The organism is Exiguobacterium sp. KRL4 (assembly GCF_001870785.1).
Classification (GTDB): Bacteria; Bacillota; Bacilli; order Exiguobacteriales; family Exiguobacteriaceae; genus Exiguobacterium_A.
On sequence record NZ_MOLV01000005.1, the window covers coordinates 1 to 56,552 of the forward strand.

At 47.8% G+C, this 56,552-nt stretch carries 60 protein-coding genes, 10 tRNA genes and 1 riboswitch (1 of these 71 running past the window's edge); of the genes, 31 read left to right on the plus strand and 39 right to left on the minus strand.

What is annotated here, in order from left to right:
* Positions 1-36 precede the first annotated feature (36 nt).
* From BLD48_RS04325 to acpS, 19 genes are all read right to left on the minus strand, one after another.
* Positions 37-113 (minus strand) — tRNA-Ile (locus BLD48_RS04325).
* A gap of 19 nt (positions 114-132) precedes the next feature.
* Positions 133-209, minus strand: a tRNA-Arg gene (locus BLD48_RS04330).
* Positions 210-213: 4 nt separating this feature from the next.
* A tRNA-Leu gene (locus BLD48_RS04335) sits at positions 214-299 on the minus strand.
* A 28-nt stretch (positions 300-327) separates the two neighbouring features.
* Positions 328-403, minus strand: a tRNA-Lys gene (locus tag BLD48_RS04340).
* A gap of 7 nt (positions 404-410) precedes the next feature.
* Positions 411-482, minus strand: a tRNA-Gln gene (locus tag BLD48_RS04345).
* Between the two features lie 4 nt (positions 483-486).
* Positions 487-562: transfer RNA gene (locus BLD48_RS04350), tRNA-Asp, on the minus strand.
* A gap of 34 nt (positions 563-596) precedes the next feature.
* Positions 597-672: transfer RNA gene (locus BLD48_RS04355), tRNA-Val, on the minus strand.
* A gap of 4 nt (positions 673-676) precedes the next feature.
* Positions 677-751, minus strand: a tRNA-Glu gene (locus BLD48_RS04360).
* 50 nt (positions 752-801) lie between these two features.
* Positions 802-893, minus strand: a tRNA-Ser gene (locus tag BLD48_RS04365).
* Between the two features lie 8 nt (positions 894-901).
* Positions 902-976: transfer RNA gene (locus BLD48_RS04370), tRNA-Asn, on the minus strand.
* 149 nt (positions 977-1,125) lie between these two features.
* Complete coding sequence (locus tag BLD48_RS04375; protein WP_071499101.1) at positions 1,126-1,566, minus strand: SprT family protein; 441 nt, start codon at positions 1,564-1,566, stop codon at positions 1,126-1,128.
* Complete coding sequence (locus BLD48_RS04380; protein WP_071499102.1) at positions 1,563-3,683, minus strand: Tex family protein; 2,121 nt, start codon at positions 3,681-3,683, stop codon at positions 1,563-1,565. The genes BLD48_RS04375 and BLD48_RS04380 overlap by 4 nt, the downstream gene beginning before the upstream one ends.
* Positions 3,684-3,750: 67 nt before the next feature.
* Positions 3,751-4,548: an RNA polymerase sigma factor SigB gene (sigB, locus tag BLD48_RS04385; protein ID WP_026830357.1), complete on the minus strand. Its 798-nt coding sequence runs from the start codon at positions 4,546-4,548 to the stop codon at positions 3,751-3,753.
* On the minus strand, positions 4,514-4,996 hold the full coding sequence (gene rsbW, locus BLD48_RS04390; RefSeq protein WP_071499103.1) for an anti-sigma B factor RsbW: 483 nt from the start codon (positions 4,994-4,996) through the stop codon (positions 4,514-4,516). Before rsbW ends, sigB begins: the two co-directional genes overlap by 35 nt.
* Positions 4,993-5,319: an STAS domain-containing protein gene (locus BLD48_RS04395; RefSeq protein WP_014971519.1), complete on the minus strand. Its 327-nt coding sequence runs from the start codon at positions 5,317-5,319 to the stop codon at positions 4,993-4,995. Before BLD48_RS04395 ends, rsbW begins: the two co-directional genes overlap by 4 nt.
* Positions 5,320-5,517: 198 nt before the next feature.
* Complete coding sequence (locus tag BLD48_RS04400; protein ID WP_014971520.1) at positions 5,518-5,868, minus strand: type II toxin-antitoxin system PemK/MazF family toxin; 351 nt, start codon at positions 5,866-5,868, stop codon at positions 5,518-5,520.
* A 3-nt stretch (positions 5,869-5,871) separates the two neighbouring features.
* Positions 5,872-6,096: a hypothetical protein gene (locus tag BLD48_RS04405; protein ID WP_012371670.1), complete on the minus strand. Its 225-nt coding sequence runs from the start codon at positions 6,094-6,096 to the stop codon at positions 5,872-5,874.
* 139 nt (positions 6,097-6,235) lie between these two features.
* Positions 6,236-7,309: an alanine racemase gene (gene alr, locus BLD48_RS04410; RefSeq protein ID WP_071499104.1), complete on the minus strand. Its 1,074-nt coding sequence runs from the start codon at positions 7,307-7,309 to the stop codon at positions 6,236-6,238.
* On the minus strand, positions 7,281-7,667 hold the full coding sequence (gene acpS / locus BLD48_RS04415) for a holo-ACP synthase (RefSeq protein WP_071499105.1): 387 nt from the start codon (positions 7,665-7,667) through the stop codon (positions 7,281-7,283). Before acpS ends, alr begins: the two co-directional genes overlap by 29 nt.
* 68 nt (positions 7,668-7,735) lie before the next feature.
* Here acpS and BLD48_RS04420 point away from each other — a divergent pair, with 68 nt between their 5' ends.
* Positions 7,736-8,482, plus strand: coding sequence for a rhomboid family intramembrane serine protease (locus BLD48_RS04420; RefSeq protein ID WP_071499106.1), 747 nt, complete (start codon positions 7,736-7,738; stop codon positions 8,480-8,482).
* 74 nt (positions 8,483-8,556) lie between these two features.
* Here the strand turns inward: BLD48_RS04420 and BLD48_RS04425 are convergent, their stop codons facing one another.
* The 3 genes from BLD48_RS04425 to BLD48_RS04435 are packed head-to-tail and all read right to left on the minus strand — an operon-like array spanning position 8,557 to position 9,614.
* Positions 8,557-8,820: a hypothetical protein gene (locus tag BLD48_RS04425; RefSeq protein ID WP_071499107.1), complete on the minus strand. Its 264-nt coding sequence runs from the start codon at positions 8,818-8,820 to the stop codon at positions 8,557-8,559.
* 34 nt (positions 8,821-8,854) lie between these two features.
* Positions 8,855-9,349, minus strand: coding sequence for a hypothetical protein (locus BLD48_RS04430; RefSeq protein ID WP_071499108.1), 495 nt, complete (start codon positions 9,347-9,349; stop codon positions 8,855-8,857).
* Positions 9,339-9,614, minus strand: coding sequence for a 4a-hydroxytetrahydrobiopterin dehydratase (locus BLD48_RS04435; protein ID WP_071499109.1), 276 nt, complete (start codon positions 9,612-9,614; stop codon positions 9,339-9,341). Before BLD48_RS04435 ends, BLD48_RS04430 begins: the two co-directional genes overlap by 11 nt.
* Before the next feature lie 164 nt (positions 9,615-9,778).
* On the opposite strand from BLD48_RS04435, the gene BLD48_RS04440 reads away from it, so the two are divergent.
* Both BLD48_RS04440 and BLD48_RS04445 read left to right on the plus strand, forming a co-directional pair.
* Positions 9,779-10,312, plus strand: a complete 534-nt coding sequence (locus tag BLD48_RS04440) for a cysteine hydrolase family protein (RefSeq protein ID WP_014971527.1) — start codon at positions 9,779-9,781, stop codon at positions 10,310-10,312.
* A 16-nt stretch (positions 10,313-10,328) separates the two neighbouring features.
* Positions 10,329-11,780 (plus strand): nicotinate phosphoribosyltransferase, encoded by a 1,452-nt coding sequence (locus BLD48_RS04445; RefSeq protein ID WP_071499110.1) that lies wholly within the window; start codon positions 10,329-10,331, stop codon positions 11,778-11,780.
* Positions 11,781-11,795: 15 nt separating this feature from the next.
* Here the strand turns inward: BLD48_RS04445 and BLD48_RS04450 are convergent, their stop codons facing one another.
* Complete coding sequence (locus BLD48_RS04450) at positions 11,796-12,125, minus strand: hypothetical protein (protein ID WP_071499111.1); 330 nt, start codon at positions 12,123-12,125, stop codon at positions 11,796-11,798.
* Positions 12,126-12,267: 142 nt separating this feature from the next.
* Here BLD48_RS04450 and BLD48_RS04455 point away from each other — a divergent pair, with 142 nt between their 5' ends.
* Complete coding sequence (locus BLD48_RS04455; protein WP_071499112.1) at positions 12,268-12,753, plus strand: YwpF family protein; 486 nt, start codon at positions 12,268-12,270, stop codon at positions 12,751-12,753.
* On the opposite strand, the gene BLD48_RS04460 is transcribed toward BLD48_RS04455, so the two are convergent.
* Complete coding sequence (locus tag BLD48_RS04460; protein ID WP_071499113.1) at positions 12,750-13,340, minus strand: histidine phosphatase family protein; 591 nt, start codon at positions 13,338-13,340, stop codon at positions 12,750-12,752. The genes BLD48_RS04455 and BLD48_RS04460 overlap by 4 nt on opposite strands.
* Positions 13,341-13,391: 51 nt before the next feature.
* On the minus strand, positions 13,392-14,351 hold the full coding sequence (locus tag BLD48_RS04465; protein ID WP_071499114.1) for an alpha/beta hydrolase: 960 nt from the start codon (positions 14,349-14,351) through the stop codon (positions 13,392-13,394).
* Between the two features lie 175 nt (positions 14,352-14,526).
* On the opposite strand from BLD48_RS04465, the gene BLD48_RS04470 reads away from it, so the two are divergent.
* Together BLD48_RS04470 and BLD48_RS04475 are read left to right on the plus strand one after the other, a co-directional pair.
* Entirely contained in the window at positions 14,527-15,492 is a 966-nt protein-coding gene (locus tag BLD48_RS04470; RefSeq protein WP_071499115.1) for a metal ABC transporter solute-binding protein, Zn/Mn family, read from the plus strand.
* Positions 15,493-15,560: 68 nt separating this feature from the next.
* A riboswitch (SAM riboswitch) is annotated at positions 15,561-15,664 on the plus strand.
* An 81-nt stretch (positions 15,665-15,745) separates the two neighbouring features.
* Positions 15,746-17,053 carry a Na+/H+ antiporter NhaC family protein gene (locus BLD48_RS04475; protein WP_071499116.1) on the plus strand — a complete coding sequence of 436 codons (1,308 nt, stop codon included), beginning with the start codon at positions 15,746-15,748 and terminating at the stop codon, positions 17,051-17,053.
* Between the two features lie 47 nt (positions 17,054-17,100).
* Here the strand turns inward: BLD48_RS04475 and BLD48_RS04480 are convergent, their stop codons facing one another.
* The gene (locus tag BLD48_RS04480; RefSeq protein WP_071499117.1) at positions 17,101-17,301 is read right to left on the minus strand and encodes a hypothetical protein; all 201 of its coding nucleotides are present in this window, start codon (positions 17,299-17,301) and stop codon (positions 17,101-17,103) included.
* Between the two features lie 156 nt (positions 17,302-17,457).
* Here BLD48_RS04480 and BLD48_RS04485 point away from each other — a divergent pair, with 156 nt between their 5' ends.
* Positions 17,458-18,270 carry an aldo/keto reductase gene (locus tag BLD48_RS04485; RefSeq protein WP_071499118.1) on the plus strand — a complete coding sequence of 271 codons (813 nt, stop codon included), beginning with the start codon at positions 17,458-17,460 and terminating at the stop codon, positions 18,268-18,270.
* Between the two features lie 68 nt (positions 18,271-18,338).
* Here BLD48_RS04485 and BLD48_RS04490 read toward each other — a convergent pair whose 3' ends face one another.
* The 3 genes from BLD48_RS04490 to BLD48_RS04500 all read right to left on the minus strand — a co-directional run bounded on the left by BLD48_RS04490 (position 18,339) and on the right by BLD48_RS04500 (position 23,020).
* On the minus strand, positions 18,339-18,800 hold the full coding sequence (locus BLD48_RS04490; protein ID WP_071499119.1) for a hypothetical protein: 462 nt from the start codon (positions 18,798-18,800) through the stop codon (positions 18,339-18,341).
* Positions 18,801-18,920: 120 nt separating this feature from the next.
* A complete protein-coding gene (locus BLD48_RS04495) occupies positions 18,921-20,366 on the minus strand; it encodes an alanine/glycine:cation symporter family protein (RefSeq protein ID WP_071499120.1) in 1,446 nt (481 codons plus the stop codon).
* 206 nt (positions 20,367-20,572) lie between these two features.
* Positions 20,573-23,020, minus strand: coding sequence for a CoA-disulfide reductase (locus tag BLD48_RS04500; RefSeq protein ID WP_071499121.1), 2,448 nt, complete (start codon positions 23,018-23,020; stop codon positions 20,573-20,575).
* Between the two features lie 209 nt (positions 23,021-23,229).
* Here BLD48_RS04500 and BLD48_RS04505 point away from each other — a divergent pair, with 209 nt between their 5' ends.
* The 10 genes from BLD48_RS04505 (at position 23,230) to BLD48_RS04550 (ending at position 32,790) form a co-directional block, all read left to right on the plus strand.
* On the plus strand, positions 23,230-23,757 hold the full coding sequence (locus tag BLD48_RS04505; protein ID WP_071499122.1) for a type III secretion system chaperone family protein: 528 nt from the start codon (positions 23,230-23,232) through the stop codon (positions 23,755-23,757).
* A 151-nt stretch (positions 23,758-23,908) separates the two neighbouring features.
* Positions 23,909-25,090, plus strand: coding sequence for a hypothetical protein (locus tag BLD48_RS04510; protein ID WP_071499123.1), 1,182 nt, complete (start codon positions 23,909-23,911; stop codon positions 25,088-25,090).
* Positions 25,091-25,115: 25 nt separating this feature from the next.
* Positions 25,116-26,036: an NAD-dependent epimerase/dehydratase family protein gene (locus BLD48_RS04515; RefSeq protein WP_026830372.1), complete on the plus strand. Its 921-nt coding sequence runs from the start codon at positions 25,116-25,118 to the stop codon at positions 26,034-26,036.
* A complete protein-coding gene (locus BLD48_RS04520; protein ID WP_071499124.1) occupies positions 26,015-26,872 on the plus strand; it encodes a lysylphosphatidylglycerol synthase domain-containing protein in 858 nt (285 codons plus the stop codon). The genes BLD48_RS04515 and BLD48_RS04520 overlap by 22 nt, the downstream gene beginning before the upstream one ends.
* Positions 26,873-26,877: 5 nt before the next feature.
* The gene (locus BLD48_RS04525) at positions 26,878-28,311 is read left to right on the plus strand and encodes an alkaline phosphatase family protein (RefSeq protein ID WP_071499311.1); all 1,434 of its coding nucleotides are present in this window, start codon (positions 26,878-26,880) and stop codon (positions 28,309-28,311) included.
* A complete protein-coding gene (locus tag BLD48_RS04530; RefSeq protein ID WP_071499125.1) occupies positions 28,308-29,039 on the plus strand; it encodes a glycosyltransferase family 2 protein in 732 nt (243 codons plus the stop codon). The genes BLD48_RS04525 and BLD48_RS04530 overlap by 4 nt, the downstream gene beginning before the upstream one ends.
* Entirely contained in the window at positions 29,036-29,773 is a 738-nt protein-coding gene (locus tag BLD48_RS04535) for a hypothetical protein (RefSeq protein WP_071499126.1), read from the plus strand. The genes BLD48_RS04530 and BLD48_RS04535 overlap by 4 nt, the downstream gene beginning before the upstream one ends.
* Before the next feature lie 12 nt (positions 29,774-29,785).
* Entirely contained in the window at positions 29,786-30,703 is a 918-nt protein-coding gene (locus BLD48_RS04540) for an FTR1 family iron permease (RefSeq protein ID WP_071499127.1), read from the plus strand.
* Entirely contained in the window at positions 30,700-32,082 is a 1,383-nt protein-coding gene (locus tag BLD48_RS04545) for a hypothetical protein (RefSeq protein ID WP_071499128.1), read from the plus strand. The genes BLD48_RS04540 and BLD48_RS04545 overlap by 4 nt, the downstream gene beginning before the upstream one ends.
* A 12-nt stretch (positions 32,083-32,094) precedes the next feature.
* The gene (locus BLD48_RS04550) at positions 32,095-32,790 is read left to right on the plus strand and encodes a phosphotransferase family protein (protein ID WP_071499129.1); all 696 of its coding nucleotides are present in this window, start codon (positions 32,095-32,097) and stop codon (positions 32,788-32,790) included.
* A 253-nt stretch (positions 32,791-33,043) separates the two neighbouring features.
* Here BLD48_RS04550 and BLD48_RS04555 read toward each other — a convergent pair whose 3' ends face one another.
* Both BLD48_RS04555 and BLD48_RS04560 read right to left on the minus strand, forming a co-directional pair.
* Positions 33,044-33,604 (minus strand): GNAT family N-acetyltransferase, encoded by a 561-nt coding sequence (locus BLD48_RS04555; RefSeq protein WP_071499130.1) that lies wholly within the window; start codon positions 33,602-33,604, stop codon positions 33,044-33,046.
* Between the two features lie 80 nt (positions 33,605-33,684).
* A complete protein-coding gene (locus BLD48_RS04560; RefSeq protein WP_014971549.1) occupies positions 33,685-34,296 on the minus strand; it encodes a YitT family protein in 612 nt (203 codons plus the stop codon).
* 447 nt (positions 34,297-34,743) lie between these two features.
* On the opposite strand from BLD48_RS04560, the gene BLD48_RS04565 reads away from it, so the two are divergent.
* The 9 genes from BLD48_RS04565 (at position 34,744) to BLD48_RS04605 (ending at position 44,234) form a co-directional block, all read left to right on the plus strand.
* Positions 34,744-36,096 (plus strand): FAD-dependent oxidoreductase, encoded by a 1,353-nt coding sequence (locus BLD48_RS04565; RefSeq protein WP_071499131.1) that lies wholly within the window; start codon positions 34,744-34,746, stop codon positions 36,094-36,096.
* Between the two features lie 226 nt (positions 36,097-36,322).
* On the plus strand, positions 36,323-37,207 hold the full coding sequence (locus BLD48_RS04570; protein ID WP_071499132.1) for an SDR family oxidoreductase: 885 nt from the start codon (positions 36,323-36,325) through the stop codon (positions 37,205-37,207).
* Positions 37,208-37,330: 123 nt separating this feature from the next.
* On the plus strand, positions 37,331-37,882 hold the full coding sequence (locus BLD48_RS04575; RefSeq protein ID WP_369825742.1) for a maltose acetyltransferase domain-containing protein: 552 nt from the start codon (positions 37,331-37,333) through the stop codon (positions 37,880-37,882).
* 100 nt (positions 37,883-37,982) lie between these two features.
* On the plus strand, positions 37,983-38,873 hold the full coding sequence (locus tag BLD48_RS04580; RefSeq protein WP_071499134.1) for a hypothetical protein: 891 nt from the start codon (positions 37,983-37,985) through the stop codon (positions 38,871-38,873).
* 11 nt (positions 38,874-38,884) lie between these two features.
* On the plus strand, positions 38,885-39,568 hold the full coding sequence (locus tag BLD48_RS04585) for a response regulator transcription factor (RefSeq protein WP_071499135.1): 684 nt from the start codon (positions 38,885-38,887) through the stop codon (positions 39,566-39,568).
* Positions 39,565-40,830, plus strand: a complete 1,266-nt coding sequence (locus tag BLD48_RS04590; RefSeq protein ID WP_071499136.1) for a sensor histidine kinase — start codon at positions 39,565-39,567, stop codon at positions 40,828-40,830. Before BLD48_RS04585 ends, BLD48_RS04590 begins: the two co-directional genes overlap by 4 nt.
* A gap of 78 nt (positions 40,831-40,908) precedes the next feature.
* Positions 40,909-41,988, plus strand: a complete 1,080-nt coding sequence (locus BLD48_RS04595) for a site-2 protease family protein (protein ID WP_071499137.1) — start codon at positions 40,909-40,911, stop codon at positions 41,986-41,988.
* Between the two features lie 170 nt (positions 41,989-42,158).
* Positions 42,159-43,550: an MATE family efflux transporter gene (locus BLD48_RS04600; protein WP_071499138.1), complete on the plus strand. Its 1,392-nt coding sequence runs from the start codon at positions 42,159-42,161 to the stop codon at positions 43,548-43,550.
* A gap of 108 nt (positions 43,551-43,658) precedes the next feature.
* Complete coding sequence (locus BLD48_RS04605) at positions 43,659-44,234, plus strand: exonuclease domain-containing protein (RefSeq protein ID WP_071499139.1); 576 nt, start codon at positions 43,659-43,661, stop codon at positions 44,232-44,234.
* Between the two features lie 267 nt (positions 44,235-44,501).
* Here BLD48_RS04605 and BLD48_RS04610 read toward each other — a convergent pair whose 3' ends face one another.
* The 3 genes from BLD48_RS04610 to BLD48_RS04620 form a co-directional block, all read right to left on the minus strand.
* Positions 44,502-45,617, minus strand: a complete 1,116-nt coding sequence (locus BLD48_RS04610) for an NADH-dependent flavin oxidoreductase (RefSeq protein WP_071499140.1) — start codon at positions 45,615-45,617, stop codon at positions 44,502-44,504.
* Between the two features lie 100 nt (positions 45,618-45,717).
* Entirely contained in the window at positions 45,718-47,826 is a 2,109-nt protein-coding gene (locus BLD48_RS04615) for an MMPL family transporter (protein ID WP_071499141.1), read from the minus strand.
* Positions 47,827-47,891: 65 nt separating this feature from the next.
* Positions 47,892-48,686, minus strand: coding sequence for a hypothetical protein (locus BLD48_RS04620; RefSeq protein WP_071499142.1), 795 nt, complete (start codon positions 48,684-48,686; stop codon positions 47,892-47,894).
* A gap of 115 nt (positions 48,687-48,801) precedes the next feature.
* Between BLD48_RS04620 and BLD48_RS04625 the strand changes: the two genes are divergently transcribed.
* A complete protein-coding gene (locus BLD48_RS04625) occupies positions 48,802-48,981 on the plus strand; it encodes a YycC family protein (RefSeq protein WP_014971562.1) in 180 nt (59 codons plus the stop codon).
* A 64-nt stretch (positions 48,982-49,045) separates the two neighbouring features.
* Here BLD48_RS04625 and BLD48_RS04630 read toward each other — a convergent pair whose 3' ends face one another.
* Both BLD48_RS04630 and pulA read right to left on the minus strand, forming a co-directional pair.
* A complete protein-coding gene (locus BLD48_RS04630) occupies positions 49,046-49,528 on the minus strand; it encodes a site-2 protease family protein (protein ID WP_071499143.1) in 483 nt (160 codons plus the stop codon).
* A 237-nt stretch (positions 49,529-49,765) separates the two neighbouring features.
* A complete protein-coding gene (gene pulA, locus BLD48_RS04635; protein ID WP_071499144.1) occupies positions 49,766-51,778 on the minus strand; it encodes a type I pullulanase in 2,013 nt (670 codons plus the stop codon).
* Between the two features lie 161 nt (positions 51,779-51,939).
* Between pulA and BLD48_RS04640 the strand changes: the two genes are divergently transcribed.
* Complete coding sequence (locus BLD48_RS04640; protein ID WP_014971566.1) at positions 51,940-52,434, plus strand: YajQ family cyclic di-GMP-binding protein; 495 nt, start codon at positions 51,940-51,942, stop codon at positions 52,432-52,434.
* A 49-nt stretch (positions 52,435-52,483) separates the two neighbouring features.
* On the opposite strand, the gene BLD48_RS04645 is transcribed toward BLD48_RS04640, so the two are convergent.
* Positions 52,484-53,266 carry a 3-hydroxybutyrate dehydrogenase gene (locus tag BLD48_RS04645; RefSeq protein ID WP_071499145.1) on the minus strand — a complete coding sequence of 261 codons (783 nt, stop codon included), beginning with the start codon at positions 53,264-53,266 and terminating at the stop codon, positions 52,484-52,486.
* A 114-nt stretch (positions 53,267-53,380) separates the two neighbouring features.
* On the opposite strand from BLD48_RS04645, the gene BLD48_RS04650 reads away from it, so the two are divergent.
* The 3 genes from BLD48_RS04650 to BLD48_RS04660 all read left to right on the plus strand — a co-directional run bounded on the left by BLD48_RS04650 (position 53,381) and on the right by BLD48_RS04660 (position 55,423).
* The gene (locus tag BLD48_RS04650) at positions 53,381-54,265 is read left to right on the plus strand and encodes a LysR family transcriptional regulator (RefSeq protein WP_014971568.1); all 885 of its coding nucleotides are present in this window, start codon (positions 53,381-53,383) and stop codon (positions 54,263-54,265) included.
* An 87-nt stretch (positions 54,266-54,352) separates the two neighbouring features.
* On the plus strand, positions 54,353-54,766 hold the full coding sequence (locus tag BLD48_RS04655; protein WP_071499146.1) for a carboxymuconolactone decarboxylase family protein: 414 nt from the start codon (positions 54,353-54,355) through the stop codon (positions 54,764-54,766).
* A 63-nt stretch (positions 54,767-54,829) separates the two neighbouring features.
* On the plus strand, positions 54,830-55,423 hold the full coding sequence (locus tag BLD48_RS04660) for a metallophosphoesterase family protein (RefSeq protein ID WP_071499147.1): 594 nt from the start codon (positions 54,830-54,832) through the stop codon (positions 55,421-55,423).
* A gap of 84 nt (positions 55,424-55,507) precedes the next feature.
* On the opposite strand, the gene BLD48_RS04665 is transcribed toward BLD48_RS04660, so the two are convergent.
* On the minus strand, positions 55,508-56,113 hold the full coding sequence (locus BLD48_RS04665; protein WP_071499148.1) for a hypothetical protein: 606 nt from the start codon (positions 56,111-56,113) through the stop codon (positions 55,508-55,510).
* A 30-nt stretch (positions 56,114-56,143) separates the two neighbouring features.
* A protein-coding gene (argS, locus tag BLD48_RS04670) for an arginine--tRNA ligase (RefSeq protein ID WP_071499149.1) crosses the window boundary here: on the minus strand, positions 56,144-56,552 show its 3' portion. Its footprint extends 1,274 nt past the window's final position; 409 of the gene's 1,683 nt are visible here — the last part of the coding sequence; the start codon falls outside the window, past its right edge — the gene reads right to left on this strand; it ends in the stop codon at positions 56,144-56,146.

Genomic DNA, 56,552 nt, shown 5'->3' on the forward strand with positions numbered 1-56,552 from the left:
CAGTTTTCAAAGTTCGTCATCGTTTGTTTTGAAAAATGGTGGGCCTAAGTGGACTCGAACCACCGACCTCACGCTTATCAGGCGTGCGCTCTAACCAGCTGAGCTATAGGCCCGTCAAAAGCAAACAAAATGTGGTGCACCCTGAGAGATTCGAACTCCCGACCCCTTGATTCGTAGTCAAGTACTCTATCCAGCTGAGCTAAGGGTGCGATATGGTGCGGTCGAGAGGACTTGAACCTCCACAGTGTTGCCACCACTAGGCCCTCAACCTAGCGCGTCTACCATTCCGCCACGACCGCAAATATAAAATTGAAATTAAAGTTAAAATGGTGTGTCATGCAGGATTCGAACCTGCGACCCTCTGATTAAAAGTCAGATGCTCTACCAACTGAGCTAATGACACGAAAAAACTGGGCTGGAAGGGATCGAACCTTCGCATGCTGGAATCAAAATCCAGTGCCTTACCACTTGGCCACAGCCCAAAAATGGCGGTCCTGACGGGATTCGAACCCGCGATCTCCTGCGTGACAGGCAGGCATGTTAACCGCTACACCACAGGACCACATTTTTGTGAAACTTAAGTATGAAATTGAAAATGGTGGAGGATGACGGGATCGAACCGCCGACCCTCTGCTTGTAAGGCAGATGCTCTCCCAGCTGAGCTAATCCTCCGAAATGGTGACCCGTACGGGAATCGAACCCGTGATACCGCCGTGAAAGGGCGGTGTCTTAACCGCTTGACCAACGGGCCATTTAAAAAATTGATAACTATTCTCAAGTAACAAATTCACATAAGAGGTCTGGCGGAGATGGAGGGATTCGAACCCTCGCACCAGTTTCCCGGCCTACACCCTTAGCAGGGGCGCCCCTTATAGCCACTTGGGTACATCTCCAAAAATAATGGCTCCGCAAGTAGGATTTGAACCTACGACCTACCGGTTAACAGCCGGTTGCTCTACCACTGAGCTATTGCGGAACGTGACGTTCGTTTCAGAACACTTTTCTATATTAGCAACTTTCTTTCTCTTCGTCAATGCTTTTTTAAAAAAGTTTTTAATGACGAGAAGTTGTTTAGTTGCGGTCATTTTGACGACTTCTATAATTTATCATGCTCCGAAATGAACGTCAACTACTTTTGTGAAAAATCTTTCCACGACATCGTCCACACCGATATCGTTCTGGATTCATCTTTCTTTTCCTTCTATATAATGTCCCGCATTTTTTACATTCATAGAGATGCGTCTTTTTTTCATTTTCTTTTAAACGCGGACTATACCGTAAGCCTCCGTACCGGGATAACCACTCTTTAAAGTCTTGATCTTGATGCCGGTGCCCTTTCCCTTGCAGGTGAAGATGATAGTGACAAAGCTCGTGAATGACGATTCCGCGAAAGATGTGCGGGTCTTCGAGATACCGCCGATTGAAGTCAAGATGGTGATCCGTCAAAAAATAGCGGCCGCCTGTCGTCCGTAAGCGATCATTAAACAACGCTCTGTGCGTAAAAGGTAAAGCAAACACGTCGAGTGATAACCGCTCGACGTATTGCTGCAACTCTTCGTTCGTCATGACGGGCTGACCATCGTTAAACCGATGCGTCCCCGCTCTGGTTCGACACTCGTCACCCACACTGTGACGATGTCCCCGACCGCGATGACATCAAGCGGATGTTTGACCCGTTTTTTACTGAGTTTCGAGATGTGCACAAGTCCACTCTCTTTCACACCGATATCTACAAATGCGCCAAAGTCGAGTACGTTGCGCACCGTCCCTTGAAACTCCATCCCGACTTGAATCATGTCGAGTGACAATACATCTTGGCGTAACAACGGTTTATCAAGTGCTTCACGCGGATCGCGCTCCGGACGTTGTAACGCTTCAATGATGTCGCGTAAGGTTGGTTCCCCAACTTCAAGCAATTGCGCCGTCTCTTGTACGGATAAAGCGTCAAGTCGCGTCCGCAACTCTTCTGTCCCTACTGTTTGTAACGAGAACTCGAGCTGCTTAAATAACCGTTCGACGGTTTTATATTGTTCCGGGTGAATTGGTGTCCGGTCCAGGGGATGGCTGCCTTCCGGTATCCGCAAGAATCCAGCCGCCTGTTCATAGGCTTTTGCTCCTAAGCGCGGTACTTTCAACAGTTCTTTCCGGGATTCGAAGGCACCTAGCTCCGATCGACGTTCGACGATTTTTTTCGCAGTGGCTTTTGTGATCCCCGCGACATAACCGAGAAGTGACTCCGATGCGGTATTGACATCAACACCTACCTGGTTGACGACCGTCTCAACGACGAAGTCGAGTGTTTCTTTCAGCTTCGTTTGTGTGACATCATGTTGGTATTGTCCGACACCCACCGATTGTGGGTCGACCTTGACGAGTTCTGCCAACGGATCTTGCAATCGTCTTGCGATCGAAATCGCCGACCGCTGTTCGACTTGTAGATCAGGAAACTCTGTCCGTGCGATTTCCGATGCGGAATAAATACTTGCACCCGCCTCATCGACGATTGTGAACGCGATGTCATCATGTTCCTTGAGCCAATTCGCGACAAACGATTCCGTCTCACGGGAAGCCGTTCCGTTTCCGATCGCTATCAATTCAATACCATATCGGTTCACGAGTTTCGTCAAGACCTGACGTGCCTCTTGTGCCTTTTGTTCAGACATCGTGACATAGACGACACCTACTTCCTTGAGTTCCCCCGTCGGATCAATGACAGCCCACTTACATCCGGTCCGGTAGGCAGGATCGAGACCTAACATCACTTTCCCTTTCATCGGTGGTTGCATGTAGAGTTGTCGTAAATTTTTTCCGAATACTTCAATCGCTTGATTTTCCGCCTTGTCCGTCAATTCATTCCGAAGTTCCCGTTCGATGGCCGGGAATACCGATTTTTTATAGCCTGTTTGGACAGCTTCTTCGACCAGACGCCGTTTTTCGTCCGCTAACCGGTTAAACGGGCGCAACAGGTACGGCAATACATGTTGATCATCTAGGACCACTTTGACCGAAACGATTTTTAACGATTCCGCACGATTGATCGCTAAAATCCGGTGCGGCACGATTTGACGGATTCGTTCATTGTATTCATAGTACTGCGCGAATACACGTTTCTCGTCGACTGCGTCTTTTTTTAACTTCGTGACGATGTCCGCGAAACGATACGCCGTCTTGCGGATATGATCGCGGACACTTGCCTGCTCGCCCCATTCCTCAGCAATAATCGCTTGCGCCCCAGCAACCGCTTCCCCTTCTTCATGCGCTGCGACAAACTGATTAAATTGTTCATCGTCATACGATTTCGGGGAACGTAAAAAGTCGGCGAACGGTGCCAGACCAGCTTCCCGTGCGATTTCCGCCTTCGTTCGTCGTTTCGGACGGAACGGTAAGTATAAGTCTTCGATCTGTTGCAGCGTCGTCGCCTCATTCAGGCTTTGTTTTAACTCTGCCGTCATGACTCCCTGTTCTTCAATTTTACGCAGGACGTCTTCTCGTTTCGTTTCGAGCTGCGTGATACTTTTATGGCGATCGAGGATCGCTTTGATTTCGACCTCATCGAGTTCACCGGTTTGTTCTTTGCGGTACCTGGCGATAAACGGAATCGTTCCCCCGTCTTCCGTCAGTTGTAAAACGGCTTTTACTTGTGCTAGTCGTAAATTCAATTCTGTTGCGATTCTCTTCTCCATCTTCTTCACCTCTTCTCCATTATACCGAAGAATCAATCGGACACAAAAAAAGACTGATGCCTGAGCATCAATCTTTTGAGAATACTTCGTTTGGTTCCACTTTGATCGCTTCGCGTAACTTTTGAAGGGCCCGGCGTTGCAGGCGCGAGACATGCATCTGCGAAATACCGAGTAATTCCCCGGTTTCCTTTTGACTCATGTTCCGGTAATAGGCACATTCTAAAATCGAACGTTCCCGATCCGTCAAAACCGCAAAAGCTTTTTCAAGAATCAACCTTTGATCAACCGAGTCATAACCATTTTCTTGGTTCCCGACTAAGTCAAGCAACGTGACCGTACTGCCTTCTTGGTCAGCTTCAATCGAACTATCAACGGATAACGCTTGATAACTTTTACCCATTTCGAGCGTCTCGAGAACTTCCTCTTCCGACACTTCCAGACGGGCTGCAATTTCATCAATCCGTGGTGACCGTTGCAGTTCCGTTGTCAATTCTTCGACGGCTTTCTTGATTTTTGGACCGAGTTCCTTGATTCGACGCGGGACGTGTACGCTCCATGTCTTGTCGCGGATGAATCGTTTGATTTCACCGATGATGGTCGGGACGGCAAACGATTCAAAACTGCGGCCAAATTCTTTATCAAAGCGGCGGAGTGCCGCGAGCAGACCGATCATTCCGACTTGAACGAGATCGTCATGAATCGGACGGCCACGTGAGAATTTACGGGCGAGTGCCTCGACGAGATCCGAGTAACGCGCGAGTAACGCAGCATGGACTTCCTCATCTTGGTCATCTTGTTGGTATAGGTCAATTAGTCGAAGGACTTCGTCATCACTGTGATGGCGTTGTTGAGACTTTGCTGGCACTTTGACCCACCTCATCTCTATTCATATATTTTGTCATATGGACAGTGACGCCGTTTGCTTTCTCGATCGTAACTTGATCCATGAGTGCTTCAATCATTAAGATCCCTAGTCCCCCCTCATGCAGAGAGTCTAGATCATGTGCGTCCGTAATCGGTTCACTTTGGCGTTTGACGCTGTCTTTATCAAATGTCACACCGTTGTCTTTGACGATGATTTCAAGACGATCATCCGGATAGACATTACACGTCAATGCCATCGACCCATCTTTTTCTCCTTCATATGCATGCTGAACGGCATTGGCACACGCTTCAGAAACCGCGATTTTGATGTCTTCGATGTCATCGTATGTGTAGCCCATCCGATTCGCGACACCAGAAACGGTTAGTCGAGCGATCGCTACGTATTCCGGTTTTGCCGGAAGCATCATTTCAAGCTGTTCGTTCTTCATTGTGTTCCACCTCGTACACCACTATCGATTGTAATGATGCTTGAAAGACCTGTGATTTCGAATAGACGACGAATCCGTTCGGATACCCCGACGAGTGTGAACGTCGTTCCGTTTTTCTTTGAGGCTTTGAGCGCCCCGACAAATACACCAAGACCTGTTGAATCCATATAATGAATTTCATCCAAATGGACGACGACATCATTTGTTTCGACTGCCGGTACTAATTCTTGACGAAGTTTCGGTGCTGTATACGTATCAATCTCTCCTGCGATATAGAGATGCGTCTGACCATCTAGTTGCTCTGTTTTAATTGTTAAATCCATCTTCAAGTTCCTCCTCAAGGAAAATCTACTATGTGTTTTCTCTATCTCTATCTCTATCATCTGAATGAACCACTTTAAATAAAAGGTCACCCTGATGTAATTCCCCGATTTTACTGTTCCTAAACCACTTTTTAAAAATTGTTCAAAAAAAAGTCGCATACAGTTGTATCGACTCTTCTCGCTGTTCTATGTAAGTGCCTAAAAGTCAATCAAGCCTAGGCTGATCGCGACGGCACTATTTACTTTCATCATCGTGTCAGGATCTAGGTGCGTGACTTTATCCGTTAGACGGCGTTTGTCGATTGTACGGACCTGCTCAAGTAGGATGACCGAATCACGTTCTAATCCGTGTCGCTCTCGATATACTTCCACATGGGTCGGTAGTTTGGCTTTGTCGATCTGTGCCGTGATCGCAGCCACGATGACCGTTGGGCTGAATCGGTTACCAATATCATTTTGTAGGACAAGGACAGGACGAACGCCTCCTTGTTCCGATCCGACCACAGGTGACAAATTTGCATAAAACACGTCGCCACGTTTGACTATCAAAGCTTACACCCCGCTTACTTGACGTAGGAGCGAGAACTCCGCCTCCGTTTCAATCTGGAACATTTCGCCAACGATTGATAAATTGATCGCTGCCATTTCTTCGTAACCACGTTTCAATTCCTCACGTAGCTGACGCTTGCGTTCTTCGGTCGTATGGTTCGACTTCATCCCAATCGTCTCCTTCGCTACATTTCGTTCAACAAATTGCTTTTCCCGTTGTTGGACCAAGATAATGGCACCTCCAGATTCACTGAAACCTTAACGAACGACTCACTTCCACTTCAATATATCAGTCAAATTCAGAAAATACAATCAAAATTCAAACAAATAACATTTTTTTACCATCATATTGATGTTTTTTCAAAAATCAGACGCGCGGGACTCGCTTCGAAAACTGGCAGAGCACTTCATAATTGATCGTCCCCAACCAGTGAGCGGCTTCATCGATTGGTACACCTTGCCCGATCAATGTGACTTCTGTTCCGATCGGGTAATCACGCGGTAAGCGGATCATCAACCGGTCCATACAGACACGCCCGACGATTTCGCAAGGAGTGCCATCGACGATCAACGCGTATCCTTGAAACTTGCGTGACCACCCATCGGCATAGCCGATCGGCACCGTTCCGATCCATTCATCCGTCGGAGCCGTATACGTCGCACCGTAGCTGATCGTCTGACCAGGCTCGACGTGCTTGACTTGCATCAGACGACTTTTCAATGAAAATGCCGGCCGTAAAAAGTAATAATAGGAACTCATCTCGTCTGATGGCAACGCGCCATACAGGGCAATCCCGACCCGGACGACATTACACGGTTCTTGACCGGCAAGACGGATGGCCGCAGCTGAATTGGCCGCATGAATATAGCGGATACCCGGCACACGTTCGACAAAACGCAGAAAAATAGTTTGTTGTTGCTCAAACAAACGACTCGTCAATTCATCCGCCGTCGCGAAGTGTGTATAAATTCCGTCCAGTTCCATCAAATCCGGATCCAGTTCTTTGAGAACCGCATCTAGCTCGTCCAGTGTCTGCAGACCAAGTCGTCCCATCCCGGTATCGACTTTGATATGAAGACGCAAGTGATCGATTTCCGTCAAATGTCTTTTCGCTTCCCGTAACCACTCCGCTGAAAACACAGGGACGGCGACATCATAATTCGAGGCAATCGGAGCATGTTCGGGTAAAAGTGCCTCGAGCATCAAAATCGGTGCTTGAATGCCCGCTTCCCGCAACTCGATGGCTTCTTCCAATAAAGCGACAGCAAGCATCTCCGCCCCGTTTGCTAAAGCGATTTCTGCGACAGTGATGGCTCCGTGTCCATATCCATCGGCTTTGACGACAGCCATCATCGATTGATGCCCCATCCGCGCCTTGATTTCTCGTACGTTATGGGCGATTGCCTCGCGGTCAATTTCTATCCAAGTTGGTCGATACATCTAAACTCCTCTTTTCTAATAAGACTTGTGCAGCCGCGTAATGATCGGAATGCGTAATCGATAGATGAATCGTTCCTTCGAACGGACCCGTCATGACCGGTCGCCCTGATGTTTCGTTCAGCACTTCGAGATCGAGCCACGAGACATCAGCACCTATCCCCGTCCCGAATGCTTTGACGAACGCTTCCTTTGCCGCGAACCGTCCTGCGAGATATTCCAGCTGCCGTCCCTCAGACAAGGTATGAAACCGTTCTTGTTCTGCTGCTGTCAAGATCCGTTCGATGATTCGTGGCTGACGCTCGAGCGTCTGTCGGATTTGTTGCAGTTCTACGAGATCGAGTCCTATTCCGAAAATCATTCCTGACGCCTCCACAGTTCTATTCTTCGCCATCTTCATATAGAATGAAGAGGAAGCGAGGTGTTGTCATGTTTAGTCGAACGGAAAACCTACAAACGTTCACACGTTCTTATCCGGTCGTTTCGTTGTTCATTTTAATCCAAGTCGCTCTGTTTGTCATCGAACAGTTAAACGCCTTTTTCAACTTGGGCTTTTCACCACTCAATTACGGGGCAGCCATCAACCTGTTCATCGGGAACGGGGAATGGTGGCGCGTCGTCACGGCGACCTTCCTGCATTATGATTTTTGGCATATCGCCTTCAACACGTTTGCCTTGATCATTTTTGCACCTGCACTGGAACGGATGATTGGTCATGCGAAGTTCGCATCCTTCTATCTCCTCGTCGGTACACTCGCAAACGTCTTGACGTACTTCACGAAAATCAATGAACCGTTTTACGGACAGGCCGGGGCTTCCGGTGCCATCTTAGGGTTGCTTGGTTTTTATGTCTATCTCGGTCGATTCAAGCGGACGGTCATCTCAGCCGATGATGCACGCCTGGTCTACATCTTCAGTGCGATCACGGCAATCTTTACACTGCTTGGTTCGAACGTATCCGTGTTTGGTCACTTGTATGGGTTCGTCCTTGGTTTTCTCGCCGGCTTCCTCTTCGGAAAAGGCACAGTACCGTTTACACGACCATTCAATACCGGAAGACGCCCTGCGTCAGGCGGTCGCATCATTCATACGAGCGGTTCCGGACAACTCGGACGGATCACCTTTTATGTCATCGTCGCCTTCGCCGTCTTCGGTTTACTCGCACGATTCATCTGACGAACGCTACAAAAAAAGCGAATCCTCCTGTTTTTTCCGTTTTCGGAATTCAGAAGGGTTCGCTTTTTTTAACCTTATTTACGTAATGATTCCGCCAAATCTTTGATATCATCGATCAAGTTGTGAATCGTTTCTTGGTTATCCGTATACAGGGCGCGAATCTCTTCAAAACGTCCTTTTGGATCCTGTTTGACGGCCGAAAGCTGCGTACTTGCTCCACCAAATGTCCGTTTGACGGCAGCGAGTTGCGATTGACGTGTATCTTTATGAAGCATCGACAACGTTGCTCCGACAAGCGCTCCACCAAGCGTTGCTACTAAAAAGTAATTCTTTTTCATCTGTTTTTTCCCCCTAGACTAATTTGACTATTTATTATAGTGGTTGTAAAAGTTGATACCGTTTCATGACCGGAGAAGGCGCAAACGACTTCCCTGCTTCTTCAGCATACTGGTCGACGGTCAGTCGTTCAACTGATTTCGCGTAACGTGCCGCGTCTCCTTCATGGTTGAACTGAATCAACAAGACTAAATCCGTGCCGCGTTCGACACGAGCAATCCGTACTGCTTGAAAACTATCATATTCTGCCCCAAGTACTTTAGGATCTGACATGACTTGGTGCACAAATAGATCGCCACTGTTCTGATCTGCCGGAATCGACCAATAGAACAGACTGCCTTCTTCGTTAAAATTACCGCGTGTTTCAAGCAACGTGTACGTATTACCACTTTGGAAAGGGGATTTTCCTTCTGTTTCGATAAACAAAAGAGCTTCCCCACTCCCGCTTGCTGCCCGAATGTGTGAATCACGTGCTCGAATTTGATCAACAAAACTACCGCTACCAAATGTTATGGAAAGTTTAGATGGCATCACAGGCCTCCGCGAGTTCGAAGTCTTTGCCGGTCAGACCGCCTGAATCATGCGTCGTCACAGCAAGCGTAACATTTTTATAATCGATGATGATACGAGGGTGGTGGTTTAAGTGTTCTGCTACCGAACCAACCTCCTGTACAAAATCAAGTGCTGCCGGAAATGAATCCAGTGTGTAGACACGGACGATTTCGTCATCGACGACACGCCACTCGGACAGTCCTTCCAGATGTTCTTCCACTTCATACTCATTCAACCTCTTCATGCCATGTTCCTCCTCCACAATTATTTTCGTCCTATACCTTATACCCTACTTTTCCACATTCTTATACCTATCACTAGCGGATTTCTTCCTTTTGTCTTCGGATGCAGATAGAGTACAATGTGAAAGAGAACACTATCTTCCATAAAAGAAAGGGGCAGACGCTCATGCGTGCACTTATCGTCATTGATTATACATTTGATTTTGTAGCCGACGAAGGAAAGTTGACGTGCGGAAAACCAGGCCAGGCAATCGAAGGACGGATCGCTTCGTTAATGGATGAATTTTCATCCGCAGATTATGTCGTCATCGCAAACGATATCCATGAAGAAGGAGACACCTTCCATCCGGAAACGGTCCTCTTCCCGCCGCATAACATCCGTGGCACTCATGGCAGAGACCTGTTTGGACAGGTTGCCGAAATGGCGCGTGTTGCGGATCATGTCATCGACAAAACACGGTACAGTGCCTTTGCCGGAACGGATCTTGATTTACGTTTACGCGAACGTTCGATTCACGAAGTTCATCTCGTTGGTGTCTGCACCGATATCTGTGTGCTGCATACAGCCGTCGACGCCTACAATCTAGGATATAAAATCGTCGTTCATGCCGATGCCGTCGCAAGCTTCAATGCGATTGGTCACGACTGGGCACTCACACATTTCAAACAATCGCTCGGCGCAGATGTCGTCGGCGAATAAGAAGGGATCTGTCTTCATGCTACAACGTAACCTCGCACTTCATACTGACCTGTATCTTCCACGGTGGATGTATATTTATTGGCAGGAAGGACGTCATAATGAACGTGCTGTTTTTGATGTCTATTACCGGACGAATCCGTTTGAAGGGGGCTATGTCGTCTTCGCCGGACTTGAAAATATCATCGAGTACGTCCAAACTCTTCGCTTTACGGAAGAAGACATCATCTATCTCCAAAAAATGATTGGTTTTCCGGAAGAGTTCAAAGACGAATTACGAAACTTTACATTTTCCGGCTCGATCTCAAGTGTCAAAGAAGGCGAAATCGTTTTTCCAAATGAACCGCTCGTCCGGATCGAAGCACGGATTTTCGAAGCAAAATTGTTACAAACAGCCATCTTGAACATCGCCAATCACGAATCCCTCATCGCAACGAAATATGCGCGGATTCGTCAATCAGCGCCGGGTGCAAAATTCCTCGAAGCCGGTGCGCGCCGAGCGCAAGGGATTGACGCTGCTTACTTCGGGACACGTGCTTCTTATTTAGCAGGCTTCGACGTCACGAGCCTCGCCTCTGCCGGACGTGACTTCGGAATTCCTTCAGGCGGAACGATGGAGCATGCCGATATTCAATTCCACGATGACGAATTGACGGCTTTCCGGACGTTTGCTGCGTATTATCCCGATCAAGCGACATTGCTCGTCGATACGTACGATACGTTAAAAAGTGGTTTACCGAATGCCATCATCGTCGCAAAAGAACTCGCCGCGAAAGGGCATAAACTACGCGGCATCCGGATTGATTCCGGTGACTTATCCTACCTATCAAAACGCGCTCGGACGATGCTTGACGAAGCCGGTTTCACAGAAGTCGATATCGTCTTGTCGGGTGATCTGGATGAATACGTCATCCAAGATTTACGCATCCAAGGGGCACAAGCCAATACATTCCTCGTCGGGACACGCGGCATTACGGCATATGAGCAACCAGCCCTCGGGATGGTCTACAAGTTGGTTGCACGTGAAGTCGACGGGGCACTTGTTCCTGTCATTAAAGTCTCTTCGTCTAAAGCGAAGACGACGACTCCGCATATCAAGGAAGTTTACCGAATCGTCGACCGGGTGACGAATAAGTTTAAGGGCGACTACGTGACGTTGCTCGATGAAGATCCGACTCATCTGGATTCGATTGATTTGATTGACGTCCGGGATCCTTCGTTCCGAAACCGGATCGAGAATTTTAACGTCGAGCGCCTGTTGACACCAATCTTCGTCGATGGCGAGCTCATCTATTCCGTCCCGACAATCGAAGAAAGCCGACAGTTTCACGAACAGCAAATCGGCCGTCTATGGGAAGAATATAAACGCCTCCGCCTGCCGGAAGTGTACGCCATCACATTCAGCGATCGTCTCTGGAAGCTGAAACTCGATATGATTCGCGATACGCGGACCGCAAGCGGTATCAAATAAAAAAAACAGCCTGCTTCAGCTGAAGTGGGCTGTTTCATTTGGTGTCGGTGTCATTTGGATTGTCGTTTGTTCCATTTGTTGACGAAAGTACCACGCGAAGCCAAGCGCACCTCCGATCAAGACGATATACGTAATGCGTTGACCAAATTCAGCCAACGAATCCGCATAAAAAATACTGATCAAGTGGTCGCTTCCACTGATGAGAAGCAAACAGGCAATCAGGAGCGCTATGCGATAAGCAAGCGTCGGACGATCGGTTGGTTCGGCATGCCAATACGTAATGATGTAATGGGCAAGTAAGATGATTCCAATGATTCCTAATACTCCTATTAGTGCTTGCGGCATAATGAACGGTCCTCCTGTTTCTGATTTCTACTTTCATTTAAACATAGTTCACTAAAAAATCCTCTCTAAAACTTTCCCACCGTTTGCTTGGTCACGGTATACTGGAGAAAATCTGTTGTCCATTCAACAAGGAGGCGTTTTCTTGAAAACCTTTAAATTGTGCACACTACGTATTTTAATGGACGAATCCGGTCAAGATACAACGATTCCGGTTGCGATTAAAGATGGACTGACCGTCAGTACCGACCAGACGGCACAATGGGTCGCAGAAATCGTCGTCTTAAAAAACGATCAACCGATCATCGAGGAACTCTTTACCAAAAAATTACGGGCGTTGATTGAAATCACGATCTCCCGACCGGATAACGATCCCGCCGCGATGATTGTAACACCACTTGAATCCACACCGTTAAGCGAAGGCGTTTCTTACTTGTTCAAAGGAAAGATGGTCATGATGAAAAATGATTTATCCGAATCCATCTTACGTGAGGTCGTCGAAGACCACTTTACCGGTGAAGCCTTGATTCAAGAGTACAAAGACCGTCGCTCCAAACGCGGAGCGCACATCACGAGCATCGCCAAGGAAACATTCAAACAGTACCTCCAGGAAAATCCGACCCTTCCTTAAGGGCGTTTTGTCGTGTCTGCGATATGGTCCGCTACATTGATGCGTTCAATCTCGTACCGGTCGGAAAAACGAATGTAGTTGGCACAGGCATTTTTGAGCGGTGTCCGGTAACTGAAGCTATCATCAATCGAGGATAACGCTGCTTTGATCGTATGTGAATGACAGACGATCAGCAGGCGTTTGCCTCGATATTTTTTGGTCAATTCTTCGACCGCTGAAAATACCCGTTCCTGGATTTCCTGTTCGGTTTCAAGTCCCGGCACGCGTGTCGTATCATTGGCTTGGACCGCTTCATAAATGCCTGCGACCGGTTGACCGGACGCAAGACCAAATTCCCGTTCGACCAACCGTTCATCCGTCTCCGTCACGTCCAGCCCAATCGAACGCCCGATGATTTCTGCCGTTTCGACAGCCCGTGACAACGGGCTTGAAATCAGGACATCCCACTTCTCTTGTGCCAAATATGTGGCACTCATCCCAGCCTGCCATCTGCCCGTCTCATTCAGCGGAATATCTTCTCGTCCTTGAATCCGTTCATTTAAATTCCAATCGGTTTGACCGTGACGCACTAAACAAATTTCTGTCATCTCGCTGTCTCCTTCAAAAGAAATATGACTGATTGTATCATGTTTTCTTGTTTAGTGAAGAGTCTCACGAGGTGGCAGGACAAGGACTTGACAGCTAAATGCTTCGATCCGTTCAAGTAAACGCTCGATTTTTAGCGGATTCTCGGTTTGAGCAAAACTGGCAAGTGAATGGGTTCCGTTCGGGAAGGAAAACAGGCGGACATCTGCTCCGACATCTGCTCCTTTTTCAACGAAATACAGCGCTTGCGCAAAGGGCACGATCGGATCTTTTTTTCCGTGCAACAACATGACTGGAGGTGAATCCGCTGTCAAATGTGTTGCAGGAGAGACTCGTGTCATCAAATCACGCCACTCGTCTCGTCCCCCGCCGTAAAATTTAATGTGCGCGATCCACGTTTGGATGAACTTAAATAACAAGAAATTCGTAGGTGGATATAAGGCGATGATACCGCTGACCAACGGGAGATGCTCGGCTTTTTGTTCACCGATGAACGCATTTGGGGCAAGTGCCGTCGTCAGCATCAGTGCCGCTCCTGCCGAATCTCCCCAAAGAAGCATTCGTCCACGCGCAATCCGTAAGTCATCCGCTTCCTGATTCAAGAAACAGAGTGCATCTCGGACATCCTCTAAGTTATCCGGAAAATAACTTCCGTCCTCGAACAGCCGATAGTCGATACTGCACACAGCAATCCCCAGTTCTAAAAAACGCTCGACGATCGGTGTAAAACAAAAGATGTCATCCCGACTTCCCCGGACAAATGCGCCGCCATGTGCGTAAATCGCTACCGGAAAAGGTCCGTCGCCTGGTGGATAATACAGATCCAGTTTGAGCTCCTGTTTATCAATTGTTTTATACAAAATGGTGCGGGGAGCAAGTTGCGCTTCCGCAAGCGGAAGTGCCGGTTCCGTCCACCGTAAAAGTGCCCCATAGTTATTCCAGATGCTTGCACCGGCTGCTGCCGTCGTCAGGATTGCGGCACCGCCCATCAACCACGCTGTTTCCCGTTTCACCTCATCACCTCCCAGACATGATCCCGATTTTTAATTCTTATTAGTCTTTTACCCCATTTTTTTAGAAGTCGAACTTCTGCCTGATTACGCTTGACGCTTCGTTTTTGATTCGTTATAGTGAAAAGGTTCAAATCGGAATAATTACGTTTTAATACTTCCTGGAGGTTTTATTCATATGAAAAAGTTCATCCCTGCCTTAACTATCGCCTTAACCAGTGCAACGTTCCTAACTGCCTGCGGATCATCCGACTCCGATTCCAATCAAGGTGCTACGGACGATCGGCTGCAACTGTATACGTCAACGTTCGCAACGGCGGCAATCGCCAAAGAAATCGGTGGTTCCGACGTCAACGTCGAAATGATCGTCCCACCTGGTGCCGATCCCCACTCCTATGAGCCGACTTCTAAACAACTGACGGCAATCGCCAAAGGCGACCTGTTCCTTTTAACGGGTACCACGCTTGAGCCGTATTCGGAAAAAATCAAAGCGAGCCTTAAAGGAAATGATGTTCGCTTCATCGAGACGAGTAAAGGCATCGATCTCCTCGAAGCAAGCGCAACGCTTCATGACCACGAGGAAAAAGGACATGATGACGAACATGCGGAAGAGGAGCAGGATCATGGAAAATATGATCCACACGTCTGGCTCGATCCAAACAATGCCAAATTGATGGCAGAGTCGATCACGACCGCACTCGCAAAAGAAGTGCCGGATAAAAAAGCAACGTTCGAAAAAAATCTGGCGGCATTTAATAAACAAGCCGACACGCTCGACCAAAACTTACAGCAAGCCGTTGACGCCGGATCTAAAAAAGAACTGCTCGTCACGCACGCCGCTTATGGTTACTTGGCTGAACGGTATGGGTTCTCCCAATTACCGATCGCCGGGATTTCTCCATCGGACGAGCCTTCCCAAAAACAACTGGCGGCACTCGTCAAGGAAGCGGAGTTACATGACTTAAAGTATATTGCCTTTGAAGAGACGGTTTCACCAAAAGTCGCCCGTGTCATTCAGCAGGAAATTGGCGCTGAAGCGATTACGATTCACAACTTGGAGTCCGTCACGAAAGCACAGCAGGATGCGTCTTATTTTGACTTGATGAATGAAAATGTGGCGACACTAAAAAAAGCACTGCAGTGAAGTAGTGTTGACATGCATTAAAAGATACGTTACGGTAGAAAACGTGTTTCAGACAATTAAATGACTTCTTTTTATCGCGAGAGACGGAGGGACTGGCCCAATGATGTTTCGGCAGCGGACGATTGATTCGTACTGTGCCAAATCCAGCAAGCTACGGCTTGAGAGATAAGAAGAGCGTCTTTTTCAGTAAAGACCTCCTTCTTTCTTGCGAAGGGGTCTTTTTTTTGCAGATGCAGAAAAGGAGTGATAGACAATGAACGAGACGATTACACCAAACAAGTGGGCCCTTCTACCATTACTTGTCTTTTTGGTCCTCTTTATCGGTGCCGGGATCTTTTATGATGATTTTTACAAGTTCCCGATTTTGATTGCAGCTCTGATTGCCTTGGTGTTTGCCGCCGTAACAACAAAAGGTAGTATCAATCAAACCGTTGAACGGATTGCGACGGGTGCCGGGAATCCGGACATCATGATCATGGTCTTTATTTTCTTACTTGCCGGTGCATTTTCCGGAACGGCTGATGCGATCGGTGCCATTGAAGCAACCGTCAATGCCTCCCTGACGTTTTTACCGCCTTCCCTCTTAATGAGTGGGTTGTTCGTCATCGCCGCCTTCATCTCGATGGCGATGGGAACATCAACAGGGACAATCGCGGCACTTGCACCAATCGCACTTGGTATTCATGAAGCGACCGGTGTCAATGTCGCTGTCGCCGCGGCGGCTGTTGTCGGCGGCGCGATGTTCGGTGATAACTTGTCGTTCATTTCCGATACGACAATCGCCGCAGTCCGAACGCAGAAAACGAACATGCGTGATAAATTCCGGACGAACTTCCTGATCGTGCTGCCGGCGGCGATTCTGACCGTCATCATCTTGGCATTCGTCTCAGGTACAGGCGAAGTCGTCGAAGCGAAAGCGTTTGAGTTTTACAAACTGATTCCTTACCTGTCCGTCATCGTCCTCGCCCTGTTTGGCGTCAACGTCATCCTCGTCTTACTCGGTGGAACCTTACTGACCGGAATCATCGGCATGCTCGATGGCAGTTTTGGGTTGAGTGGATTTGTCCTGTCGATGTCAGAAGGATTGATGGGGATGGCCGAAATTTCAATCTTGACGTTATTGATGGGTGGTCTCGTCAGCTTGATCACGTTTAATGGCGGGATTGTTTACCTGAAAGAAACACTGACTCAAAAAATCACGCAACGCCGCGGAGCAGAGTTCAGTATGGCCGCACTCGTCAGTGCAACGAACCTTGCGACAGCCAACAATACGATTTCGATTCTTGTCGCCGGTCCACTCGCAGCCGAGATTGCGGATACGTATGACATCGATCGGAAAAAGTCAGCCAGTATTCTCGACATCTTCTCTTGTGGTATTCAAGGAATCATCCCGTACGGAGCCCAGTTGCTGATTGCAGCAGAATTAACGAAAACGGCTTCTCCGGAACTGATACCGTATCTATTTTATCCGTTCCTGCTTTTCGTTTGCGGGTCTCTTGCCATTGTCTTCGGTTTCCCGCGTCGTAAGACATCTGCTACGCAAAAGAAAAACGTTTCGTAAAACAAACAAGTCCGGCCGCCTGCAGCGCGACCGGACTTGTTTTTCAGTTATTTTTTCTGATCTTGACGGTTGAGAATGAAATACGCGATGGCTGGAAGTGGGAACTGAACAAGTCCTGCTCCGCCCCATACCCACGGATTGCGTCCAGTCTTACGGGCACCAAGGAATAAGAAGGTCGCTTGAGCACCTAGTAGTGCCGCAATGCCTGCCCAGACGCCTTTTGGTACGTTTTTAACGGATCGTGCCATGATTTACACCTCATTTCTTTTAAGGTTTACCCCCCTTTTTTCTCTTTCTAACCGTTCATTTCCTGCTTTGAGCGTTGAAACAGACGTTCTTGCTCGTTCATGCTAAACTAAACGAGCAAATCCATATTCTAGTTTTATTGAAGGAGGAGTATACACATGCAATACACAAAACTTTCAAATGGTATCACGATTCCACAAATCGGCTTCGGTGTCTGGCAAGTTGATGAAGAGACGGAAGCACCGGCTGCCGTCGCAGAAGCCCTTCGTGTCGGTTACCGTCATATCGATACGGCTGCCGTCTATAAAAACGAACGTGGTGTCGCTAAAGGAATCAAAGAAAGCGGCGTGAATCGTGAAGATCTCTTCTTAACGTCTAAAGTATGGAACGATGATATTCGTGCCGGACGCACAAAAGAAGCTTTCGCTGAGTCACTCGAACGACTAGAGACGGATTACCTGGATCTCTATCTCATTCACTGGCCGGTCGAAGGATATATCGAAGCATGGAAAGCCATGATCGAGCTGTACGAAGCAGGAAAAATCAAAGCGATTGGTGTTTCGAACTTCAAAGAACACCACCTCGATACACTTGCTGAAGAAGGATTGATGACACCGATGATCAATCAGGTGGAACTCCATCCGCAACTTCCGCAACATGAACTTCATGAGTACTTACAAGACCATAGCATTCAAGTTGAAGCATGGAGCCCACTCATGCAAGGGAAATTCCTTGAAATCAACGACTTTAAGGAAATTGCCGAAAAACATGGTAAGTCTCCGTCACAAGTCGTGTTACGTTGGCATTTGGATAACGGTATCGTCGCCCTTCCAAAATCCGTCACACCAGAACGGATTGCAGAAAACTTCGATGTGTTTGATTTCCAACTGGATGCAGATGATTTAGAGAAGATTGATCGTCTCGCAACGGATGTCCGTCTTGGACCAGATCCAGATGAAATCGACTTCTAAGCATCACAATCAAAAACACACGGATCCGGCTATCGTCGGGTCCGTGTTTTCGTTGTCATGGATCTATTTCAGACATAATAGATTAAAATCGTTTCTTCTGCTTCTTCTGCTTTGCGGAAATAGGCACGCAAGTCACCAAACTGTTCCCATACTTCGTCAAATTCTCCCGATCGCCCCGCTTCTTGATAAATCACTTCCAGTGCCTGCCGATCAAAATTACGCATGACTTCGGTCGAGATGATGAGTAAAGGTAAGGGAAGGATACCAACGATCGCCGCATGATCTTCGTTGACGATCAATTCTTCTCCAACAATCGCCCGTCCAAGATTATAATGTGTTTCTTGATCGATGAAAATATCAATTTGACTCATCACATGATACAGCGGTTCCGTCTCTTCCAGCGCAAACAACTGCTCCTGATCCGGTTGTGTTTCATGAATGAATAAAATCCAGTCCATGATGATATGCGGATCGTTTCCAAATGAATCCCAGACCGCGTCAACAACCCGGACATAATGTACGTTTTCCATCCTTCCCCTCCTTTCGATCGTTATCTTTTTTAAGTATTCCCATTTTCGGACTTCTTTAATGATGATTCCAGAAATCTCCCCTGCAAAAAAAGAGGACCAGATTGCTCTGATCCTCCTCTATTAAATTGCTTTTTCTTTTGAATCATCGTCCTGCCACGCTTCGAGCGTTTCTTTCCCCGGCAGATTCGGAATCGAATCTGTATAGAAACGAGGATCCTGCCCGTTTTTTCGTTGCACCAAATAATCATCCAGCGCCAACTTCGCAATTTTAGATAACCGGAAAATCGCATACAAGTTGACAATCGCCATCAGACCCATAAAGATGTCGGCCAGTGCCCAGACAAGACCTGCCGTTTGAACGAGCGAGCCGAACACAACCATTCCTAGAACCATCACACGGTAGATCGTCATCAATTTTTTATTGTCATTGATGAAGCTGATGTTTGATTCGCCATAATAATAGTTCCCGACAATCGAACTGAAGGCAAACAAGAAAATGGCAAGCGCCATGAATCCTGTCGCGAACGAGCCGACTTGAGAAGACAACGCACCTTGTGCCAATTCGATTCCAGCAACAGGTTCCCCGCTCGCATCTTTTGTCGCAACGCCGCTGACCAGAACGATCATTGCAGTCGCTGAACACACCAGTAACGTATCGACGAAAACAGAAAACGATTGAATCAATCCTTGTTTGACCGGGTGTGAGACTTCTGCCGTCGCAGCCGCGTTTGGCGCTGATCCCATCCCCGCTTCATTGGAGAAGAGACCACGACGGATACCGTTTAGGACAGCTGCCCCAATCGCTCCACCCGCAAGCGTTTTGAATTCAAGTAATCCTTCTTGGAAAATCAAACCAAACACACTTGGCAGTACCTCTAAGTTCGTTACCATGATATAGAGGGCGATCAAAATATACCCTCCCGCCATGATCGGCACAAGGAAAGCCGAAACCGTTGCGATACTCCGTACACCGCCGAAGATGACAAGGGCCGTCAATACAACAAGTCCCACTGTGATCCATGTCTTATCGATCCCATACTGACTTTGGAGTGATAACGAAATCGTATTCGATTGAACCGAGTTGAAGACGAATCCAAAGGAAATCGTAATCAAGATACTGAAGACGATCCCTAACCAACGTTGTCCCAGTGCTTTTTCCATGTAATACGCTGGACCACCACGCCATGCTTTTTCATCACGTACTTTATAGATTTGAGCCAGTGTACTCTCTACGAACGCTGATGCCGAACCAATTAAAGCAATCAACCACATCCAGAAGACAGCACCCGGGCCACCCAGGGCAATCGCTGTCGCGACACCAGCGATATTTCCCGTTCCGACACGTGCTGCCGTACTGATCGCGAATGCCTGGAAAGGTGAAACCCCATCTTTTCCTTTATCCGTTCCTTCGAATAGAAGCCGGAACATTTCCGGAATCATCCGAAATTGGACGAAGCCCATGCGAATCGTAAAATAAATGCCTAAACCGACTAACAGAATGATTAAGACGCTTGACCACAATAAGTCGTTGATACTGCCGACTAAATCTACTAGTTGTTTCTCCACAGGTGATCCCCCTTATTTATAAGTTGTTTCATGTAACATTTTTTCACATGTCTTCTATGATACGAAAATAATTTCAGAAAATCAAATGCGTTTTATCTGTCAGTCTGTAGTTTTCTTGAATAAGTTATGTAAAACCTCACATCCAATGTAAGGTTTTACATAAAAAACAAGCCCCAGTCTACTGAGGCTTGTCGTGTCATTCATACTTAGATGAACAGATTCAGGTTTGCGTCGTCCGTCGCACCTAGATAACTCGCGACACCTCCATAATCGATGCCATCGAGTAACTCTTCTTTTTTGATTCCCATGATATCCATTGACATCGTGCAGGCAATCATTCGAACTCCTGCAGCCTGCGCTTTCGCCATCATCGTCTCGAGCGCATCGACTTGTTTGTCTTTCATGACTTTTTTCATCATTTTTTGACCAGCCCCGCCCATGTTCATGTTCGAAAGCGGAAGATCCCCGGCGTGTTTCGGCATCATCATGCCCATCATCCGTTCCATTGGTGCCTTATCAACGGTCGGTGCATCTGGTTTTCGAATGACATTGAGTCCCCAGAACGTAAAGAACATCGTCACTTGTTTCCCCATCGCTTGGGCACCTTGCGCGATGACGAACGAAGCGAGTGCCTTATCGAGTTCACCGCTAAAGACGACCATCGTCGCATCATCTGCTTTCGTGACGGTCGATTGGACAGGTTGCATCGTCGTATTCCCTTTTTCGAGCAAGACTTCGACGATTCCTTGATTCATTTCCGCCGTATGGACGGTATGACCTAGTTTATGTGCCCATGCTTGAACATCCGGTAAGAAACCAGGATCAGATGCTTTGACGAAAACTTGATCGCCGTCTTGCAGTTGATCAATCTTCGTTTTCAGCTCCAGAATCGGTCCCGGGCACTGTAAACCACATGTATCAAGTAACGTGATCTGCTCTTTTGTTTTTAATTTCGGCTCACTTTTCGTGATCGTCACTGCTGTTTCCTCCCGTACGTGGCTTCTCGCTTCACGGTCACGGTTGACCGTTGCCCACGTCTTGTAGCCGCCACTTAGATTCTTGACATCAAATCCGTGTTGTTTGAGTAACTGACTCGCCACATATCCACGGAGTCCGACTTGGCAGGTCACGTAAATCGGTTGATCTTTCGGCAGTTCATCGAGCGACTGACGCAACGTCGGCAAGGAAATATTGACAGAGCCCGGAATCGAACCGAGTTCATTTTCGGAAGGTTCCCGGACATCCAACAACAATCCGCCGTCCGCGACAATTTGGTCAATCTCATGCCAATGGACGTTTTCGCTGTCTCCAAGCACGATGTTCGAGGCAATGTATCCTGCCATATTGACCGGATCCTTTGCTGAACTATACGGAGGGGCATACGATAATTCAAGATCTGGCAGATCAAGAACCGTCAGCCCGCCTTTAATTGCCGTCGCTAAGACGTCAATTCGTTTTTCGACACCCGTCATCCCGATGGCTTGTGCACCAAAAATCGTTCCGTCGACCGGATCAAATAACAACTTCATCGAAATCGGACTCGCACCAGGATAATAACCAGCGTGGGAACCCGGATGCAGATGAACTGCTTCGTAGCGGCGTCCGGACTGACGAAGGCGTTTTTCATTGACGCCGGTTGAAGCGACCGTCAAATCAAAGACTTTTGCGACAGCCGTGCCGAGTGTCCCTGTGTACCGGACATCCCGACCCGTGATGATATCGGCGACGAGACGCCCTTGACGGTTCGCCGGCCAAGCAAGCGGAACGTGGACCGGTTCACCCGTAATATAGTCTTTGACTTCAATCGCGTCACCGATCGCAAAGATGGAAGGGTCTGAAGTCCGGAGTGTCTCGTCGACTTGGATCGTTTGTTTGATTCCGAGCTCAAGTCCGGCATCTGAAGCCAAGTTACTTTCTGGCATGACGCCGATCGACAGGATGTTCATCTCCGTCTGAATGATTTTCCCACTCGTCAGGACGACCTGTGTACCGGCTTGCTCAAACCGTTCCACACCATCCTCTAAAATCAGATCAACCCCTTTGGCACGTAGATGTTCATGCACAATCGCAGCCATCTCCGGATCGACGGGTGCCATGACTTGATCCGCCATCTCAATCAATGTCACACGTGCGCCGCGCTCGACTAAGTTCTCCGCCATCTCAAGACCAATGAAACCTCCACCGATGACCGTCGCATGGGATGGACGGGTTTCGTCGACGTATTGACGCATCTTGTCAGTGTCCGGGATATTCCGTAACGTAAAGACGTTCGTCGCTTCCGCCAACCCCGGGATGCCCGGCCGGATTGGTTTTGCTCCTGGTGACAGGATTAGATGATCGTATGTTTCTTCATATTCTTCTCCGGTATCGACTTTACGAATAATTATGGTTTTTTGTTCACGATTGATTCGAATCGCTTCAGACAGGTTTCGGACATCCAGATTGAATCGTGCGTTCATGCCTTCAGGAGTTTGAACCAATAATTTATTTCGGTCTTTAATGACGTCACCGATATAATACGGTAGACCACAATTCGCAAAAGAAATTTCCTTACCCCGCTCTAATAGAATGATTTCTGCCGTTTCATCCAATCGACGTAATCGTGCTGCTGCAGTTGCCCCACCTGCCACTCCACCTACAATGATTGTTTTCATCTTGTCTTCCTCCTTGAGTAGAATCCATTATTGTCTATGTGTACCAATATACCCATTCAGGTATACCTTTTCAAGTTATCTGTTCGTTCATTCACAAAGATGTCTTGTTTTAAAATGAAAATGTTCCTTTGAGGATAACGGACATTAGTTGCAATTCCATCTGAAATGCTTGAAACTGAGATTACAGTATCTATAAGGGGGATTTTTAAATGGACCAGGATCGTAACTCAAAAGACACGAACGATAACAAAGTCACACCGATTCACCAAAACAGTCAGCCAGAAACAAATGAGAACGGCGTCACAGCTGTTCAGCAACAGTATCTGGAAGAGTTCCAAGCTTTCTTAGTCGAAAAAGGCATCCCGATGGAAGCACGTGAGAACGAAACACACGTCTTCTTCATGACACAAGAAAAAACGCCATCTGGTGCTGAACCGATGATGATGATCGTCTTCAGCAAAACAGCAACGGATGTCGAATTGTTCGCTCGGACGATTACACATGTACCAGACGGTGTCGAAGATTTACCTATCTTAAATGCTATCAACGACTTTAACCAAGAGTTCAAATACTTCCGTGTCGTTCTCGACAGCGACCGTGATGTGACGATTGCTTCGACGATCGACTTGGATCATGGCTTTAATCCGGCAGCCATCTTTGGTCACTCGGTCATGATGTTCCAAGCTTCTGACGAAGTATTTGCGTATCTCACGAAATTGTATGACCAAGTTCAGTAAAACATCACCTTAAAATGGCTTCCGAGGCTTCTCGGGAGCCATTTTTTTCATTTTAAAGTTCAATTGACAATGAGAATTATTCTCGTTATAGTTAGATTTGTGAAAACGACATCATTTTATCAACTAATTATATATTCTGGGGGAAACGATTATGAAAAAACGAATTAAGGTAGCATCACTCTTCATTACGGCAGGATTACTTGCTGCTTGTGGCAACAGCGAAGAAACGACGACGGCTCCGAAAAAAGAGAAAACGGAGCAAACATCTGAAACAAAAACAGATGCGGGTATCGCAGCTACAACCTTAAAAGATGAACTGACAATCTTCAGTTCTATCAAGGCGGAGCTCGACAAAGCAAAAGAAGGTCAAGCCATCGACTGGAAAATGGTTACGACGAGTTATGACTCAAAATTAAAAGGCGGCGTCTCGACCGCTGCTCCTGAAATCGAAGAAGTCATCAGTTCCGCATTGGCGGGTGTCGAATCAAAAGAACTGGATGAGAACGTTGCCCGTCAACTTGTCGACAAAGGCATTCAGTCTTACTTCTATAAACTCCAAAAATCAACACAAGCGACAGCAGAAGAAGCCGTTGCGGCCGGCAAAACGGACGAAGCGACAGCTGCACTGAACGATATTAAAGACATGTCAGAAACGGTCTTCATCCCGACTGCCGAAAAACGGGATGCAAGTTACGGCTTTAAAAACGAAGACTCCATCGCTCAAGCCATCAATTCTGGGTTGACGGCACAGGAAGAAGCGATCACGGCGAAAAAGCCTGCCGATTTCAACGTGGCTAAACAGCTGACGGATAAATCAATCTACCGGTCGTTCTACCTTGCATCTCTCGGTTATGCGCAAAAAGTAGAAGAAGGCGTTAAAGCAGGTACAGATGAAAAAGAATTACAGATGGAGCAAGCCGAAGGATATGGTTTCTTGCTTGCTATTGAGGAATCACTGGCTGGTGGAGATGAAGAAGCAGTCACTAAACTAAAAGATCTTTATGATTTCTCAAAAACAAAACCTGAAGGTATTAAGTACAAAGAAGTGGAGAGCTTATTTGCCAAAGCATTAACTGCAAAAATTGACGGATACCACGAAGAAACACAAGAAGCACTTGAGAAAAAAGATGTTGATACGGCACGGGTCGAAGCGATGGAAGCAAACATGTTCGTCATTGCGATGAAACCGACACTTGAGAGTCGTCTCGGAAAAGAACAAGCCAGCACAGTGCTGTCTGACGCCAATGACTGGTATGCAATGGTTGAAAAAGGCGACGTGAAAGCTGAAGAGACAGGCAAGAAAGTCATTGACGCTTTAGAGCCGCTTAACTAAACGACTGGAAATGGAGGGGCGCGACATGCAAATTGGAATCACAGGTGGCGCAGGTTTCATTGGAGCGGCCCTCGCGCTTCGCCTTCAAGCGAGTGGTCATACCGTTAGTGTCATCGATGCTTTCACAGATTATTATGACGTTAAACTGAAACTGGAACGGGCTCATCTTTTGCAACAGCACGGGATTGAGGTCATTGAAGGGAACGTGCATGAGGATATGGCGACTTGGTGCGCCTCCCGTTCCTTTGCCGCCCTGTTTCATCTCGCCGCCTTGCCCGGTGTACCCGGCTCGTTGGCGGAACCGCACCGGTACATCGAGGATGATATCGCGATGACAGTGACCGTTCTTGAAGCAGCGCGCACACATTCCATTCCGCATCTGTTTTTTGCTTCTTCATCCTCCGTCTACGGTGAACAGACGGGTGCACTTGTTGAACATCAAGCAACCGGACAAGTGATGAGTCCCTACGCGGCAGCGAAATACAGTGCTGAGACATTTTGTCAGGCCTATCAGAATCTATACGGTCTACAAATCGGTATCTTCCGCTTCTTCACTGTCTATGGTCCGTATGGCCGACCGGATATGGCGCTGTATCGGTTCATCGAACACGCCTTACACGGTCAACCGTTGACGGTTTTCGGTAAACCGGTTCGAGACTTCACTTATATTGACGACATCACACGGGGAATGGAACAAGCGCTGGAAGCACAGGCAACCGGTATTTTCAATCTAGGTGCCAACCGTCCGGAGTCAGTTCAAGACGTTGCAGCAATGCTCGGTAAACGGTTTGACGTGCCGGTAGCATTTGCTCCCGCACGGGCGGGAGATGTCTCAATGACATGGAGTAACACCGATGCGGCAAGGCAGACGTTCGGTTATGTTCCATCCGTCACGCTCGCTGATGGAATTGAACGGATGATCACATGGCATCTCGATCGCCTGTGATACGTGGGGCTGCGGGCGTCTTTCTGACGTTTGCAGCTCTTTTTTTACTCGTTCGTTTTGGACTGGAACTGCCTGTTGTTTACGACGATCTCCAAACCCTGTTGACATCTTCCTGGACAGTTGCCGCTACCGTCACCTATGCTTTCGCCTTTTATTTACGGGCGCTTGCTTGGCGAAACGCCGATGAAAAAACAGGTCCCACTGCGGTCTATCTGACGAGTCTCTATCTGGGACTCGCCATCAATCACCTCTCCCCCGTCAAACTCGGGGAAGCAGTGCGTTTGCTGACCGCACGCGCCATCGGTAGTCCGATGAAACGGACAACGGCGATTTTTGTCGCCCAACGCGGCATCGACCTATCCGTACTCGGTCTTTTCGTCGCTACCGGGTTATTATTAGGACAGACGGTATGGGTGGCCGGGGTCGCCTGTATCCTCGGTTTACTCGCACTACTGCTCGTCCGTCGATTCATCAAAACGATTTATCCGTTGATCGGCTATGGTGCACTTGCTTGGATGTGTGAAGCCGGCGCTGTTTTTTGCCTCTTTCAAGGTGCTGACGTCACCGTCGCTTTTCCGATTGTTCTAATCGCAATGAGTGCGGGCGTCTTATCCGGGATTGCCCAGTTTACCCCGGGTGGACTCGGGACGTATGAGCTTGCGATGGGGACCGTCTTGCAGTTGGCGGATGTTCCACATCCATACGAACTTGCCTTGATGACACACGTCTTTAAATACGCTTTTGCCTTTTTGGCCCCTCTTTATGTAGGTGCCCGACACTTCAAAATCGTGAAACAACTCTTCACCCAGTTTAAGGAGCACGATCAGAAAGGATGACATTGATGAAAAGTGCTTCCCGTTTTGAAAAGATTGCTGCACGCATGTGGAACTTGCTGAATGAAGGAAAACCGTTCACTCCTATTTTTACGATCGGTGTTTTCCTCAGCTACACCTTGTTGTTCCAACAAACCTTAAGTGGTGTTGGCTTCGGCTTTTTGCTGACACTTCCGTTATTGATCTTATATTGGAAGTTTGATTTCCCGCTTTTTCTACGGAATTACCTGTGGCTTCCGTTGATCGTCTGGTTTTTTATCGAAGGAACCGACTCTCGACTAATTCCCTTGTTCGCGTATGGAGCCGGTCTCTATTTCTTCTTTACGGTCTTTTTCTGGGGAACGATTTATTACCATCTTCGGATTGGAACCAACTGGCTCAACTTTACACGTTTTTGGAAATTGGTCCTTAAAAATAGTGACTCGACGAGTGGGAATGCCCAGGAACAACTGCCGAAAGTCGGACTGTTACTCGCTTATTGGCAAACCGCCTCAATCGAACAGACACTCGACTGGTCTTATCTTTGGTTCCCACTTGGGCTGTTCCTATTCGCCTGGATCCTGCATCACTACCTATTCGATTGGAAACCGAAACTACCGACCGAAACGACCGTCGATGCACCGATTCCTACATCTAATAAAGTCTATGTCCTGATTGTCGACGGGATGCGGAAAGATCGCTACATGGCGGCAGACACGCCGTTCCTCGAACGTCTCCGCCAGGAAGGCACGGAGTATACGAACATGGAAACGGTTTATCCGGCTCGAACGGTCGTCTGTTTCAGTTCAATGTTCACCGGAGCCCGTCCGGAAGAACACGGTATCCATTCGAACATGGTCTGGAATACGACGGGGGTCAAAACCGATACGGTCTTTGACCGGTTGCGTGACGTCGGGAAAACCGGTAAGATTCTTGGAATCGCCCATCTTGTCGATGCCTTCGGTGCTAGAGACGTTCATACCGTGACAGCCGTCATGCATAATGATGTCGCAGACCGTAACATCATCGATCGCGCCAAACAAATCGTCCATCAAGAAGATCCGGACTTACTCGCGATTCAACTGATTGGAACCGATCAGACCGGCCACAGCCGTGGCACCCTCTATTCCGAATACGTCCAGAAAATCGAAGAGGCTGATGCTTTGCTGGCTGAATTTTGTGAAGAACTGGACCGGCTTGGTAAGCTCGACGATGCAACACTGATCGTCATGGCGGATCACGGACAAGCCGATGGGATCGGCGGTCATGGTCATCTCGATGAAGGAGAACGGTTTGTTCCGTTTTGGATGTACGGCAAACACGTCCATGCCGGTCTGAAAGTCGATACACACCGGCATATCCTGTCGCTCGGACCAACGATTACGAAGTTGCTTGGTGCCGATATCCCGCGCGACAGCCGGGGTGTCTTACTGACGGAAGCCTTTAAGGAGGAATCCTCATGAAAAAAATCGTCGTCTTTCTTCCGGCCCATAACGAAGAAGTCTCCTTGCCACTTGTCTTAAAACGCATTCCGGCTGAAATCGACGGACTACCCGTCGAGACGATTGTCATCGACGACGGATCCATTGATGCGACGTCAGAGATTGCCCGTCAACACGGAGCAATCGTCTACCGCTTTGAGAACAACCGTGGTTTAGGTGCCGCTGTCCGCGAAGGACTGCTCCGGTCTTACGAACACGGTGCGACCGTCGCCGTCATGATTGACGCCGATAACGAATATCCGGCGGATCAGATTCCCGACGTCGTCCGACCGATTCTTCTGGACGAGGCCGACTATGTATTTGGTTCCCGTTTTCTCGGAACCGTCGACGGGATGCGCTTGTATCGGTACATTGGTAATCACGTCTTTACCTGGTTACAGTGTGTCTTATTAAAACGTCGGATTCACGATGGACAAAGCGGGATGCGTGCCTTTTCCCGCGCGGCGTGTAAACATGCGGAAATCATCCACGACTATAACTATGCCCAAGTCCTGACACTCAATCTCGTTCGAAAAGGGTTCCGGCTGCATGAAGTCCCGATTCGTTACCGCGTCCGAGAAGCCGGAAAATCGTTTATCCGCTTTAACTATATCCAGCGCGTCCTGCCTGCGATTTACCAGGAATGGCGTCGCCCGATCGTCCCGTTGTCGTCTGAAGAACGTTTTGAACGAAAGGAGCATCTCGGATGAGGAAACCGCTTTTCATCACCGTCATCGCCTTCTTGTTCCTGCTCACTACACCGTTGCCGGCATTCGCCTACAGCTACGGGGATCCAGGAAAGGAAGCGTTTGCGGAAGCTTATAAACAGTTTGAGGAACAGCTTGACCAAAAGAATTACACGTTAGCCAAAGAAACCATCGATGCCTACGATAAGGAGTTCACGCTCTATTTTCCGGAAGCAAAAGAAAAAATCGACGCATCGTTAGAAAAAGAAGATGCCGATGCCGCCAAGCAAGCCTACCGGGTCGCTTTACGTCAAAACATCGAACGGCGTCTGCATTTTGCGCAGGAACAATTCGATGACTTTGGACAGGCGAAGTTGTTGCTTGCCAAAGCACGCGGCACATACGATGTGCTCGCTCCTTACGTTAAAGAAAGTGAGGGTGCAAAGACAAGTGATTCATTGTATACTGCTTTTGATGATTCACTTGCAGCTCTTGGAAACCCCGGTTTGTTTGGGGTAGGGAAAAAAGCCAGTGATCGAGAAACATTTGATCAAAACATTAAACAGATTGAAGATACGGTCACCCCACTGTTCGTTTTACCGGGGGAGGAAAAGACCGGTGTCTTCGATGAAGAGGACTCGATTTTCGGTCAATCCTTTGGGACGGATGACATTTGGAAAACGGTCGCCATCAGCCTTGTCATCATCTTAATCGTCATCGTCATCATCGGTCAGCGTAAGAAACGACGCGCTCAATAAGGAGGAAGATACATGGATTTTCAGGCGTTTTTAATCACTCTTCGCGAATGTCTCGAAGCCGTCTTGATCGTCGGCTTGATTCTTGGTTACCTCGATCGGCTCAATGCACCACAATATAAAAAATGGGTCTACGCCGGTGTCGGACTTGCCTTACTCGCGAGTTTAGGTGTCGCCTTCTTGTTCCAAGTCGTCTTTACGAGTTTCGCAAGCTTCGGCAGTGATACGTATTTACGGCTTGGAATCATGATCATCTCTGTTTTCCTCTTAACCCACATGGTGCTTTGGATGGGCAAGGAAGCGAAGGAAAATCAACAAGCCTCACAAGCAAAAGTCGCTGCCGCCGTCTCAACGGGTAGTGCCATCACGATGATTGTGCATTCGTTCCTCGTCATCGTCCGGGAAGGGATTGAAACGGTCTTCTTCTTCGCTGCGATTTCTGGTGGAGAAATCGAAAAGGTCTTAACGAGTTATGGTGCCGTCTCCGGTCTCCTGCTCGCCTTGATCTTCGGTTACTTATTCGTCTCTGGAACGATGAAGATTCCCGTCAAACGCTTTTTCCAAGTGACCGGCGTCTTGATTCTGTTCATTGCTGCCGGCATGCTCGTTCAAACGATTGGCCGGTTCCAGGATCTTGGTCTGCTCGGCAGTCTGTTGACGAATGCGGACGGCACACCGGCCGCCCTCTACAACATCGTCGCCTTCATGCCGGAACACTATATCGATCAAGTCCAGTATTTGCGGGATACGGGCAACACGACGTTGATCAGCGGTCAAATCGGCACATTCATGGCTGCGATGTTCGGCTACAGCCATAATCCGTCCATCGAACAAGTTTTCGCTTGGTGGGGATACTTCGCTTTCGCCGGTTTCATGTTGATGCGTCAAAATCGCGCGCCAAAAACCGTCAAGAAACTGAAGGAGGTCTCGTGACGGTTCGAAGCGGTCATCCACAACGACGTGGACGATCGCTTTTTTTCATGTGTGTCGTTCTGATACTCGGTTGTCTCGCAGGACGCCTTTATTGGGTCAGCCCTTACGTTGCCAGCTACGATATCGCGAACTTCACATTGGCGGTCGGACAGTATGATTTGGCGAATTTGCAGCCACATTTCCCCGGTTATCCTTTTTTCATTCTGCTTGCGACGGGGCTCGCACGACTGGGGCTTGATCCTGTCCGTGCCCTTGGAGTTGTCTCGACTCTTGGATTTGCAAGCGGTCTTGTCCCACTCTATCTTTTATTCAAACGACATCCCTTCGATACGGTCCGGTTGCTTGCCGCTTTTACAGTCGTGTCGACGGCTTCCCTTGTCGTCTTATCCGCGACCGGGATGTCGGACGGCCTCGCACTCGGTGTCCTCTGTTGGTTTGTCTGGAGTGTCGAACGCGCACGGCAGGATCATTTCCGTCTTTTGCCGTACATCCTGTTCGGACTGTTGATGGCCACCCGTTTATCCTATGCACCGTTTGGGATCGTACTCTTGTTTTTACTGTGGCAAGTGCGGCGTGACACTTGGCAAGTGGTATCCGAAATCGCGGTCCTGCTGCTCGCCCAACTTGCCTGGCTGTTACCGGTCGCCTTCTCTGTCGGCGGACCGGCTTCCTTTGCCCAATTGTCACTCAGCTTCGTGACAGGTCATTTCTCGGACTGGGGAGGCACGGCACAAACGGATGAGGCCACCCTGCTGGAACGACTTGGATTGACGCTCAAACAAATTGTTTGGCATGGTCTTGGATTTGCCACTTGGATTGGTCTCGGATCGGGATTGTTCTTGTTTTGCCAACGTTTCCGTTCGTTCCCTCTCTGGTGGAGTGTTACCGGAACCGGTTATTTTCTCTGGGGCTGGTTTGCCCAAAACATCGATAAACCGCGGCATGTCTTACCACTCGTCTTACTGCTTGTGGTTTTACTCGTCCGCCGTCTGTCGGTCCGCTGGCTCGTTCCGTTTTTATGTATTCAATTGGTGATCGGAAGTATCGCTTTGTATCAACAAGCGACTACTAAAACGGCTACGATTCAGCTGGCGGAAGCCATTACCGCCTTACCGGCGTCCGCGACCATCTTTACGGATGAAGAAGAACGTCAGTTTTTAATGACACGTCCTGACGCCACCATCGTCCCGATTGGATCTGTCAGCAAATGGCGAGCGGAACCAAAATCACAGGAAGTCTACCTGACCGGACGATTGCTGGAACGGTTACGGGCAACAGATGTACCAATCGAAGTGACGGAAGTTTTCAGCTTTACGAGTGATCCCCGGTTCGAACCGGAGGATGCGGAAGCACGGCTGTACCGGATGATCTTACGATAAGGAGCGGATTTGATGAATATCATTGGAAACGGCAACACGGCAACGATTCAAGAAGAAACCGCGGCGATTGTTCGAAAGCAGTTTCACGCACACGTTCCGCATGCAGCGATCCAGCAGGAATTTCAAAATCATCTGTCCATCCAGAACCACTTTCCGATGACACCTCGTGTCTATAATCAAGTTGATCATTCCATTCGCATGGAGTATTTGAAAGGGGAATCCCTCGGAGATTTGATGAAACGTCATCCAGTTCGGATTCTCCGCTACATGACGACCATGGTCACCTTACACCAGCACCTCCACACGTTATCCGTCGACGGGTTACCGCGTCTTCAAGAACGGTATCTCGCTCACACTGCACTTGTAGCGGGACATACTTTATGTCATGGTGATTTTCACCCGTATAACCTGTTGCTTGTTAAAGAAGATGTCTATTTGATCGATTGGATGGATGCCTCCATCGGCAATCCACTGATGGACGTCGCCCGTACTTTTTTATTGTTCCGTTATGGGGGAAGAAGCTCTTTACGAAATCCGGCAGAACGCATTTTCCGATTCGTTCTCAGTCATTTGTACCGTGTCTATTATTTTAAGCGCATCAGGAAAGTGACAGGACTCGAGGCTTGTTTACGGCTGTGTGCAGCTTCCCGCTTGAAAGAGCAGATTACGCCTGTCGAATCCGTTCTGTTACAACGTTTTTTAAAGTGATGGATCCGGTTGACTCCAACGAGTCACAAATCATCGCCTCATAATTAAGCTGAACGTAAAAAAATCACTCTTTTCCATGCGTTTTCCTGTAGGAGTCGCGTGAAACGAGTGATTTTTTGAATCCAGATTCTTAGTGTGTCGATCTTAACAACTTAACGAAACGTCGTTAAGAAGCAGACAAGACGAAAAAAAGCGAAGTCTTGTCTGCGTATCAACGAATCTTGAAACGAATTCGAAGTACTTCCCTCGTCATTCAAGTTGAATACGGTCGTTCCATATAATCAAATTGTCCACCGCTGATCTCAATCTTCTTGACCGGGACGAATCCAAGACGCCGATAAAGGCGTTGCGCACCAGCATTCGTCTGATCCGCATTTAACGTAAACGCCCGTAATCCACGCCGCTCCCCTTCGTCCGCCGCTGCCTGCAACAGCTCAGACCCAATTCCTTTTCCACCATATGCTGCATCAACCGACAACGTATCCAGATAAAAGACGTTTCCTTCCGTCTCCTGATCAATCTGCACCTCTTGTCCTGTCCACTCAAGCAGCTGACGTTTAATCGGATCATCCAACTGTGCCGCATCCACTCCCGCGTATGCGATGACGATGCCAACGACATTCCCGTCGAGCTCCTTGACGAGAATATTCTCGTGACTGAGCCGGTTTCCCGTTTGCGTAACAAACAGCGCGAGCCGTTCCAAAATCAATTCCTTCTCCTGTGTTCCCGTCAGTGTCTCAGCAATTTCATGAATCGCCTGTTCAATCAACGGTGCGATTTGATCCGCGTCATTGGCAGTTGCTTGTCTAATCATCGATTTTGCCCCTTTCTTCTCTTTTATATCCTAAAACAAAATCCCTCCTGTCGTCAGGAAGGATTTTGCTTCGTTTCATTTCATTTCAGTTCAGCTACTGGAACCGGTACGACGACCGGTTCGCGTGTCATGACCGAAACGACACGTCCCGCAATTGCGACTGCGAGCAATGTATACAACGTTAAACTCAACGGCAGATAGACGAGTGAGATAACGAGGACGATGGCATCAAGACCAAATAAAATCGTCCCGATTGATAAGCCGGTCAGTTTACTAAGGCCCATCGACAACAAATCGTCTCCTCCTGTTGCCGCGCCACTTTTCAGAACGAGACCAAGACCATAGCCGGTCACAATTCCACTGGCGACAGCAGCGATCAGTGTTGCCGGCCATGCCTGTTCCGGAAAATGAAACAGATCCAGTCGGTACCACATTTCGTAAAACAGCGACAATGCGCCTGCCGATACGAGTGCTTCACTGACAAAACGTTTTCCTTTAAAATATAACGCTCCGATAAAAAACGGAATGTCGAGTACGATCATCGAAATCGATGGATTAATGTCAAAAAAGTAACGTCCAAGTAAAGACAGACCGATAAATCCGCCTTCTGCTAATCCAAATTGTTCATTCAAGGTGTAGTAGCCGAACGCCATAAGTAGCGTTCCACTTAAGATGGTTATGATTCGTTTCATGTGTTATTGTCCTCTCCCGTATCTTCCATGGGAGAGATTGTAGTTGTCCCGTTTGGGTATTCATCTATTTTCGCTCTCCCTGATTTTTTTCAAGCCATTACCTTCCTGTTCAATGAAGATTGGCACTGCTAAAAATCAGGTAAGCTGAATAGATGATCGATCCTCTCGGTATCCATCGGTTTCCACCCTTTCGTTTAGTTCTCTGTTTCATTATAACCCGAACTTCAGAAACTAAAACAGTTTTACACGTTTTTAACAGAAACGATACAGATGAACAATCTATATCATAGCTCCTCGAAATCCAATTTGCTCACTCATTCACAATTTGGACATTATTATGCTCAACGGTGAACAAACTACTTGAAAACAACATTGTGAAGTAATACACTAAGGATATCAAATGAATGTGATATTTATCACAAACAAAACAAAAAGGGGACTTTACTCATGAAAGTAGCAGTCATCGGTTGTACACACGCGGGAACAGCAGCAGTTAAAGAATTGACTTCACAGCACGAGCAACTGGATATCACCGTTTACGAACGAAACGATAACGTCTCATTCCTTTCTTGCGGAATTGCACTTCATGTCGGTGGTGTCGTCGAGCATGCGGAGTCACTGTTTTATTCTTCACCGGATGAACTGGCTGAGCTTGGTGCCGAGATGCGCTTAAAACATGATGTTCTCGAAATCGACAGCACGAATCAAACGATTGTTGCCAAAAACCTCGTAACGGGTGAAACCGTTCATGATACGTACGATAAATTGATTATGACGACTGGTTCATGGCCGATCATCCCGATGTTGCCTGGGATTGAACTGAATCAAATTGAGCTCTGCAAAAACTATCACCACGCGCAAACCATCATCAAAAAAGCAACGGATGCCCAACGGATTACCGTCGTCGGTGCCGGTTACATCGGTGCTGAATTGGTTGAAGCATTCGAAGCATACGGCAAAGATGTCACGTTCATCGACAGTGCCGACCGGATTTTAAATAAATACTTGGATCGTTCATTCACGGATATCATTGAAAGTGAATTGACAGACCGTGGCATTCACCTCGAGTTGAACCAGACCGTTCAAAGCTTTACCGGCGTGGACGGTAATGTCACACAAGTCGTCACGGATAAAGGAACGTTCGAAACGGACCTCGTCATTCTCTGTGTCGGCTTCCGACCAAGTACGGAACTGTTAAAAGGACAAATCGATATGTTGCCGAACGGAGCAATCATCGTCGACGACTATATGCGGACCAGCAATCCGAACATCTTTGCTGCCGGTGACAGCTGTGCCGTCTACTATAATCCGGCTCGGACACACGCTTATATTCCGCTCGCCACAAATGCTGTCCGAATGGGAACACTCGTCGGGAAAAACTTACTCGCTCCGACGATCCGCTACCAAGGCACACAAGGAACGTCCGGTCTCCGGTTGTATGACTTGAACATTGCTTCGACCGGTCTGACAGAAGATGCTGCCCCGTTCTTCGGTTTAGAAGTGACAAGTACGACGGTTCAAGATGCCTACCGTCCTGAGTTCATGCCGACAGCTGAAAATGTCCAACTGAAACTTGTGTATGAAACTACGACTCATCGTGTCGTGGGTGCACAAATCATCTCAAAAGTCGACCTCACCCAGGCGATGAATACATTGTCGGTCGCGATTCAAAATGAGATGACGCTTGAAGAACTCGCTTTCGTCGACTTCTTCTTCCAACCACACTACAACAAACCATGGAACTTACTGAATCAAGCAGCTTTACAAGGGATGAAAGAACTGACATCGGAACGTGTCTGATCGGTCAACTACCCCATCTTTAATCAAAATCGGAGTTCACACATGTGGACTTCGATTTTTTTATTTGCTCTTTGTCCGCTTCGGTTAGTTATTGCTACAGCTTTATTGAGCGCACTTCTCCACTTGAAGAAAACTTCACTTGATTAATCAATTGACGTTTAGACGTGAAGTGACAGGGAACATACTTCTTATGCAAATCAAACCACTACCTAGGAGGAATCAGTTCATGTCACAGTCTAACAATCCACTTACACAATATTTTAATGATGACTTCCCGAAACAATATCAGGAGGCGCCGGCTGTCCAGGCAAAAATGGAACCCGTTCCCGATTGTGGTGAAGAAAGCTACAAAGGATCCGGTAAATTAAAAGGTAAAAAAGCTTTGATTACAGGAGGCGATTCCGGAATCGGCCGTGCCGCTGCCATCGCTTATGCCCGTGAAGGTGCCGATGTGTTCCTCAATTATCTGCCGGAAGAACAACAAGACGCTGAAGAAGTCAAAGCACTTGTCGAAGCTGCCGGGCAAAAAGCTTACTTACTGGCGGGCGACCTCAGTGATGAAACGTTCTGTCAACAACTCGTCAAAGAAGCACACGAATCACTTGGCGGAATTGATATTCTGGCACTCGTCGCCGGCAAACAGCAAGCCGTCGAGGACATCATGGACCTATCGACGGAACAACTTCGTAAAACATATGAAATCAACGTTTTCTCTTTGTTCTGGGTCGTTAAAGCTGCTCTTCCGCTGTTAAAAGAAGGCGCATCGATCATCACGACGACTTCGGTTCAAGGCTACAACCCAAGTGCGAACCTGCTTGATTATGCGTCAACGAAATTTGCCATCAACGGCTTTACACGAGGACTTGCGAAACAAGTCGCGCCAAAAGGCATCCGCGTCAATTCTGTTGCACCGGGTCCAATCTGGACACCATTGCAAATCTCAGGTGGTCAACCAAGCGAAAACATTCCGGAATTCGGTCAAGACACGCCGCTTAAACGGAGTGGGCAACCGGTCGAACTTTCGAGCGTCTATGTCTTCCTCGCTTCAGATGATGCCAGTTATGTCACGGCACAAATTTATGGTGTCACAGGCGGAATTGAACTCGCTTAATTGAATGCTAGAGTAAAAAGCGGTTTTGATGGCGACATCAAAATCGCTTTTTTTTGGTATCAGTTGCTTCTCCCCGTCCGGTTTAGTCTAATGAAGGTATACATATGATAGGAGATGATTCATGTGACAGAAAAAGAAAAGATGATTCAAGGTCAGTTGTATTTGGCAGGAGATGCGGAGCTCGTGGCCGATCGGAAACGGGCCCAGGTGCTTTGTCATCAATTTAACCAACTCAGCATCGAAGAATTGCCTGCCCGAAAATCTCTCCTGCAACAACTTTTACGGACGGAACAAACGGATTTTTACATCGAACCTTCTTTTAAATGTGATTATGGTTACAACATCACGCTTGGTGCCCGGTTTTATGCCAATTACGATTGTGTGCTGCTCGACATTTGTCCGATTACGATTGGCGACAACTGTATGCTTGCTCCGGGCGTCCACATTTATACAGCGACGCATCCGTTAGATCCGGTCGAACGCAACAGCGGTTATGAATTCGGGAAGCCGGTTGTCATCGGAGACAACGTCTGGATCGGCGGACGTGCCGTCATCACTCCAGGTGTGACGATCGGGGACAATGCCGTCATCGCGGCCGGAAGTGTCGTCGTCAAAGATGTCGCTCCGAACACTGTCGTCGGCGGGAATCCTGCCCGTTTCATCAAACTGATTTGATTTCTCATCAAATTTTAATCTAATCCTCAGTCTCCTCTCACTTGCGGGCGCTATTCTAAGAATAAGAAAAGCAGCTACCACTACTGAGGAGGAAATCATCATGACAAACAAAAAACGTACGGATAAACCAAAAAAGAATTTTGTAAAACGCGGTCTCGCTTCAATCGCCATCACAGGAACCGTTTTGACAGGGGCTGGCGCCTTCTTACTGTTCACCGGTCCGGGACATTCTCTCATCAATTCAGGCGTCACGACTTCAGAACAAGTTGAACAAAAAGTCGAAGCGGCTTCAACAAAAGTTTCAAGTAACGTCAAGCAATCGCTTCCGAGTGCATTTCGGGATGATCAAGAAATAGAAGGAACGTTAAAAGAAGTATCCGACACATCGGTGACACTCACACAAAATGGAACGGATCAATCGTATTCGTTTGCCTCATCTGCCGAAATCGAACAAGCTACGGCCGGCGATTGGATTAAACTTGAACTCAATCAGGACGGTCTTGTCCGGGAACTCGAACGTGAAGATGATCGGGATGGTCGAGATGACGATTCATCCGACGCTGACCGCAATGAAGTCACCGGTGTCGTCAAAGAACTGTCCAATGAACAAATCGTCTTGACTCAGAATGGTTCGGATCAAACGTACCGTTTCATCGAGCGAGCAGAGATCGACCAAGCGCAAGTCGGTGATACCGTCAAACTTGAACTGACTCAAAACGGTCTCGTCCGGGAGCTCGACCGTGAAGATGCGGATGATCGGGACGACCGGAACGATGGCCGTCAAGAAGACGATGTGGCTGAAGACCAAGACATCCGCGGTTCATTGATCCGTGTGACGGACACACAAGTCGTCATTGAACAAAACGGCAAAAATGTGACGTTTGAACGGGCACAAAACATGGAACAGGATGATGATGTAAAGATTGATTCACAAGTCGAACTTGAGTTGAACGGATCGAAGCAAGTGACAGAAATCGACGAACAGTCGTAAGGAGGAACTCTATGGCACCGACCATCTTAATCGTCGAGGACGATTCGAAAATCGCCCGACTACTTGAACTGGAATTAAACCATGCCGGATATGCGACGCGTGTCGCCTCAAACGGTAAAGATGGCTTAGTAGCTGCTGAGAACGACATCGATCTCGTCCTACTCGACGTGATGATGCCGGAGCTCAGCGGCTTCGAGGTGCTTCGACGGCTCCGTGGAAAAGGCAATCCGGTTCCCGTCATCTTATTGACGGCACGAGGCGAAGTGTATGACAAGGTCGCAGGGCTTGATCTCGGCGCCAATGATTATGTGACGAAACCGTTTGAAATCGAAGAATTGTTGGCACGTATCCGGGCCTTACTCCGCTTGACGACACGTGCCGCCGTCGAAACCAATCAGCTTCATTATGCCGATGTCTTATTAGATTTGGACCGGCATGAAGCGTTTCGCAACGACGCCCCACTTGATTTGACGCCACGCGAATTCGATTTGTTGTCCTATCTGATGGAAAACAAGGAACACGTCTTGACCCGTGAGCAAATCCTCAATCGGGTCTGGGGATATGATTATTTCGGGGAAACGAACATTGTCGATGTCTACATTCGGTATTTACGTAAAAAAATCGATCGTAGTCAATCGCCTTTGATCCAGACGGTTCGTGGGATCGGTTATGTCTTAAGGGAGGAGAAGGGATGAAGTTACGAACCAAACTAGCGTTATCGGTGACGTTGTTCACGACACTCTTGTTGCTGTTCTCTTTTCTAGTCGTCACCTATGTCGTGCGCGATCACTTGATCGAATCCCGCTTCACTCAACTCGAACAGGCCGAGGAGCTGATGGAGGATGATTCCTCGACCCGTGCCTTATTGACGTTGCATGAAGATTCCGTCGTTCTGTCCCGTAACGACGGACGCTGGGTCATCGCAAACGATGAAGAGGATGATGATTCCGCGACAGTCAACGGTGATGTCCGGGCACGCGATCTTCCCGGTATTCCGACGACAAGGGACGAACCGTTTAAATCCGGCAATTGGTTTGGTATCGTCCATGAGGATCAAACCTATCTGTTTGAAGACGACACGGTCGATGAAACGGTTTCGACCTTGATCTTCGCCTTCTCGATCGTCTTGGTCATCGCTCTCATCATCGCCTTTCTCAGCAGTTTCTTCATCGCCTATCAGACGTTACGCCCCCTCCGTCAACTCAGTCAGACGATGGAACGGATTTCTGACTCGGGCACACTCGAGACCGTTCCCGAACAACAAAATGATGAAATCGGGCAGCTCGGAAAAGTCTTTAACCGGATGATCGGACGGGTCGACCAAACAATGGAACAGCAACGGCAGTTCGTCGCTGACGTCTCCCATGAGATGAAGACGCCGCTGACCGTCATCGAAGGATATGCGAAGCTTCTAAAACGCTGGGGGAAAACGAATCCGGATGTTCTCGAGGAGTCAATCAGTAACATCCTGAACGAAACGCATACGATGCGGAGCGGACTGATTGAACCGATGCTCGAACTATCCCGGCTCGAATACGGAGAAACGACGACGGAAACCATTGATCTCAAACAACTGGGTACGGAAGTCGCTGACCGGATGCACCATGCGTATGCGGTTGACATTCCAGTTGATGCAACCGGTACCGTCATCGCGAACAACGAAGCACTTGTCCGGATTTTGACGATTTTCATCGACAATGCGATTAAATACGCGAAAGATCCAGAACTCCTTCTCCGACCGGAACGACTCGAAGTTCTCGATCACGGAACCAACTTATCGGTGGAGCAGCGCGCTCGTCTGTTCGATCGGTTTTACCGGCTCGACGAAGCACGGGATCGCTCCGGCAGCGGTCTGGGACTTTCGATCGCCGCTGCATTAGCGGAGCACCATCATCTATCCGTCGGTAGTGAAGCACGTTCTGGCGGTGGAAGTTGTTTCTATATTACGTTCCATTGACACCTGAAACGAAACTTTCCTTTGTCATTTAGCGTACACTAGGGGTAGTAGTCAGATGATGAAGGAAGGTTATGAACGATGGATAAAAAACGCTGGGGAGGCCTAGCCGTCGCAGGTGCATTTTTGCTTTCGAAAGGTAAAGTCCTACTCGCTCTCTTAAAGTTCTCTAAATTTGGCGGAACGTTAATCTCGTTCGGCATTTCGTTATTGTTTTATGCACAAATTTTTGGCGTCTGGTTTGGTGTCGGTTTGCTGTACCTCCTGTTCATTCATGAGATGGGGCACTTAGCGGCTGCCAAACGGCTTGGCTTCAAGACGGGACCGGCGATTTTTGTTCCGTTCATGGGTGCTGTCATCGGTATCAAGGATACGTTCCGGACACCAAAACAAGAAGCGATTTTAGCCTACGGAGGTCCGCTTGCCGGATTACTGTCACTGATTCCGCTTTTGATTGGTTATGCGTTGACGGGGAACGAGTTTTGGCTCGTCATCTTCCACTTGGGGGCTTTGTTAAACCTGTTCAACCTGTTGCCGGTCAGTCCGCTTGACGGTGGACGGATTTTAGCCGGTCTGCCGATCGTCGTCTGGGTAGCGGGTCTCGCTGCACTGATTGCCTACGGCATCACGCATTTCAGCATCATCCTGTTACTCATCGCCTTCTTAGGCGGCAGTGCCGTCTGGAAACGATACCGTTTCGCGAAACAATATGAAGACAACAAATCCATCCTGATGTTGTATCGTGCTGCCCGCAGTCGTGTCCTTCAAGCAAAAGTCGAGCAAGAACAACTTGCAGCAATCGAGACAACGGACGAACCATCTGTTGAACAAACAGACGATAATCCCGTCTCGACCTATGATCCGATCGCCTGGTCACTCCGGCACGATCTCCAGGATTTACGGAGCGCCAGTCCGGAAGAAGCGAAAAGTGCTGCTGACGACTTGTTACGTTATCAATATGATTCCGCCAACGACTATGATGCGTTATTACGCCGGCTTGATCAACGGATCGAACCATTGCTCGAAGCTGAAAAATCGGTCGAATATCATCAGATGCCGAAAAAACAACAGACGATTACCTTAGTCGCTTACCTGGCACTTGGCGCGATTCTCTTCATTGCTTTCGAATACTCAAAAGGATATCTTCCGACTCCGTCTTAAAATGCAACCGTGTGAAACAGGCATTCCTCCAGTTTTGGACGGGATGCTTTTTTCGATCAAAAAAATCATTTTGCACATTGCCTGATTCGATTGCTTGCATCCGTTCAGCGAAGCGACTAATCTGAATGAAAATCAATCTACCTGTTTTAGAAAAAGGAGGCTCTCCTCATATGATGAATAAAAATACGGCCCAACTAGGAGAAGCACCCATTAATAAACTTCTGATCGGGCTGTCGCTCCCGGCGATGATTGGTATGCTCGTAACTGCCCTCTACAATATCGTCGATACGATTTTTGTGGCTCAAGGCATTGGGACAGCTGCCGTCGCGGCTGTTGGAATTGCGTTTCCCGTCCAGCTCGTCTTGATGGCGATCTCCAATTCGGTCGGAATCGGTGGGGCAGCAATTGCTTCACAACGGCTTGGTCAAAAAAATCTGGCTGGTGCGAGTCGCGCCTATGCCAACGTCTTGATGGTTGTCTTCGTCGTCAGTATGCTCGCGATTGTGGCTGCCTTCATCTTCGTCGAACCGTTGTTGCGTCTGTTCGGAGCGACACCCGAAATCATGCCGTACAGCATCGACTTCTTACGTGTCCTGTTACTCGGTTCCCCATTCTTCATGCTGACGATGGCATCCAGCGCCATGTTGCGGGCAGAAGGTCGGGCTAGTTATCAGATGCGTGTCATGCTGACGACGGTCGCGATCAATATCGTCTTGACGCCGCTGTTTATCTTCGGACTCGACTGGGGGATTCAAGGAGCGGCACTTGGAACGGTCGTCGCTCAAATCGTCGGTTCGATCCTGATTTTCCGGTTCTTTTTCACAAAAGCAAAAAAGACGAGTTTGATATTGAATCGAGAAGCATTCCGCTTTGATCCGAAACTGGTTGTCCGGATGGGACAAATCGGATCGTCCTCTTTCATCATGCAAGTTTCACAGTCCATTTTATTCATCACGGTCAATCATATGTTGGTGCGTTATGGCGGGACGACGGAACTTGCGACATTTGCCGTCATCAATAAATTCATGGCACTGGTCGGCATGCCGATCATGGGGATTGTCCAAGGGATGCAACCGATCGTCGGCTACAATTTTGGTTCGAAACAGTTTGATCGGATGTCACAAGCCATCAAATTGGCAATCCGCTACGGCTTGACGTTATCGATCACGCTCTGGCTGTTGATTCAACTGTTCCCTCGTTTTTGGGTCGGGATGTTCACGGAAGATACGACGTTACTTAACGATGGTTCGACGGCGATGCGGATTCTTTTTGCGATTTCGTTTGTCTATGGCATTCAGATGATCATCAACGGGATGTACCAATCGCTCGCCAAGGCAAGGGTCGCCTTGTTCCTGTCCCTCTCTCGGCAAACGTTATACACGATTCCGCTCGTCTTGATCTTGCCCATCTTTTTCGGAGTTCAAGGCGTCTGGTTCGCTTTCCCGATTGCCGATTTGATGGCTGTCTTGACGGCTGTCGTCTTTGCCTATCGTGACCGGATCTTGCTCTTTAAACCGGATGAATACGCGGAACCGGAAACAAAAGCCGTACAAGCAAAATAACCAACAACCCGTTAACCTACACGTTGACGGGTTGTTTTTACGTTCGTCAAAAGGCGAACATGCATTCCGAAGCATAATGCGGTATGCTGTTAAAAAAGGAGGGATGGTATGTCACAACCGTATACACTCGCGATTGATTTTGAAACGGCTAACCGGAACAGCCGCAGCATCTGTGCCTTCGGATGGTCTGTTTTATCCGAGGGGAAAGTTATAACAAGCCAACAAGTCTTGATCAATCCGGAGGAAGATTTTGATGCCGGCAACATCCGGGTCCACGGCATTCGCCCGATTGACGTCTGGGATGCGCCGGCCTTACCGGAAGCAATGGCAACACACGGCTTATTTGAATTGATCGAAAATGCAGAACTCATCGTCGCTCATAATGCGGCATTCGACATGGGTGCACTCCAAAAAGCGATTCAAAAGTATGACTTGTATCAAATGCCGTCTTTTCAGTACGGCTGTACGGTCAAGTTATCACGGAAACTGTATCCGTGGTTGCCGAACCACAAGTTAAATACGATGGCGGAGTTTTTAAATGTCTCGTTTAAGCACCATGATGCCAAAGAAGATGCTTACATCTGTGCCTTGTTGCTACAGGATATGTTTGACCGGACAAATATCGAACATCCAGTCGAACTGCACCGCTTTTGTGGTGTCCGGATGGGCGAAGTCGCCTACTAATAAAGTTTTTTACTCTGGGATGACTTATATCCTCACGCGACGACTCCTACAGGAAAGAAGCGTTTGTTCGCTCGAAATCGCTTCCTAGGGAAAAACAAGCAGGAGCAACCCTGCAGTGAAGCGATGCTTGTCCCAGGAAAACGATTCGAGGCGAACAAAAAAACGATTTTTCTCGTTTAAGAGAAAAATCGTTTTTTGTCTTCAGTCTGAGGTGGCAGATTTGAAATCTGCCACCTTTTAAGTCGACTTTTTTAGTCTTTTTATCGTTTATTTCGTGGTTTGTTTGATCGGGAACCAGCCTGGACGACCTGTAATTCCAGCCCAGAGTGCATCCGGTACGACAAGTTCTGCTTGTGTCGACGGATCAAGTTCAGTCCGGATTGAATCCATTTCGCCTGCTTCGACTTTTTCGACCCATTTCGGTTCCATGATCAACTCACGACCAAGGGCGACGAGTGGCACGACTTCAAGCGAACGCTCGACTTCTTCCAGTGTGTGGAGTGAACCGACACCGATGACAGGAACCTGTTGTCCGACACGCTCTTGCACAAGGCTGATCGGCGAACGGGTTTCGTTTTGATCACGAATCGATCCAGCAAAGAAGTCCATGACCGACACATGCAAGTAGTCGAGGTCCTTTTTCGCAAGTGCATCGACGAGTTGCATCGTGTCCTCTAGTGTAATCCCTGGGTTTTCGACTTCTTCTGGTGAGAAGCGGTAACCGACGATGAACGACGGATCTTGTTTCGCGACAGATTCGACCGCATCGACGACTGCGAGTGGGAAAGCAAGACGTTTTTCGAGACTTCCACCCCACTTGTCGTCACGACGGTTTGAGTGTGGCGAGACGAATTGTTGAATTAAGTACGTGTTCGCACCATGAATCTCCACTCCGTCAAATCCGGCTTCCATCGCACGGCGTGTTGCTTGACCAAACGCTTCGATGATGGCTTCGACTTCTTCTGCTTCGAGTGCACGCGGTGTCATTGCCCCTTCACGTTCAGGTGCCACTGCGCTCGCACTGACCGTTTGTCCACCAACGAGTTCTGGTGGTGCCATACGACCGGCATGGAAAATTTGCAGAATTGCTTTTGCGCCTTGATCTTGAATCGTTGTTGCGAGACGTCTTAGACTCGGAATCAATTCATCGCGCTCTGCCCCAAATTCATTTGGGAACCCTTGACCGTCTGCCGTGACGTTGGCACATGCTGTGATGACTGCACCGACTCCACCTGAACGTGCTGCGTAATACGCAAGCTCCGCTTCCGAGACTTCACCGTTTTCTTCCGCCGCGTAGTTTGTCATCGGCGCCATCATGATCCGGTTCTTTAGTGTCACTCCGTTTGGAAGTGTAAACGTATCAAACATCTTTTCATTAGCCATTGAAGCATATCCTCCTCTGAAATCTTAACTTGAATATCGTCAGTATACGCCCGTGTTCCGTCAAATGACTAATGATGTGCCTAGCCGATGTTCAGCCAGATCATCCCATACGATGTTTACGTTTTCTCCGTCCACCCGGCCACCACCAGTTCCAATGTCCAAAAAGTTTCATCAGCGCCGGAACGAGGAACATCCGGACAATCGTCGCATCGATGAAGATCGCAAGCGCGATGCCGACGCCAAGTTGCTTGATCGGACTGACTCCTGTAAAGGCAAATGCCCCGGTGACGACAATCATGATCAAGGCAGCAGATGTGATGATTTTGCTTGTCTTCGCCAGTCCCATTTCCGTCGCAAGATCATTATCGCCTGTTTCTTCATAGTACTCCTCCATCCGCGAGACGAGAAAGACTTCGTAATCCATCGAGAGACCGAACACGAGTGAGAAGATGAAGACCGGTGTTAAAATCCCAATCGTGTCTGCCGGGAACACGAGACCTGATTCGAAGATGATGACAAGTAGACCAAACGTCGCTCCGAGGCTCAGTAAATTCATCAGGATCGCTTTGATCGGAATCAGAATCGATTGAAAGGCAATCAACAAGATGATGAATGTTGCCAATAAGACGATTCCAAGCGCGAGTGGCATCTTCGAATAAATTTCATCATAAATTTCTTGATTAAAGGCAGCAGGCCCTCCGACTTGATATCCTTGCTCGCGGATTTCGCGAACCCAGGCTTGGGATGTCTTATCTCCAGGATCCCCTGTTAAATTGACATTCACCCGGGCGATTCCACTGTCGAAGGCGACCAATGAAGCGAGTTGTTGTTTCCCTTGATCACTAGCGACGATTTGGGAGACATCCAGACCGCTTGCTTCCGCGAGTGACGTTGCCGATACTACACCACGTACGCCTTCGTCTGCCTCCAGACGTGTCGTCAACGCTTCCAGCTGCTCGAGTCCTTGTTCTGTTTGAAAATCAGCTTTTAGCAAAACAACGGCATCTGTCCCATCATTGCCAAACGTTTTTTCCCAAGCCTCGAACGCAAGGCGCGATTCATAGTCTTCTGGTAAAGCACTCGCTTGTGGAATATTCAGTTCCAGGTCACGGAGCGGGATTAAGCAAGGTAACAGTAAGAGTAAGGAAAACAAGGTAATCGCAACGGGACGCTTCATTACGAAACGGGCCAGCTTTCGCCATCTGACTTCTCCTTGTTCTGAATCCGTTTTAAAAATCCGACCTTTTTCCAGCCATTTACCTAAAAGGGCCAGCAAGGCGGGAAGTAATGTGACTGCACTGACGACTGCCCCTAACACCGAAACTAACGTTCCGATCGCGACAGCTTGAAAAACATCGACATCAATCACAAGTAGTCCGGCCAGACCTACGAATACACAAATCCCCGAAAATAAAATCGATCGTCCGGCGGTTGCAACGGACACTTCCGCCGATGTCGTGATGGACCGTCCGCCTGCTCGTTCTTCCCGAAAACGATTGACGTACAGCAAGGAAAAATCGATTCCCAGTGCGAGGGAAATCATGGCGACGGCATTTAAGACAAAGATCGATAATTCCTGTTGACCGGCAATAAAATAAAGTGTTCCTGCACCAAAGATAAACGTGACGAGTCCCATGATGAGCGGTAAGATCGCAGCAAGTGGTGTTCCGAACACAACAAGTAACACAAGGAGTGCTGCTGGAACACCAATCAATTCAGCCCGGACTAAATCATTTTTCGAAGCTGTGTTCAAATCATCGACGATCAACGGTTCCCCGGTCAGACGGATTGAACTGCCGTCATGCGGATCAAGCTTTTCTTCCACCGCGTTCACCCACGATGGTTCAATGTTGGGTATACCAATCGATACATATCCTTTCCCGTCCTTCAAGGCGTCCGGATTCTCCTTTAATCCAACGACCTGTCCGACCCCTTGAATCGTTCGAAATGCCGTGACATGACGTTCCATGTCTTCTCGGATTACTTTCTCTTCTCCCTCAAACAACACGATGATTTGATGGGGGTCTTGATTGAACTCACGCTCCAATACCCGTTCCACTTGCTGAAATTCACCGTCCCGTGTAAAGCCGTTTCCTTTGAGTTGATCCGGAAGTTGCACTGCAAAATAACCAAGTCCGATTAAGATGATCAACCAGATCACGCTGATACTTTTTCGAAAACGCACTACTTGTCGGCCAAACCGTTCCATCGTTCATCGCTTCCCCTCTTTTCGCGTACAAGAAACACATCCTTTTGGTATGACAAAGGATGTGTTTACGTCTTTTGAAAAATCTGTAGCCACGTATTTCCGAAATTCGACGAGGTCGAGACGATGGCAAGCCGTTGTGCTGCTTCATCTAACAATACCGTCTTGAGCAACACCGATGACTGACAACCATCAAATTTGAATTTCAGTTGGTCTTTTTCATATAGATAAAAGCGAGTCGCATCCGTAATTGAAAAGAGATGCTGCCGACTGTCCACAAGCAAATATTCATCATACTCCGAAAACGGAATAATCTGTTCTTGTTCTGTGACGGCATCCCAAATGACATATCTCGATTGTGTCAGGTCATAGGAGATCATCGTCCCTGGCACAATCAGACGTTCAAACGCAAACCGTGGATCATATCCACGCTCAATCAGGCGTCCCAGTAAAGGAGCTTCATCATAATCTGAAAACGTCCCTTCCTGTTTTTCAAAACAATATCGCACGACATCGGTCTCAGCTGAATATATAAAAATGCTGTCATCTTGCCATTCATACAGGTTACTGAACCACGCATCTGCAAAAATAGCGGGGCGATCCATATACTGAAGACATCCATCTCTTAAATCAAGTAAACCAAAGATTGATGTTTCTTCAAAAACGATGAACACACGGTATCCGTCTGGTTCAAAATACCAAGTAAAGGGAATATACGCACATGCTGTTTCCCATCGTATTCTCAAGTCTGAATCACATTTCGTAAATCCGCCTTGATCTCGATATAAAATCAGATCATCACCACACCGATCGAATAGTGAAACAGACTCATGGAGCAACAGCTCAGCGGCTGGTTTATACATACGCATCACTTCCTACTTCTTACGGTATCAACCTTCGCTGTTTCTAGCTACTGTCGATGCGCTCGGCGAGCACGTCCTGTATACTAAAACTAAACCAAAAGGAGGAACCTTTATCATGAAACCCCTACAACTATCAGCAGATACCGCTGTCGAACTTTCAAAACGTCTTAATGTGCCACTCGAACAGTTGATGCACATGCCACGACACATCCTGATTCAAAAACTGGTCGAATTAGAAAGTGAACAATCTAAATCATCCACTGAAGAGGAAACACCACCTTCAAAAGAACTATGACTAAAAAATGCCCTTCTCTCTTGCGATCATCGCTTGAAAAGAAGGGCATTTGCTATTCATCCGATTAAGCTTGTGGATTGTACTTCGATTTTCCGTAACGGAAGACGTTGACGATTGCTTTCCCATCACTCGGATATCCGTTTGGATGATCAATCGGGAACAGCGAAAAGAAGATAAAGTAAAACGAGAAGTACGCAAATTGATACGTAAAAATCGAAGCCTCGAACACACCGGCATAAATCAGACCATTGATTACTAAAATACTGATTAAGTTAAAAATCGCACCACCGGCATAAACGGTAATGTTCGTAAATTTATTTTCATGACGAAGCGCCTCATACTGGCACCATCCGTCCCAAAAGTAGACACGATTCAGACGGATCGGTCCGACCCGTAACAAGGATTTTCCGGATCCGATATTGATTTCCATGTTACCGCCAAACAAACGTGCAAAAAAGTAATGCCCCATCTCATGGATCAATGTGACAATCGGTAATAACAGAAAAAACGAGAAGAAAAATTTCCAGATATCATTAAAACCAAACATATAAGACGTACATCCTTTCAGAAACCAACACTCTAAATACTACTTTTACAGTATGTTCCCCGAAGTACTAAAATGAAACAGAAATCACTTAAAATCATTAAGTCAATCCGATGACACCGCAACACGACTGTCATGCTTTTCATCCACTTATACATTTCAACAAAAAAATCGAAGCTCACTTAAAGTGAACCTCGATTTCCCCAGCATCCCATTTTTCTCAAACAGATTATGCTTTGTTTAGTTTTGTTTCTTTCGTCGTTTACTCGCTGCATACAATAAACCAAGAACCGTCAGCGCGGCTCCACCTGCGACCGCGTACTTCTTATAGTCCGACTTCCGTTCTGCAATCACCGTCGTCGTCAACGCTTTGACGACGATTTCTTTTTCTTCATGCAGACGGGGTGCGTGGATCTTCACAATACCTTCTTCGACGAGGACTTCAAATTCTCCGCTCGGTAACGTGATTGTCACATCCTGCTCTGTTGCATTGTGATAAACACGTTGCCGCTCGACATATCCTTCATACGTCCGTTTCAGTTCGTAGGCGATGATGCCTTCTCCCTCTTCAAGGAAACGGAGATGTTTACGGATCATCGCGGTGTTTTCTAACCGGAACATCGGATATTGACGACGCAATGCGATCAATCCTTTGACGTATTCGACACTATAACGGAATTGATCTGCCCGTTCGTAATCCAGTCGATTCACGACTTCACCCGCATTGAAGCTGTCGCGAATCCCGTTTTTCGTCCGGAAAAATTCTTGTCCTGCATGTAAAAATGGAATGCCTTGTCCTGTCAAGATGATGGCATTCGCGAGCATCTGTCGCTTCCTGCGAATCTCATCCGTATCTTCCGGGCGTGATACCGACAGTTTATCCCAAATCGTTAAATCATCGTGTGCTTCGACGTAAGAAACGACTTGATTCGGTTCATCCGCGAATCCTTGTGAAGATACGTTACCAGCGATTCCCCGTTTGACCTCATTTGTCCGCTCGAAAGCACCGCTGATGAATCCGCGATCCGTCGGTGTTTGGACATCTCCTTTGATCCCGTCACGTAATCCGTTGTTGAAGTGAGCGATTCCCGGCATCTGTGGTGCATTAAAGTAATTGGCTTTGTTTTCCGGCGCTAGTGGCGTATCAAGATCCCACCCTTCACCGATGATCAAAATCGAAGGATCAACACGATCGAGCGCGTGACGCACTTGATTCATCGTCTCGACATCGTGTAACCCCATCAAATCAAATCGGAATCCGTCGAGGTGATATTCCTTTGCCCAATAGGTCACGCAATCGAGGATGAACTTCCGCATCATGAAACGTTCTGATGCCGTGTCATTTTCACAAAAACTGCCGTTCGACAGCGTACCATCTGCTTCGTGGCGGTAAAAGTAGCCGGGCACGAACTGACCAAGCGGTGCCGTTTCCGCGTCATACACATGATTAAAGACGACATCCATCACGACACGGATCCCCCGGTCATGCAAGGCCTGAATCAAAGCTTTCAGCTCGCGGATCCGGACTGTCGGATCGTCCGCGTTCGACGCATACGAACCTTCCGGCGCAAAATAATTGACCGGATCATATCCCCAATTGTAGTTGTCCGGATCATTCGTGACCGATTCATTCACTGAACCAAAATCATAGATCGGCAGGAGTTGGACATGGGTCACTCCAAGGTCTGCTAAATAATCGAGACCGGTCAAGCCACCAGTCGGCGTCCGTGTGCCTGCCTCCGTCAATCCGCGGAACGTGCCTCGTTCGATGACACCACTCGCCGGATGGCTTGTCGCGTCTCGGACATGTAGTTCATAGATGACCGCATCTTGTGAGGAATGGAACAACGGGCGTTCTTCAATCCAACGGTCCGGTTGTATCGTGGACGGATCGATTAATGCCCCCCGTTTGCCATTCGTCCCGACTGCTTTTGCGTAGGGATCCACTGCTTCGACCTTTTGTCCGTTGATGCTGGCTTGAAACGTATAAAAGTAACCTTCATACACAGCACGATTCAGTTCAACGACGAATGTCCCTTTCGTATCTGGCGTCAGTTCGATTTCTTCGACTTTTCTTGCCCGTAATGTCCGGTACAGTCGAATCGCAACACGTTCTGCCGTCGGTGCCCACAGGCGAACCCGTATCGTCGTCTCGTCAAACGTCGCTCCTAAATCCGATCCTTTATAGGCATATCGCTCATCCAACTCTTCTGGTGTGAGCGTCAACATATCTGCTGTTTGTTTCAAAGCCATGCACCCCTTTCATTTCATGGTTTTTATTATAGCAAAATTTCACACGGGTGAACGTTTCGACTGTCTACCTTTGTCGTTCTTTTCATGTAACTTCATTGAGAAGACAGAGCATTTCCGGACAAATATGCTAAAATGGTTGTGGAACGAAAGGGGAGATTTAAATGGCAGCAAAAGATAATTCATTCGACATCGTGTCACAAATCAACATCGAGGAAGTCAAAAATGCGATGCAAGTCGCTTTAAAGGAAATCACGAACCGCTTTGACTTTAAAGGCTCGAAAAGTGATATGAAACTGGAGAAAGAGGATTTGATCCTCATCTCGGATGACAACTTCAAACTCGATCAAGTCAAAGACGTTTTGACAGCAAAACTCATCAAACGTGAAGTCCCGACAAAAAACCTGCAGTATGAAAAGGTCGAACAGGCCGCCGGTAATACCGTTCGTCAACGTGTCATCCTCAAAAGCGGGATCGACCGCGATGATGCGAAAAAAATCAACAACGCCGTCAAGGAATCGAAACTCAAAGTCAAAACACAGATTCAAGACGATCAAATCCGTGTCACGGCCAAATCACGTGATGACCTGCAACAAGTCATGCAAATCGTCCGTGAATTATCGTTATCGGTTGACGTCCAGTTCATCAACTTCCGTTAACTACAAAAATCCCCTTTCTCCGAGCTGGAGAAAAGGGACTTTTTTGTGCTTATTGAGCCGTATACCCACCATCAAGCACAACGGCTTGACCGGTCACACCTGCTGCTTTATCACTTGCTAAGAAGATCGCATAGTCTGCGATTTCTTTTACTTGAAGTAAACGGTGTTGCGGCACCAATGGATAGATGACTTCTTCGAGTACACGGTCGAGTGGCACATTCCGTGTCTCTGCGAGAGAAGACAATTGTTTTTGGACGAGTGGTGTATCGACATACCCCGGACAAATCGCATTGACGGTAATGCCAGACGTCGCACCTTCAAGTGCTGCGACTTTCGTCAAACCGATGACGCCGTGTTTTGCACTGTTATAAGCGGCTTTACCGGCAAATCCGATCAATCCATTAATCGATGACATATTTAAGATTCGACCAAATCCTTGTTTTTTCATGATCGGGAAAACATATTTTGTATACAGGAACGGTGCCCGTAACATGATGCTTTGCAGTAAATCGAATTTTTCGGTCGAGAACTCTTCGATCGGTGAGACATGTTGCATACCGGCATTGTTGATGACGATATCGATGCGTCCGTAATGTGTCATCGTCTGTTCGATGCTCGACTTGATGGCTGCTTCACTCGTCACGTCCCCCGCTACCGCAAAAGCTTCGAATCCTTTACTTTGAAGTGCCTCCGCCGCTTGTTTCGCTGCGTTTTCCTGTAAATCGACGATGACGACTTTTGCGCCTTCTTGGGCAAATTCTTCCGCAATTTCAAGACCGATCCCACTTGCTGCTCCGGTAATCAAGGCTACTTTTCCTTCAAGTTGTTTCATCTTCATCTACTCCTCTTTGCTCGTTTGTTTCTTTTACTGTACGCTTAGGCAATGAATAATAAAAATGAATACTTGTTATGATATATATAACCTGAATGAATAGGAGTGAAGAGGATGGATTTTCGCCAACTTGAATATTTTACGGAAGTCGCCCGATTTAAAAGTTTTACGAAGGCGGCCGACCATCTCCATGTGACTCAGCCGACACTCAGCAAGATGGTCCGCCATTTAGAAGAAGAACTGGATATCGAACTGTTTGACCGGAGCAAGCGGCAAATCGTTTTGACCGATGCCGGCGCAACCTTACTGACAGAAGGCGAAAAGATCTTAAATCAATTGGCCGACTTACCCTCCCATCTCTATGACGTCATGCACTTGACGAAAGGTACGATTCGGATTGGTGTCCCACCTTTGATTGGATCGCTATTTTTTCCACGTCTCTTACGTCAGTTCAAGGAACGGTATCCGATGATTGCGATCGAGATAACGGAAGCCGGAGGACATGCGCTCGAAAAAGCCGTCGTTGCCGGAGAGGTCGATTTGATTGCGACGGTTTTTCCTGCTGACGAACATTTGACCGTCTTTCCGTTTATCGAAGAAGAACTTCACTTGTTTTTACCCGAACAACATCCGTTAGCGCGTCAGTCGATTCTGTCCTTAGATCAAGTGGCAGACCTCCCTTTCGTTTTGTTTAATGAAACGTTTTCACTCCATGATGTCGTTTTACAGGCGTGTGAAGCAGCCGGTTTTCAACCGAACATCGCACACGTCAGTTCACAGTGGGACTTCCTTTGCCTACTCGTCGCGGAAGGAAATGCAGTGACACTGCTTCCCCGCTCGCTTGCCCAACAAATGACGATCAAAGGTGTAAAGACGATTCCATTAACGGTACGTGTTCCTTGGCAACTGGGTGTCGCCGTTCCGACCGGTCGGTATCAATCGTATGTCACCCGCGAATGGATCCGATTCGTCCAGGAAATTCATTCCAAAAATGAATGATATGTATAAAAACCATGTATTTGTAGCATGGTTTTTCTTCCGTTAAGATAAGTTGTATCGTTTACAACAGAAAGGAAGTTATACACTATGGCAACACACTTAGACAATCGACACGAAGTCGGGATGAAGAAATTAAACGAGTTTACAGATGCAAATTCTGCTCAATCAACCCATGAAAAAATTGCCGAATCCTTAAAAGATATTGCACCGGCTGTCGGCGAATGGATCACTGATTTCGCATACGGCGAAGTGTATAGCCGAAATGGTCTTGTGAACCGGGACCGTGCACTCGTCACGATCGCTTCACTCGTCACGCAAGGCACAGAACCGCAGCTTGCTCTTCATATCAATACGGGTCTGACGGCTGGATTGACTGGAAATGAAATCGTCGAAGCCATCATGCACCTTGTTCCCTATACAGGTTTCCCACGCGTCTTGAATGCTCTTGAAGTAGCCAAAGTCGTTTTCGCTGAACGTGGTGTCACGGTCGATCCTGCTTAATTGAAAATAGGATGAGATGTAGCAGACGCAGGGTATACTCTTATTACAAGGGAGCGATGCCTCATGCAGTATGCACTCATTACGGATTTGCACAGTTCATTATCCGATACACGCGCCGTATTGACGGCGATTCAGCAGATCGCCCCTCAAGCCATCGTTTTCTCACTCGGGGATGTTCATGAATGTCATATCGGGAAAAAACGGGCGAAACGATACGCGTTCGAAGAAACCGAACAGATCGTGACGCTCGATCCAGATTTTTTAAAGTTATTATTTTTTGAGACCTTGCTCGGTAATCAAGAAGAACGGTTGCTGTCGCTGATTCCGATTAAGGCGTCAAGTACGCTTGACCAACTGCGTTCCTCAGACCGGCTCAAACAAATGGAGTCTGCCTTGTTCCTTCATGGTGACCAATTGAAGTGGAGTTACGATTTGACACCAGATACGTCTCACTATAAAGAACGTCTGCTGTTTTTCGGTCATAGTCATGTCCGCGGACTGTTCAAAGACGGAAAACGGCTGAGGATTCAACTTGGTGTTCCAATTTCCATTAAACGTGGATACTATGCCATCAACGTTGGACCGGTTCTCGTCGAGCGGGAGTGGCTGCTTTATGATACGACGGCTGAAACCATTACGTTCCATCAAACGAGATAAGTCTCTAGACGAACACCCCCCTGTTCTGCTCACATCACGTGAAAAGAACAGGGGGGTGTTGTGTGTTTCGTATCTCGACGACTGTTACAGATAACGAACGAGTGAAGCACGGACTAAATCCACTTGTGTGAACTCTGTTTTATCCGCAAACTGATTCACGACACGGCGGACTTCACCTTGGCGACGAACGAAGCTTGTCGGAACGGGCGTTTTCCGGACGAGTTGTTCATACAACGTCGTCAATTGATGATCATCGATGACTGTTGTCATTTGATCAAGGAACAACAAGACATGCAGACGGTTCAAGTAATCCCACGGTTTATCTTCTGAGCGAAACTCGTTCCGTGCCAACCATTTCTTCAGACCAATCGCATCGATTTGGTTGAGCGTCTCTTTTGTGCGTGGTGCTTTCCATAATGCCAACAGCTCACCTAATTTTTTACGTGTCTGTTTTTTCACCATGAAGAATTCAAAATTTCCTTTTGTTTCGAGTGCATCCCCACTGATTGGAGCGATTTGATCCGCTCCTGGTGCTGTGACGAAATCAAACACGAAATCGACCGATTCACCGGGAAGCCATGCGGCGACTTTTCCGTGGAAGTCAGCGATGAAGGCAACTGATGCAGCCAAGTCTTCCTGATTCATTTGTGTAGATGCGTGCTGTAACCGTTCCATTGTCTCTTTGTTCATATAATAACCCCATCTTTAATCTGATTTATATTACATTTCTTCTGGAGCACCGACACCAAGCAGGCGTAATCCTTCCGTCAATACAATCGTAACCGATTTCACAAGTGCAAGGCGAGATTGTTTTTCTGCATCTTCTTCTAGGACACGGACTTGTCCATAATATTTATTGAAACTTTGGGCTAAATCAAGCACATACCGGCTGATGATCGACGGTTCGCGACGTGTAAACGCCCGGTCGATCACAGTTGAGAACTGGTTCAGCATCGATACGACGCCCCACGAGTAATCATCTGCACTTCCGACAAACGCCGATCCATCGTATCCACCTTTACGAAGTAATGAATTCGCCCGCGCATTCGTATATTGGACATACGGACCCGTTTCTCCTTCAAATTTCAGCATTTGTTCTAAATCAAATTCAATGTTGTTCATCCGCTCA

Coding starts and splice junctions, on each gene's coding strand:
- BLD48_RS04570 (WP_071499132.1), top strand. CDS start 36,323: ATGTCACAGTCTAACAATCCACTTACACAATATTTTAATGATGACTTC.
- BLD48_RS04420 (WP_071499106.1), top strand. CDS start 7,736: ATGTTTAGTCGAACGGAAAACCTACAAACGTTCACACGTTCTTATCCG.
- BLD48_RS04520 (WP_071499124.1), top strand. CDS start 26,015: ATGGCATCTCGATCGCCTGTGATACGTGGGGCTGCGGGCGTCTTTCTG.
- BLD48_RS04535 (WP_071499126.1), top strand. CDS start 29,036: ATGAGGAAACCGCTTTTCATCACCGTCATCGCCTTCTTGTTCCTGCTC.
- BLD48_RS04500 (WP_071499121.1), bottom strand. CDS start 23,020: ATGAAAACAATCATTGTAGGTGGAGTGGCAGGTGGGGCAACTGCAGCA.
- alr (WP_071499104.1), bottom strand. CDS start 7,309: ATGTATCGACCAACTTGGATAGAAATTGACCGCGAGGCAATCGCCCAT.
- BLD48_RS04555 (WP_071499130.1), bottom strand. CDS start 33,604: ATGATTAGACAAGCAACTGCCAATGACGCGGATCAAATCGCACCGTTG.
- BLD48_RS04595 (WP_071499137.1), top strand. CDS start 40,909: ATGGATAAAAAACGCTGGGGAGGCCTAGCCGTCGCAGGTGCATTTTTG.
- BLD48_RS04600 (WP_071499138.1), top strand. CDS start 42,159: ATGATGAATAAAAATACGGCCCAACTAGGAGAAGCACCCATTAATAAA.
- BLD48_RS04560 (WP_014971549.1), bottom strand. CDS start 34,296: ATGAAACGAATCATAACCATCTTAAGTGGAACGCTACTTATGGCGTTC.
- BLD48_RS04605 (WP_071499139.1), top strand. CDS start 43,659: ATGTCACAACCGTATACACTCGCGATTGATTTTGAAACGGCTAACCGG.
- pulA (WP_071499144.1), bottom strand. CDS start 51,778: ATGGCTTTGAAACAAACAGCAGATATGTTGACGCTCACACCAGAAGAG.
- BLD48_RS04630 (WP_071499143.1), bottom strand. CDS start 49,528: ATGTTTGGTTTTAATGATATCTGGAAATTTTTCTTCTCGTTTTTTCTG.
- BLD48_RS04565 (WP_071499131.1), top strand. CDS start 34,744: ATGAAAGTAGCAGTCATCGGTTGTACACACGCGGGAACAGCAGCAGTT.
- BLD48_RS04655 (WP_071499146.1), top strand. CDS start 54,353: ATGGCAACACACTTAGACAATCGACACGAAGTCGGGATGAAGAAATTA.
- BLD48_RS04505 (WP_071499122.1), top strand. CDS start 23,230: ATGGACCAGGATCGTAACTCAAAAGACACGAACGATAACAAAGTCACA.
- BLD48_RS04620 (WP_071499142.1), bottom strand. CDS start 48,686: ATGTATAAACCAGCCGCTGAGCTGTTGCTCCATGAGTCTGTTTCACTA.
- BLD48_RS04460 (WP_071499113.1), bottom strand. CDS start 13,340: ATGACAGAAATTTGTTTAGTGCGTCACGGTCAAACCGATTGGAATTTA.
- BLD48_RS04625 (WP_014971562.1), top strand. CDS start 48,802: ATGAAACCCCTACAACTATCAGCAGATACCGCTGTCGAACTTTCAAAA.
- BLD48_RS04475 (WP_071499116.1), top strand. CDS start 15,746: ATGAACGAGACGATTACACCAAACAAGTGGGCCCTTCTACCATTACTT.
- BLD48_RS04380 (WP_071499102.1), bottom strand. CDS start 3,683: ATGGAGAAGAGAATCGCAACAGAATTGAATTTACGACTAGCACAAGTA.
- BLD48_RS04540 (WP_071499127.1), top strand. CDS start 29,786: ATGGATTTTCAGGCGTTTTTAATCACTCTTCGCGAATGTCTCGAAGCC.
- BLD48_RS04395 (WP_014971519.1), bottom strand. CDS start 5,319: ATGGATTTAACAATTAAAACAGAGCAACTAGATGGTCAGACGCATCTC.
- BLD48_RS04485 (WP_071499118.1), top strand. CDS start 17,458: ATGCAATACACAAAACTTTCAAATGGTATCACGATTCCACAAATCGGC.
- BLD48_RS04425 (WP_071499107.1), bottom strand. CDS start 8,820: ATGAAAAAGAATTACTTTTTAGTAGCAACGCTTGGTGGAGCGCTTGTC.
- BLD48_RS04445 (WP_071499110.1), top strand. CDS start 10,329: ATGCTACAACGTAACCTCGCACTTCATACTGACCTGTATCTTCCACGG.
- BLD48_RS04615 (WP_071499141.1), bottom strand. CDS start 47,826: ATGGAACGGTTTGGCCGACAAGTAGTGCGTTTTCGAAAAAGTATCAGC.
- BLD48_RS04480 (WP_071499117.1), bottom strand. CDS start 17,301: ATGGCACGATCCGTTAAAAACGTACCAAAAGGCGTCTGGGCAGGCATT.
- BLD48_RS04440 (WP_014971527.1), top strand. CDS start 9,779: ATGCGTGCACTTATCGTCATTGATTATACATTTGATTTTGTAGCCGAC.
- BLD48_RS04590 (WP_071499136.1), top strand. CDS start 39,565: ATGAAGTTACGAACCAAACTAGCGTTATCGGTGACGTTGTTCACGACA.
- BLD48_RS04650 (WP_014971568.1), top strand. CDS start 53,381: ATGGATTTTCGCCAACTTGAATATTTTACGGAAGTCGCCCGATTTAAA.
- BLD48_RS04640 (WP_014971566.1), top strand. CDS start 51,940: ATGGCAGCAAAAGATAATTCATTCGACATCGTGTCACAAATCAACATC.
- BLD48_RS04515 (WP_026830372.1), top strand. CDS start 25,116: ATGCAAATTGGAATCACAGGTGGCGCAGGTTTCATTGGAGCGGCCCTC.
- BLD48_RS04490 (WP_071499119.1), bottom strand. CDS start 18,800: ATGGAAAACGTACATTATGTCCGGGTTGTTGACGCGGTCTGGGATTCA.
- BLD48_RS04550 (WP_071499129.1), top strand. CDS start 32,095: ATGAATATCATTGGAAACGGCAACACGGCAACGATTCAAGAAGAAACC.
- BLD48_RS04375 (WP_071499101.1), bottom strand. CDS start 1,566: ATGACGAACGAAGAGTTGCAGCAATACGTCGAGCGGTTATCACTCGAC.
- BLD48_RS04645 (WP_071499145.1), bottom strand. CDS start 53,266: ATGAAACAACTTGAAGGAAAAGTAGCCTTGATTACCGGAGCAGCAAGT.
- BLD48_RS04585 (WP_071499135.1), top strand. CDS start 38,885: ATGGCACCGACCATCTTAATCGTCGAGGACGATTCGAAAATCGCCCGA.
- BLD48_RS04430 (WP_071499108.1), bottom strand. CDS start 9,349: ATGCCATCTAAACTTTCCATAACATTTGGTAGCGGTAGTTTTGTTGAT.
- BLD48_RS04525 (WP_071499311.1), top strand. CDS start 26,878: ATGAAAAGTGCTTCCCGTTTTGAAAAGATTGCTGCACGCATGTGGAAC.
- BLD48_RS04660 (WP_071499147.1), top strand. CDS start 54,830: ATGCAGTATGCACTCATTACGGATTTGCACAGTTCATTATCCGATACA.
- BLD48_RS04665 (WP_071499148.1), bottom strand. CDS start 56,113: ATGAACAAAGAGACAATGGAACGGTTACAGCACGCATCTACACAAATG.
- acpS (WP_071499105.1), bottom strand. CDS start 7,667: ATGATTTTCGGAATAGGACTCGATCTCGTAGAACTGCAACAAATCCGA.
- BLD48_RS04450 (WP_071499111.1), bottom strand. CDS start 12,125: ATGCCGCAAGCACTAATAGGAGTATTAGGAATCATTGGAATCATCTTA.
- rsbW (WP_071499103.1), bottom strand. CDS start 4,996: ATGAAGAACGAACAGCTTGAAATGATGCTTCCGGCAAAACCGGAATAC.
- BLD48_RS04530 (WP_071499125.1), top strand. CDS start 28,308: ATGAAAAAAATCGTCGTCTTTCTTCCGGCCCATAACGAAGAAGTCTCC.
- BLD48_RS04580 (WP_071499134.1), top strand. CDS start 37,983: ATGACAAACAAAAAACGTACGGATAAACCAAAAAAGAATTTTGTAAAA.
- BLD48_RS04510 (WP_071499123.1), top strand. CDS start 23,909: ATGAAAAAACGAATTAAGGTAGCATCACTCTTCATTACGGCAGGATTA.
- BLD48_RS04435 (WP_071499109.1), bottom strand. CDS start 9,614: ATGAAGAGGTTGAATGAGTATGAAGTGGAAGAACATCTGGAAGGACTG.
- BLD48_RS04470 (WP_071499115.1), top strand. CDS start 14,527: ATGAAAAAGTTCATCCCTGCCTTAACTATCGCCTTAACCAGTGCAACG.
- BLD48_RS04610 (WP_071499140.1), bottom strand. CDS start 45,617: ATGGCTAATGAAAAGATGTTTGATACGTTTACACTTCCAAACGGAGTG.